This window comes from Euzebyella marina, from assembly GCF_014855515.1.
GTDB lineage: Bacteria > Bacteroidota > Bacteroidia > Flavobacteriales > Flavobacteriaceae > Euzebyella > Euzebyella marina.
The window spans coordinates 1-57,671 of the sequence record NZ_JACYFK010000006.1 but is presented as its reverse complement, the minus strand read 5'-3'; the positions used below and the strand labels follow the sequence as shown (position 1 = coordinate 57,671).

Here is a 57,671-nt window from a genome sequence, read left to right as displayed (position 1 = left end):
AGTAGGGGTACGAGATTTACCTACCGATGTTGAGAATAGAAACGTAAACCTGGTCAACAATACCGCTGTGGTAAGCACTGGTGAAGAGTACAGAAATGAAAACTATTATAATTTGGTTTTAGGTACCGATTACCATATCAATGATATGAACGTTCTTACCTTATCGGGAAATTTTGCGCTAGAAATCGAAGACCAGCCATCTACCACCGATTTTGCCGAGTATGATGCTGCAAACGCCATTGTTTCTCAATGGCAGCGAACCGAGGTTACAGAGGCAAGAAACCCAAAATTTCAATATGAATTACAGTACAAGAAAAATTTTGATGAAGATGACGATGAACATACCTTACTTTTCAGTGGTTTAGGAAACTTTTTCGGTAAGGATCAGTCCTCAGAATTTATCAATAGTACCGTATCGGGAGAGTTGAATGATGCCAACCAACAGACACGTACCGATTTTAAAGAGGCCGTCTTTACCTTTAAATTGGACTACACCAATCCGCTAACCGATGAAATAACTTTGGAAACTGGGGCGCAATATGTCTTGAACGATGTTAGCAACGATTACGAAGTAAACAACCTTATTGATGGAAACTATGTGAACGACCCAGGTCTTACCAATATATTTGAGTATGATCAAAAGGTGTTAGGCCTTTATGGTACTGGCTCTTATGAGGGTAAAAAATGGGGGGTAAAAGGTGGACTGCGTTTAGAGCAGACCGATTTGAATACTTTTTTGGCCACGACTGATGAATCAAATGATCAGAGTTATGTAAACTTTTTTCCAAGTGCTCATACATCGTACAAGTTCACCGATAAAGTTTCACTTCAGGCCGGTTACTCAAAACGTATCTACAGACCTCGCATGTGGGATTTGAACCCGTTCTTCAACATTCGAAACAATTTTAGCATCCGACAAGGTAATCCTGAATTAGAACCTGAGTTTACAGATTCTTATGAGTTAACCAGTATTTATATTTTAGGGAAAGCCTCTTTAAACTTTGGCGTTTACCATCGATATACTACCGACGTAATCGAAAGGGTATCGACTTTTGAAGATAATGTGAGCACCTTTAAGCCTGAGAATATAGGTACCAATAAGTCTACTGGTATCGAGTTTAACGCCAAGTATAGCCCGGCCAATTGGTTGACATTGAACGGAGACTTTAACTATAGCTCTTTTAAGAGAGATGGTGTTTTCAACACCCAGATATTTGACTTTACCGGAGATCAATGGTCTTCAAAATTAATGACCAAAATAAAGTTGCCAGCCGATTTTGATTTAGAAATGACCGGTAATTACCAATCGAGCTATAGAACGGTTCAGAGCAGAATGGAGGATATTCTCTTTATGGATATGGGTCTTCGCAAAAACCTTTTTAAGGGTAAAGCGGTAATCAACTTAAGCATACGTGATTTGTTTGCCTCTCGAGTCAATGAAAGTCAAATTGCACAAGCCGATTTTGAGGTTTATAATCGGGCACAAAGAGGACGTTTTGTAGCCTTAGGTTTTAGTTATGGTTTCGGTAAGGGGGAAGCCATGCAATATTCAGGTCAACGAAGAAGATTTTAAGTCAAGCTAAGCGAATAGGTTGATAGCCAAATGTAGTGTGGATTTGACTTGAGGCACTGCATTTGGCATTTTATTGCCACCATCAATCATTTGTTAAAAGCCCCAATTTTAGGGCCTGCTTAGTTAGGCCGGCCAAATTTTTTACCTGAAGTTTGGCTATCAAGTTTTTGCGATAACTCTCAATGGTGTGTTTACTTAAAAAGAGTTGGTCGGCAATCTCTTGGGTGGTATATTCTTCGGCAATAAGTTTCAAGACTTCTTTTTCTCTTTCCGTTAAATGAATTTCTTCTTGGCGGCGGTTTTCGAACATGGCATCGGTATACGCCTTTTTTATTTCCGATGAAAAGTATTTTTCACCTTTAACAATAGTCTCTATGGCCAAAAGCAGTTCATCCTTTTCGGCATTTTTGGGCACATAACCATCGACATTGCCTTTAATCAGTTTCTCGATTTTTGTTCCATCGATATGCATGCTTACCACCAACGTTTTTAAAGTTGGGTAATTCTCTTTCACCTGTTGGTTTAATTCAATACCATCTATTTCTGGCATGGTTAGATCGGTAATCAATAGATGTAGGTCTTGAGCACCATTAATATCTAAGTACTTCAGCACTTGGGCGCCGTTTTTAAAAGTAGCGGAGATTTCAAAACGAGAATCTTCCTTTAGAATGCTCAAGAGCCCATCAATGAACATTTGGTGATCGTCGGCAATTAGTATTCGATGCTTCATTTTACTTAGGCTTTTTGTTAATTCTTCTTTTATATGCGAAATCTGTGAGTATAGTTAGAGGAATGCCAATTATTGTAAAAAAGAGATAGGTGCCAATCATTGGGTTACCACAATCAAGCGTATGGGAAAAGGACAATCGACCATACCATAACGGAAATACGAAAACATGGCCAATGATCAAGGCAATTAACAGTAAATAGCGCCATTGCGATTTACCAATAGAAATAACCACTGAGTACCCAAACCACTGCAAGGTCGAAATTAGTAAGAGGGCTATTATTTTCATAGGGTAGGAAAGGTTATGGAGACAACTGTACCTCGGTTAACCGACGAATCAATAAATAACTCACCGTTAATATCATTGACCCTTGTTTTGATATTCTGAAAGCCTATACCGTCTGATGTTGTAGCCGTATCAAACCCAACTCCGTTATCTTCAAATAACAAAGAAGCTTCAGCTTCCGCAATTGCAAGATTTATAGATATTTCGCTGGCATTAGCGTGTTTCAAAGTGTTTGTGATGAGTTCTTGTATAATCTTATATACTTGTAATTGAACGGATTCTACAAGACCGTTCACAGCCTTTTTTGGATGTGCCTGAAAATTTATTTTGATTCCCCCATTTACGGTCATAGAAGATATATATTCATCGATTAGGTCAGTAAGCGTATTTTGCTTGAACTTTTTTGGTACCAAGTTATGCGAAATGTTTCTGACCAGTTGGTAGGTTTCATCAAGCTGCCCGCCAATAGGCCTTAATTGTTGAAACTTTTCAGTAAGCCCAGAGACTTGTAGTTTGATGCCTGCTAAATTTCCGCCGACACTATCATGAAGTTCTTGGGCAATACGTTTACGCTCTTCGTCTTGTGCTTCTATCGAAGCTTTTATCAAACTAAGTTCCTGCTCATTCTTTAGTGCTTCGACCTTTCTTTGGTTAATTTCTTCTTGTTTACGGGCTAGTTCACTTTGGGTTTGAAGTTTCTGATAGTAGAGGAATAAAAGGCCCAAAATAGGTATTAGAACAACCAAAAAACCAATTAAAACGGCATTCTTGATGGTGCGTTGACGTTTCAGTTCGGCCTCCTGTAGAATTTGGTTTTCCTTCAAATCGGAAATGGACTTTTCTTTCTGTAAGGTTTCGTACTGTACCTCTAATTCTCGAATGACCTTTTGCTGTTGACGATTGGCTATTTGGCTATTTACTCCCGCTAGTTGGGTCATCACGGCATAGGCATTTGAAAAATCTTCCTTTGCCGCAAATACCCTCCTTTGAATATTCAAAATATCCCTTTGGTAATATAAATTGTCTCGCTCAATAGCATTGATATAGGCAACGGATAAAGCCGCAACCGCTGCATCATAATTTTTCTCTTGTAGAAATAATTCGCCCATTCTAATGGTTCCCTCAAAATAGATGTTGTGAAACCCTTGTTCCATACCACTTTCACGAGCTTGGTTATATAGAGTGAAGGCCTCTTGGTAGTTTTTGTTCAGCTCTGCTACCGTACCCAATTTGAGCTTGACCGTCAATTCTTGTTTCTTTTGCTGTGAGTTTTGGGAGGCTGAAAGTGCTTTGTCAAAATATGTTTTGGCACTTTCGTATTCTTTGTTTATGAAATGGGAATCGCCAAGATAAGTGAAAAGATCAGGCATCAATTCCGGCCAATCTTTCTCAATATTGCTTGGTAATTGCTCAAGGGTTGCAATGGCCTTATCAGGTATTTGTTTGAGATTGTAGCTATTAGCCAGAGCTATTTTATTTCGGAACAAATACTCTTTATTGTTAGAAGATTCAGCGGCTTTAATGCCCTCGATATGCCATTTAATGGCATTGTCTATCAATCCGTTAAAACGGCTTCCTAATCCGAGTATGTAATAAGCCTTTGAGAAACGGATCGATTTTTGAATAGAGTCTTGATCCCAGTTTCTAATTTCCCTTAAATAAAGATTGCCATACTGAATGATACTATCTGAATTCGCCTTATCGATATGATATGCGGCCAATTGTTCTATGACCGAGAATCTTTCGGGGCCGAATTTTGCCGTTTTAAGGGCTTTGTAATACGGGTCTAGTGATTTCTGGTGTGTATTGGGTACCGTTGAGAACCAGAGGTCTTTTGTAGCTGTTCCTTCACTTTTTTGCGCATTTGAAAAATAGATGCAACCCATCAATAGTATCATTAACCATTGATATCTTTTTGGGAATCTTGACTGTAATGGAGGCCTCAAAATTTTATGTTGCATTTATTTTTTATCCAGGTACAAAAACACGGTCAAGTCGATTGCCTTCCAGCTCAACCACCTTCTTGTCGATATATTTTATAAGCTCAGGACAGTTGTTTTCATAATCTTCGCAAATTACGGTTTTTGACCTTTTATTGATAGTGAGGGTTACTTTCAATTCACTTTTGCACGAGGAGGTCGAGCTGTATTTTTCCGAGAGGTTCCAGAAACCTTCAGCCTCTACTTTTTTGAAGAATCCTAAAGTAGATAAAGTGTCTAGAAAGGTTTCTTTGTAGTTGTGATGCTCGATTTGAGATGAGGTTGTAGGGCTGTAGCGTATCTTGTTCTTGGTGACTTCGAAACTGTCAAAGTGAAAAGCACCCCTTTTCACCGTAAGTACGCAGTTGTCTTTGACTTTATGTTTCTGTTGGTAATTTGAAACTGATCTATTATTGCAATAGACCGCAATAGCGAGACAAAGAGCCAGTAGTTTAGGGTAAATATATTTCATTTCGACAGGTTAAAAGTTCTGTACAAAAATGAATTATACTAAATCTGAACACTAGACCTATACCAGTGAAATGCAACCCCCTGAAAACAGGGTAGCACTAGCTTTATACTGTTGTAGTATTCTTCTCAGTTATGGAATCAAGTATCATATGTGCGTGAACCCTTGAGTTTTCAATAAACCATTTATGGGTTTCCATTCCACCACAAATGACTCCGGCCAAATAAAGCCCGGGTATATTGGTCTCCATAGTTTCTGGATTGTAGTTAGGCAGTCGCTTTTCATCGTCGGAAAGTTCGATACCCAAATGTTGTAAGAATTCAAAGTTGGGCATATAACCGGTCAAAGCTAAAACGAAATCATTTTCTATCGCCAAATCACCTTCAGGGGTGTTTATGATAATCTCGTTTTCTTTAATCTCCCTTACTTCTGAATTGTAGAATGCTATGATACTACCTTCTTCGATACGATTAACAATATCGGGCCTGACCCAATATTTGACTCTTTGGCCAACTTCCGGACCTCGGATGATAAGAGATACATCAGAGCCTTTACGCCAACACTCCAATGCAGCATCGATAGCAGAATTGCTGGCGCCGATGACAGCGAGTTTTTGATTGGCATAAAAATGAGGGTCTTTATAATAGTGCGATACTTTGGGCAGGTTTTCTCCTGGAACATCGATGGTATTCGGCAAATCATAAAAACCGGTTGCCACTATCACCTTATCGGCAGAATAGGTTTGTTTGCTAGAAGTAATCTCGAAAATATCGTTTGCTTTTTCTACATTCACTACCTTTTCAAAGAGCCGAATATGAAGTTCATTTGAAGTGACAATACGTCTGTAATACTCTAAAGCTTCATTGCGTTTTGGTTTTGCCTCCTTACTAATAAATGGTATGCCATCAATCTCCAGTTTTTCTGAAGAGGAGAAAAACTGCATGTTAATGGGGTAGTTGAACAAAGAATTGACAATAGGACCCTTCTCTAAAATCACATAGCTGAGTCCCCTTTTTTTGGCCTCCAAGCCACAGGCAATTCCTATCGGTCCGCCACCAATTATTACAATTCGAAAATGCTCCATTTATCCGTAGCTGTTTTTAGGTCTTTAATAGTGTTCAAAGGGGCTTCACTTTTAAAAATAAAACTGCCTGCCACCAGTACGTCTGCGCCAGCCTTTATCAGAGCTTTGGCATTTTTTGCAGTAACACCACCATCTACTTCTACCAACGCCTTTGAATCGTTCATTTTGATGAGTTCTTTGGCATCAGTGATTTTTTCGTAACTATTTTCAATAAAACTTTGACCACCGAAACCAGGGTTTACACTCATGATCAATACCAAGTCAATATCTTTAATCACGTTTTTCAGCAAGTTGACATTGGTATGAGGGTTCAGGGCAACGCCGGCTTTCATACCTGCATCTTTAATTGCCTGAATCGTACGATGCAAATGGGTACAGGCTTCGTAATGAACCGTTAGAATGGTAGCGCCCAAATCGGCAAAAGTTTTAATATACCTATCAGGGTCTACAATCATCAAATGAACATCAAGCGGTTTGGTAGCATGTTTGGCAATAGATTTTATTACGGGCATGCCATATGATATGTTGGGTACAAAAAGTCCGTCCATAACATCTATGTGATGCCAATCGGCCTCACTTTGGTTCACCATTTCAACGTCTCTTTGTAAATTACCGAAATCGGCAGCAAGTAACGATGGGGCTATTTTGGCTTTATTCATTTTTAAACGATTGATTTCTTCTACAAAAGTAATGAAACGATACTTTTTTAAGGATTTGAATCTGTTGGTAAATCAAGTCCTTCATCAGATTTGGAGTTTTGTCATTTTAAGCAGACTTTTTTGGTTTACTCAAAATATGCACTGGTTTTATTTATGTAGAATACTATTTGTGTAAAGTCGTGTAATTGGTCGTTGAACAATTTAATTCTTACACAGTAACCATGTTCATTAGTTTGTTTGGTCAAGTGGTTGAATTCTAATGGTTAAGGATGAATTCTTGTGGCTGTCCACTCATCAGGAACGGGCTGTCAAAAAAATGGACAGTTGTATGGAAAGGCTTAAAATGAAAAAACTCCGGTAATCAGCCGGAGTTTATTCATCAATCAAAAAACGAACAGTCATGATAAACTGTTGTTGCTGTTAAAATTACAACTAATATGCCAAATTTCCAATTTAAGGATAATTTAACGTGTAATTTAAACCTTTACTATCCTAAGTAAGTTTTTAAGATTTTACTTCTGGATGTATGCTTTAATCTGCGTATTGCTTTTTCTTTAATCTGACGTACTCTTTCTCTCGTCAAATCGAATGTTTCTCCGATTTCTTCCAAAGTCATGGAGTGCTGTCCTGCCAATCCGAAGTAAAGACGAATTACATCGGCTTCACGCGGTGTCAAAGTTTCCAAAGCCCTTTCAATTTCAGTACGAAGAGATTCGTGCAATAACTCTTTATCAGGGTTTGGTGACTCACCACTACGTAAAACGTCATAAAGGTTAGAGTCTTCACCATCAATTAGGGGTGCATCCATAGATACATGACGACCTGAGTTTTTAAGCGATTGCTTAACGTCTTCAACAGTCATATCAAGCTCTTTTGCAATTTCTTCGGCCGAAGGCACACGTTCGTGAGCTTGTTCTAAAAAGGCAAAGGTCTTGTTGATTTTATTGATAGAGCCAATTTTGTTCAATGGTAAACGAACAATTCTTGACTGCTCTGCCAATGCCTGTAAGATAGATTGTCTAATCCACCATACGGCATACGAAATAAATTTAAAACCTCGAGTTTCATCAAATCGCTGTGCGGCCTTAATCAAACCTAAGTTACCTTCATTAATTAAATCAGGTAAGGTCAAACCTTGATTTTGGTACTGCTTGGCAACTGACACCACAAATCGAAGATTGGCCTTTGTTAGTTTTTCAAGAGCGACCTGGTCGCCTGCCTTGATGCGTTGTGCCAATTCTACTTCTTCGTCTGCAGTAATCAAATCAACCTTGCCGATTTCTTGCAAATACTTGTCTAAAGATGCCGTTTCACGGTTGGTGACCTGTTTTGTAATCTTAAGCTGTCTCATCTAAATATCCCTTTCTATTACGTGCGTTATGCATAGTTGCATATACTTATACGTAAAAAACATTGAAATGTTACATGAGGGTGAAAAAAACTTCAATTTTTTACGCAACCGTACAAAAAAAGCCCCTATTTGATTCAATAGGAGCTTTTGAAATGTTGATTTTAAGAGACTTAGTCGTTTTTAGGTTTTCTGTCTCTGTTATCCCTACCGCGTTTATTATCCCTACCGCGATTACGGTCGTTATTGTTACGTGGTGGTCTCTCTTTATAACCTTCCGGTTTTGGTAAAAGTACCTTTCTCGAAACTCTGTCTTTTTTGGTTCTAGAATCGATACCCATGTATTTAACATCGAAAACATCACCCATGTTGACCACGTCGCTTACGTTTTCAGTACGTTCCCAAGCTAGTTCCGATACGTGAAGAAGTACTTCGTTACCCGGAGCCTCTTGGTATTCTACTACGGCACCAAAGTCTAGCATTTTAATGACCTTTACTTCATAAACACTGCCTACTTCAGGCTCGAACATCAACGAATCTATTTTGGCCAATACGGCATTGATGCCATCTTGATCTGTGCCTAGAATCTCTACGATACCTTCTTCGGTTACCGGATCTTCATTGATCACGATAGTTGTATTGGTCTCTTTCTGAAGTTCTTGAATTACTTTTCCGCCAGGTCCGATCAATGCTCCGATAAATTCATTCGGAATAATTCTCGTTACCATTTTTGGTGCATGAGGTTTCACATCTTCATTTGGCGTTGAAATGGTTTCAGTAAGTTTACCTAAGATATGCAAACGACCATCTCTCGCTTGTTTAAGGGCTTTTACCAAAATTTCATATGACAATCCCTTGACCTTAATGTCCATTTGGCAAGCGGTGATACCATCGGCAGTACCGGTTACCTTAAAGTCCATATCACCTAAGTGGTCTTCATCACCAAGAATATCAGATAGTACGGCGTACTTTCCTGTTTCGGCATCTGAAATTAAGCCCATGGCAATACCTGAAACGGGCTTTTTAAGTTGAACCCCGGCATCCATCAACGCCATAGTGCCTGAACAAACCGTAGCCATTGATGAAGAACCATTCGATTCTAATATTTCGGAAACGACCCTAACAGTGTAAGGGCAATCTTCAGGAACCATACCTTTCAATGCTCTTTGAGCCAAGTTTCCGTGACCGACTTCCCTTCTTGACGTACCTCTGATAGGTCTTGCTTCTCCTGTAGAAAAAGGAGGGAAGTTATAGTGAAGATAAAAACGCTCTTCTCCTTCATAAGAAGGCATGTCTATTTGGTTGGCATCTCTAGATGTACCTAGAGTTACCGTAGCTAATGCCTGTGTCTCACCTCTGGTAAAGATAGCAGAGCCATGGGTAGAGGGTAAATAATCTACCTCGCACCAAATCGGACGAATCTCATCGGTTTTACGACCGTCAAGACGCAAACCTTCATTAAGTGTAAGGTCTCTAACAGCAGCTTTTTCAGCTTTGTAAAAATATTTTGAGATAAGGCCGTTATACTCTTCTTGCTCCTCTTCGCTAAAAGATTCGATAACCTCGTCTTTTATAGCTTCAAAAGCAGCGCTTCTTTCGTGTTTGGCAGAACCTGCCTTTGCAATTTCATACACCTTATTGTAGGTAAGGTCATGAATTTTCTTGGCAAGATCTTCATCTTCTCTTTCAGGTTCGTATTCTCTTGTTTCTTTCTTTCCGAAGGCTTCGGCTAATTTTACTTGGGCCTCGCACTGAACTTTGATAGCCTCGTGCGCAAATTTGATGGCTTCGGTCATTTCTTCTTCTGAAATCTCTTTCATTTCACCTTCTACCATCATTACAGAATCTGCAGAAGCACCGATCACCATATCAATGTCTGAATTCTCTAATTGGGCCAAAGTAGGGTTGATGATCAACTCTCCGTCGACTCTACCTACCCTTACTTCAGAAATAGGGCATTCAAAAGGAAAATCAGATAGTTGAATGGCCGCAGAAGCCGCCAAACCAGCCATTGCATCTGGCATAACATTCTCATCGTGAGACATCAATTGAATCATCACCTGAGTTTCAGAATGATAATCTTTCGGGAACAATGGGCGCAAAACCCTGTCAACTAAACGCATGGTCAATACTTCACCATCGCTTGGCCTGGCCTCTCTTTTAAAGAAGCCACCAGGATAACGGCCGGCAGCCGCGAATTTTTCTCTATAATCTACCGTTAAAGGAAGAAAATCTACATCCGAAGCCTTGTAATTGGAAACTACGGTACATAGCAACATACATTTGCCGGAACTAACTACAACAGAACCGTGGGCCTGTTTAGCCAATTTACCGGTCTCGATAGAGATTTCCCTACCGTCACCAAGGTCAATGACCTCTTTAAATACTTTTGGAATCATAAATTTGATTTAAATCCACCATAGAGGCGAACTGTTAAACAATGGTCTTTCCGACATTTTCGATGGTCGGAGTTGTTGTGTTGTGTTGACCAATGAAAAACCGTGTGAAGCTTTTTGAATTTGCCCCTTTAAAAAAGAGGACTTTATAATAAAAAAAGGGGGTCTAAATATAAGACCCCCAATCGAATTATTTTCTAATATTCAATTCTTTGATTAATTCACGATACTTTACAATATCTTTCTTAATCATATAGTCAAGAAGACTTCTTCTCTTACCTACCAAACGAACCAAAGAACGCTCGGTGTTGTAGTCTTTCTTGTTTCTTTTTAAATGTTCAGTCAAATGGTTGATGCGGTGCGTAAACAACGCGATTTGACCTTCGGTGGAACCTGTGTTCCCTTCACTACCGCCGTATTTTTTAAAAATGTCGGCTTTTACTTCTTTGCTTAAATACATGCCAATATTGCTTTAAATGATTTTTATGTATCCGATTGATTTTCAATCAGGGCGCAAATATACTACTAATTTTCTGAACTCCTAACAGGATTGTTCTGAATTAAATCTAAATACAGATTTACTTTTTTCTTCAAATCTCTTCTGTGCGAGATAAAATCTAAAAAGCCATGTTCTTGCAAGAACTCAGCGGTCTGAAAGCCTTCTGGCAAATCTTGACCCGTAAGGTCTTTAACGACCCTTGGGCCGGCAAAGCCGATCAAAGCACCAGGTTCCGATATATTGATGTCTCCCAACATGGCATATGAAGCTGTAGTACCCCCTGTAGTAGGGTCGGTACATAATGAAATATACGGTATTTTGGCTTCGGCCAACTGGGCCAACTTAGCAGATGTTTTGGCCAATTGCATCAGTGAAAGAGCGGCTTCCATCATTCTAGCCCCGCCTGATTTGGAAATCATTAAAAAAGGAAGCTTTTTCTTGATGGAGTAGTCTATCGCCCTTGCAATTTTTTCACCGACCACACTACCCATAGAACCTCCGATAAATCCGAAATCCATACAGGCAACGACCAAATCTTTACCCATCGATTTGCCAACCGCGGTTCTGACCGCATCTTTCAGGTTGGTTTTTTTCTGGGCATCTTTAAGTCGATCAGAATATTTCTTGGTATCCTCGAACTTCAATGGGTCTTTTGACGTGAGTTTTACATCAAGTTCTTTGAACTTGTTACCGTCGAAGATAATTTCAAAATACTCTTTACTTCCTATTCTGACATGGTAATCATCCTCTGGGCTAACATAAAAGTTTTTGGCAAGCTCCTCAGACTCTACAATCTTACCTGTGGGTGATTTGTACCACAGGCCCTTCGGAGTATCTTTTTTCTCTTCGGTAGCCGTTTGTATTCCCTTCTCCTTTCTTCTGAACCAAGCCGTCATATTTTCCATATTATCGTTAGCGGATATTTTAGATTTTTAAAGCGTGTTCACATTGTTCAAATCGGCAAAAGCCTTTTTCAAACGCTCTATGAACGCCTTTTCACCTTCTCTTAGCCACACGCGTGGGTCATATGCTTTTTTGTTAGGTTCATCAGGACCTTCTGGGTTTCCGATTTGAGATTGTAAGTAGTCTTTCTTGCCTTGTACGTAGTCACGAACACCGGAAAGAAAAGCATATTGTAAATCGGTATCAATGTTCATTTTAATAACCCCATAGCTGATACCTTCTCTAATTTCTTCTACTGAAGAACCGGATCCACCATGAAAAACAAAATCGATATGATTGTGCTCAACCCCGTATTTTTCAGAAATGTATTCTTGCGAATTCTTAAGAATTTTTGGGGTTAGCTTAACATTACCGGGCTTGTAAACCCCGTGAACGTTACCAAAGGCGGCAGCAATCGTAAATCTGTGGCTTACTTTTGAAAGTTCTTCGTAAGCGTAAGCTACCTCTTCAGGTTGCGTGTATAATTTAGAGTCATCTACATCTGAATTGTCAACCCCATCTTCTTCACCACCTGTGATACCCAATTCAATCTCTAAGGTCATATTCATTTTGCTCATACGCTCTAAATAGCCCTTGCAGATTTCGATATTCTCTTCAAGAGGCTCTTCTGAAAGGTCGATCATATGAGAGCTAAACAACGATTTTCCAGTTTCGGCAAAGTGCTTTTCACTCGCTTCTAACATACCATCGATCCAAGGTAAAAGTTTTTTAGCGCAGTGGTCGGTGTGTAGAATAACCGTAGCCCCATATGCTTCTGCCAATTGGTGAACGTGTTTTGCGCCTGCAACAGCACCCAAAACAGCTGCTTTTTGGTCTTCGTTCGATAAGCCTTTTCCAGCGTTGAACTGAGCTCCGCCATTTGAAAATTGAATGATTACCGGTGCATTCAGGCTCGCTGCCGTTTCAAGAACACCGTTAATTGTATTGGATCCGATTACGTTAACGGCAGGCAATGCAAAGCCTTTCTCTTTTGCGTAATTGAAAATATCCTGTACTTCATCTCCGGTGGCAACTCCGGGTTTTATATTGTGGGCCATAATTCTCTAGGTTTGTAATTTGAATGGGACAAAAGTAATAAAATATTATCTCTAAAGCTGAAGCCCAGCTCAAGATTATAAGCTGTTTGTATAACAGTATTTTAGATATCTGTTACTTAGCCAACCCATAAGCCAATAATTGTTTAAAATGGATAGTTAATACCTATTTGAAGTACTGAATTGGGCAGGTTGAAATCGGTGAGCCATCTATCGGAAACCTCTCTGGCGGGGTTATAGGTTTTGAAACCTAGGTCTGCCCTTAGTACAAAGTATGTGAAATCGTACCGAAGACCGAAGCCTGTGCCTAGGGCAATATCTTCGAGAGAACGTAATCCGGTAAAGGTGGCTGCAGGGTCTTCAACGTTATCGAATACGTTCCATATATTACCAAGATCGGCAAAAAGGGCACCTTTAAAATTACCAATGACGGGAAACCTGTATTCCAGATTCAATCCTATTTTCAAGTTAGCCTCATTGAAGTCGTTGATAGCATCCGTACGTCCTGGCCCAAGAGAATACGGAGACCATGCCCTAATATCGTTAGCACCTCCAGCAAAATAACTTCTAACAAAAGGTATATTGTCGGAGTTGCCATAGGGGATGGCAATACCGAAGAAAGTACGCAAGGCCAGAACATTGGCTCGTGATACGTTCCAGTATTTGATATAGTCGAACTCCGTTTTTACATATTGACTATAGGGCACCCCAAAAACCAAACGATCTTCATTCTCATTCTCTTCAAAAGGAATGACGGCGGATATAGTCGACAATAGGTTGCCGGCACTTTCTAGCTTAAAACGAAACTGATAAAAGGTATTATCGGTAATTCCTTCTCTATTATTAAGGTTGAGGGTATAATTACTGGCGAAGATGAGGTTGTTTTCAGTTAAGCGGTCTCTTCTTTCTTCAATTCTACTAACTGCTTGATAAATGGCCGCGGTTGAACTTACCTCTCTTTCTAGAATAGCCTGTGTAAAACCGGCCGTACCCTCGGGAATAATAAGCCTAGGGTTGTTGGACCCGTTGGGCAATTCGAAATACTCCTCCAATTCGGGATATTGAACTTCATCTAGATAACTATCAAAATTATCGGCAAGGTCATCTAATTGTTCATAAGAGTTTTGGTATACATTGAAAAAACGGTCAATGTTGACATTACGAACGAACTGTACATTTAACAATTCTACGTTGTGTTTGATAAAATCGGAGGGAATCCAGTTGTAACCCAATACGGTATTGAATGCCTGTTTATCCAAACCGATATTCTTTTGGAAGCTGGTTCCTAAAGAAATACGGGTTCTGGGTAGGGTGTAGCTGGGAATGATTGAATTGGTGTTGAAAAATGGAAACCAGATTCGTGGAATATCCAAATTTATATCGGCACCATACTCTTGTATATTAAAAAAACGGTTGTCAATAATACTAGGGTCGTTTGATGAACCAATGCTCAATCTACCAGCTAAACTCAGGTTTTCTGCGCCTCCAAATAAATTTCTGGCCTGCAATGATGGGCTAAGGGCCAAACCGACTTGTTGAATGTTAGATCGGGTCACCTCGAAAGAAGTTCCCAATGAATATTTAGGCCGGGCCGCCAAATAGATGTTAGCGTCGAGGGTGTTTCCTTCGCCAGTGGGTTCAGAGGTTATGGTAGGGTATTTAAACACTCCTAAATTGGTTATTTGCCGATAAGTACGCGTTCTGTCGATATCACGGTAAATACTATCCTTTTCAAAGAACACGGCATTGGCTAGGGTCTTTGGTTTAAAGCGTAGCTTGTCCCTGAAAAAAATGGTATAATCTTCGTAGTTTATCGATTGTAGTTCGCCGTCACCTTCGTCATATAAATAGTCGGTATAAATATTGATTTTGTTGAAACGATATACTTTGTACTCTGCTGAGGTAACGGCCGAATCCCCTCTTTTTTTGAAATTGTCGATATTAAGCTCTATGTTCATTTGCTGGTCATCGGCTACCTTAGTGGTATCTGTAGCAATATCATATGAAATCGAGCTTTCTTGAAAATTATAGACCCCTGAATTTCTAAAGATGGTACTGAGCCGCTCCCTTTCTCTTGCAAATTGTGAAAGATCGAACTGGTCTCCTCTTTTTACAAAAGATAGTTCTTCACTTTCTTGATATATTGAATCTATGGCTTTGGAAGCAATTTGATGCGAAATTGAATCTATGTAGAACGGTTTGCCCAAATCAATTCTATAATCAAGACTGGCCCTTTTCTTCTTGGTCAAAGTATCGACAATATAGGTCGTATTGTTGTTGAAATAACCTTTGCTGCCGTAGTAGGCGCTTAACCTTTCTAAAGTTCTCCTGGCCTTGGTGGTATCAACTACAACAGGTGCCTCGCCAATTTTTTTTAGCCATTCGCTTAGACCGCTAACTAGAAAAGATTCTCCCAATCGGTTTACTTGCTTTTTTGAGAGCAGGCGCACCAAACGTTCTTCTCTATGTTCTTTGCGATGCAGCCAAGCGTTGTACGACGAATCTGGGTTTTGTTTTGCCAGGTTGTAAAGATTCAGTCTAAGGGGGTATCCTAATATTCGAGTGTTGGGTTCTTGAACTATTAGGCTTTGTATGGCTTCGTCGTTGATTTCTTCGCCATCTGCGTATATGGTGTTTTCCCGAAGTAGGAGTTCGTTTTCGCCCACCCTTTTTAAGGTGTTGCACGCATTGATCGCAATCGCAAGAAATAATAGGCTTAATTTAGCACAGATATTGGTAAGGTGCGACGATTTACACATAGCCACCAAAATTACATCTTTTTATGATTGTTAAAAGCCAAATAAAGCTTATAAGAAGTCTACATCAAAAAAAGTACCGCAATCAACTGGGGTTGTTTTTTGTGGAAGGAAGAAAAACTATCAATGAGCTTCTGACCTCTAGATTTGAGCTAAATTCTTTGTATGAAACAGAAGAAGGTTTGATTGGTTCGAAAGATATTCGGCCAGAAATAATTTCTCAAGATGAACTGAAGAAAATAAGTGCTTTGACAACGCCTAGCGGTTGTTTGGCCGTCTTTAAGATTCCTGAGGTGCAATCTATAAATTCTGATAATTGGATTGTTGCCTTAGATGAAATTCGTGACCCTGGAAATTTGGGCACCATCATACGATTGTGCGATTGGTTTGGTGTTACTGATTTGGTCTGTTCAGCCAATACGGTCGATTGCTATAATCCTAAAACAGTACAGGCAAGTATGGGGTCATTGGCTAGGGTCAATGTGGGTTATACCGATTTAAGCCAGTTTTTGGCAAATTCGGATTTGCCTGTCTATGGCGCTTTTATGGAAGGCCATTCGGTCTACAAGAGCGACTTACCCGAAAAAGCTGTATTGGTAATGGGAAACGAAGCAAATGGAATCTCACCTGAAATTGAAAGTCTGATTTCGGATAAAATAGCCATTCCCCAATTTGGAAAACAATCTACAGAAAGTCTGAACGTAGCCACGGCCAGCGCGATTCTATTGAGCGAAATTCGTAGGAGGTAATCGATTTACTCGAAAGTGAAGTTAACGAAAATACCCCTGGTGCTCATTTTTTCAATATTGCTGGTCCATGGGCTATTAGGGTCATTGTCTCTGATCAATTCATCGGTCAGGCCAAAAACACCACGTATAGATGGGGTAAACTTAAAGTATTCCAGATAGAAATCGATTCCGAAACCGAGTTCGTAATTGTAAGTCCATTTTTTCATTCTGAAAGTACCGCTGCTATTGTCATCAGGGCTAGATTCGTTGCTACCTAAGTTCAATGAGGCCGAAGGGCCGGCCACTAGAAACGGTTTCCAGTTTCCGAAGCGGCGGGTGCTAATTTTTGCCAATACCGGAAAGTTGATGTAGGTGGATTTTACTTCGCGAATAGCATTTCTTTCACCTTCTTCGGTTGCTTGAAACCCGGGAAAGCCTAATGTTCGAGCATTGTAATAAAGACCGGGCTCAAGTCGTATATCTAAAAATTCATGAAGGTTCATTTCTCCGATCAACCCCACATTAAAGCCTGTAGATTCAAGAACCAAAACGTCGGTGTTGCCGTTTCCTCGATTGTTTTTGTAGTCAAATTTGAATCCATATCGGTTAAAGCCTAAAAAATATCCGTAATTAAGAAATTTTTTATCCTTGTTTTCGAGGTTGATGATGGGGTCCGCATTAAACTGTGCGTTTGCCGATAGGTTAATAAACAGCATACTTCCCAAAAGCAGAAAAAATCTTTTCATTCAAAAAAAATTATCCCATTAATGCCGAGACCTTATGTAGTAAGGGGGAGCGGGTTTTCAGTTGGTTTCAAAAGAAACCGGGTTTTTATTTTTTTCCTATATATATAGATGCCACCCCAAGCGTTTGGGGTTTGTTCTCTACCTCTATAAACCCGATTTTGCGCAAAATATTGTTGAACGCTTCACCATGTGGAAAAACAGAGGCCGATTCACTTAAATACCTGTAAGCAGAACGGTCTTTAGAGAACATTTTTCCGATGACCGGTAATATATTTTTGGTGTAAAGGTGGTACCCTTGTTTGAAAGGCGACTTTGTAGGTACTGAGGTCTCCAGAACCACAAATGTTCCACCCTTGGCAAGTACCCGATAAATTTCTGCCAGGCCTTTTTCTAGGTTTTCAAAATTACGAACACCAAAGGCAACTGTTATGGCATCAAAGCTATTATCTTCAAAAGGTAGGTTTTCACTATCGCCAACGATCATTTCAATGGTATTCTCCAGATTTTTGGCCTGAACCTTTTTTTTGCCCACTTCAAGCATTCCCGGAGAAATGTCCAATCCTACGATTTTGTCGGCCCCGGTCTCAATTAGATTAATAGCCAGGTCACCAGTTCCGGTCGCTATATCTAAAATAGAATTGGGGGTTGTTTTTTTTACGATAGAAACAACTCTTTTTCTCCATTGAACGTCTATACCGAAAGATATGACCCGATTGAGGCCATCATACTTATCTGATATGGTATCGAACATTTGGGTGACCTGTGCTTTTTTTCCCAGTTCAGAGTCTTTATAGGGGGTTACCTTTTTGGCCATTGGGCAAATTTTGGGCAAAGATACAATATAGGCCTAACTAAACGTTTACCTAGAAGGTAAATGAATTTGGTATGAAGGGGCAAATAAATACCAATTTAAAAGGGGCTACCGATTAAATGTGTAATTTTGCCACGCAAATCGGGGCAGATATTATTTAACTTTTTGAATCTAAGGTCCTAACATTGCAGACCACACAAAGTTGCTAGTAGATGAAAATTATTATTGCAGGTGCCGGTGAAGTAGGGTTTCATCTGGCCAAACTGCTATCTTACGAGTCTCAAGACATTACGCTAATCGATTCGAATAAAGAAAGTCTTGCGTATGCAGATACGCATTTAGATATTCGGGTGCTTCGTGGAGACGCGACCTCTATCTCTGTTCTAAAAGATGCCAACGTTCAAGATTCTAACTTGATGATCGGAGTGACGGCTTCTGAAACAACTAACCTTACCTTGTGTATGTTGGCCAAACAATTGGGTTGCGAGCGTACTATTGCCAGAATCTCCAATACAGAGTTTATAGATGATAAAGAGAGTATTAGGTTTAGCGAGTTAGGTATAGATGAGCTCATTTCGCCGGAGGAGTTAGCCGCTACCGAAATCAAGTTGCTATTGAACAAATCGGCATTCAACGATACCTATGAGTTTGAAAATGGTAAGCTGATAATGGTCGGTGTATCGCTGCCACCTACGGCACCTTTTGTGGGCAAGATGGTTAAAGAAGCTGCTAAAATATTCCCTGAGTTACATTTTATGCCCATAGCTTTACAGCGTACGGGAACGCAATATACCGTGGTTCCTCGGGGTGATACCATTTTTAAAGATGGGGATCAAGTGTATTTTATTACCACCAAAGAGGGGGTTGAAGAACTTTACAAGTTGACCGGTAAGAAAAAGGAGGAAATCAAGAATGTAATGATTTTGGGCGGTAGCAAAGTGGGCTTCAAATCGGCCCGTGACCTTTGCATGAACCGTTTTAATGTCAAGTTGATTGAAAAAGACAAAGAAAAGGCTTTTGATTTGGCCGATGAGCTTCCGAATGCACTGGTGATTAATGGTGACGGCCGTAATGTTGAATTGCTTGAGGAAGAGAGTCTTGAGTCGATGGATGCTTTTATCGCAGTGACAGGAAACTCTGAAACTAATATCATGTCCTGCTTGGTAGCCAAATCTAAGAGAATAAAGAAGACGATAGCCTTGGTTGAAAATATGGACTATTTTCAACTTTCCCATTCTATTGGTATCGATACTTTAATCAATAAAAAGCTACTTGCCGCCAACAATATTTTCCGTCATATCAGAAAGGGTGAAGTGGTGGCCCTGATGAGGCTGAACAATTTAAATGCCGAAATACTGGAATTCGTAGTAAAACCTAGTTCAAGGGTTACTGGCAGTATTATTCGTGAGCTTGATTTTCCAAGGTCGGCAACTATCGGTGGGGTCATTCGCGACGATGAGGGAATCATTGCCTTGGGGGGCTTTGAAATTAGGGCCGGTGATAGGGTAGTGGTCTGCTGCTTACCTGAAGCCATTCCGAAAATAGAACGATTGTTTCTCTAATGCGTCTTAACTCTAAAATAATATTCCATATAATGGGGCTCTTGCTGCTATGCAATGGCGCCTTTATGCTTTTGGCGGCGCTTGTAAGCGGAATTTATAAGGATGGAGCTACCCTTGGTATCGCTTTGGCGGCCATTACGACGATGTTCGTTGGTACTTTTGCCATGTTCTATACAAGAGGGCATAAGAAGGAGGTTAAGCGCAAAGAGGGCTATATCATAGTTACCTTTGGGTGGATTGTGATGTCTGCTTCCGGTATGCTGCCCTATCTTTTTGCCGATGCCATTCCGTCGGTTACCAATGCATTTTTTGAAACTATTTCGGGGTACACGACCACAGGGGCATCTATTCTAGATGATATTGAAGCATTGCCTGAGGGGCTTCTTTTTTGGAGGAGCCTAACCCACTGGATTGGAGGTATGGGTATTATAGTTTTGGCCATAGCTATTTTACCGCTATTAGGTATTGGGGGCATGCAGTTGTTTGCGGCCGAGGCACCTGGGCCTAGCGCGGACAAATTGCACCCGAGAATTACCGATACGGCAAAGCGTTTGTGGCTTATATATGTCGGGTACACTATCGCCGAAACCGTACTTTTAAAACTGGCTGGCATGTCTTTTTTCGACGCCATAAACCACTCCTTGGCTACGCTTTCGACCGGAGGGTTTTCTACCAAAAACTTAAGTCTTGCTTATTGGAACGACCAACCATTGATTCAATACATCGTTATTTTGTTCATGTTTTTGGCCGGTACCAACTTTGTATTAAGCTATTTCGCCTTTAAGGGAAAGGTGCAGCGTATCATAAAAGACGAAGAATTAAAATTTTATACAGGCTTTATCCTATCCTTTACCATTATCGCTGCCCTCGTGGTTTATTTTAAAGCAGATGTAGCAATTAGTGATTACCACCCGAAGGTGTTGGGTAGTGCCGAAAGTGCATTTAGGCACTCTCTTTTTCAAGTGATCGCCGTTGTGACCACTACAGGATTTGTTACGGCCGATTTTACGAGCTGGACTCCCTTTTTAACCGTTTTCTTTTTTGGGTTGATGTTTCTTGGTGGTTCGGCCGGTTCCACCGCTGGGGGTATAAAGGTTATGCGGCATATTCTAATTATCAAGAATGGTCTTTTAGAGTTTAAAAGGACTTTGCATACCAGTGCCGTAATTCCTGTGAGATATAATGGAAGAACCGTTAAAGAGCAGATTGTCTATAACATTATTGCCTTTTTTGTGCTTTACATGTTGCTGTTTATAATAGGAGCGTTAGGCCTAGGTGCCATGGGTATCGATTTTGTGACAGCCATAGGTGGTGCTGCCTCTTCTTTGGGTAATGTAGGTCCGGCATTTGGTACTTTGAACCCAGTAAGTAATTTTAATGGTCTGCCAGATATAGGTAAATGGTGGTGCGGGTTTTTGATGTTGGCAGGTAGGTTGGAACTCTTTACCGTATTGATACTGCTCTCGCCCTATTTCTGGAAGAGAACTTAATTGAATTGTATTTCTTAATTCAAGCTAATAAAAAAGCCCCTGGGATACGTTGGGGCTTTTTCGTGAGTAAAGAAATTATTTTTTTTAGCTGAGCGCCTTTTTAATTCTCGCTATTGCTTCTTTTATTTCATCTTCTGATGCGGCGTATGATATTCTAATGCAATCTCCATTACCAAAGGCATCCCCGGTAACCGTTGCAACATTGGCATGCTCAAGAATGAACATGGCGAAGTCGGAGGCGTTATTGATAGTTACGCCATTGACTGTTTTTCCAAAGTAAGAACTGATATCCGGATAAACATAGAAAGCTCCTTCAGGTTCATTACATCTAAATCCTTCTATATCGTTTAAAAGCCCTAGAATAAGTTGTCTGCGCTCTTGAAACTTGTCTACCATATATTGAACCCGACTAGGTGATTCAACCAAAGCGGTAATAACGGCACGTTGTGCTATACAGTTGGCGCCACTGGTCACCTGACCCTGTAATTTATTACAAGCTCTTGCTATGAATTTTGGTGCACCGATATATCCAATTCTCCAACCGGTCATCGCGAAGGCCTTCGCCACCCCGTTAACGGTAACGGTTCTGTCGTACATGTCTTCAAAAGCTGCCATCGAGGCATGTTTGGTCACCCCGTAATTGATATGCTCGTAGATTTCATCACTTACTACGATTATTTGAGGATGTTTTTGCAAGACATCTGCCAATGCTCTTAGTTCTTCTTCGCTATAGATGGAACCACTTGGGTTACATGGCGAGCTGTACCAAAGCATTCTGGTTTTTGGCGTAATGGCCGCTTCCAATTGCTCTGGGGTCATTTTGAAGTCGTTTTCTATAGAGGTCGCAACTTCTACCGGCACGCCATCGGCCAATTTTACAATGTCACTGTAGCTAACCCAGTAGGGGCATGGTAGAATCACTTCTTCCCCTTCGTTCAAAACAACTTGGGCAACATTATAAAGAGCCTGCTTGGCGCCTGTTGATACAACAATTTGAGAAGGATCGTAAGCAATATTGTTATCCCTTTTGAATTTGGTGATAATGGCATCCTTCAATTCGCCATACCCATCAACAGGGGTGTAAGCATTATAATCATCGTTGATGGCCTGAATGGCTGCATCTTTAATGTAATCAGGTGTGTTGAAGTCAGGTTCACCTAGGCTCAGACCTATGATGTCTTTGCCGGCAGCCCTAAGTTCACGTGCTTTTGCTGCCATTTCTAAGGTGGCAGAAGGTGTTAAGCTGTTTATTCGTTCCGATAATCCGTTAGAAGTAGCTAGTGTTGTTGTCATCTTTGCTTTTTAGATGTTTTTAAGTTTGTGGCAATTTTCCTGTGCTTCAAACAGCGATTTCGATTGCGGCTTATTGTAATTGAAGTGCAGGCCTTTTGCCGAGCTCCTTTAAGTGTTTAAAGTGCGAAATTATAGCTTTTCTGGTAGTTTTATATTCGTTGTATGGCAAATTAAACTCCCTGGCAGTTTCTTTCACAATTTTTGAAATTTTTGTGTAATGTATATGGCTGATGTTAGGGAAGATATGATGCTCTACCTGATGGTTAAGCCCGCCAGTGAACCAATTGACTATGCGATTTTTAGTGCTGAAGTTTACAGTAGTGAACAATTGGTGAATGGCCCAGGTATTTTTCATGTTTCCGCTATCGTCGGGTAATGGGGTTTCGGCCTCATCAACAATGTGGGCCAATTGAAACACGACACTTAAGATGACTCCGGCCACATAGTGCATAATAAAGAAGCCCAATAAAATTTTCCACCAAGCAATATCTACAAAGACCAAAGGCAGTACGATCCAAATGGTGATATAAAGTGTTTTTGTAATGACCAATGTGCTCCAATTTTGAACAGGGCTAGGCAACTTGCCGTATGAAAGCTTTCTTTTCATATAACGGTACATCTGTAAAAAATCGGTGGTAATGGCCCAATTGAAGGTTAATAGACCATACAGAAAAACGGAATAATAATGTTGGAATTTATGGTGGCGATGCCATTTGGCATGCTTTGAGAACCTTAAAATTCTACCGGCATCCATATCTTCATCGTGCTCATGAATATTGGTATAAGTGTGGTGAAGCACATTGTGCTGTACTTGCCAATTATAGACGTTGCCCGCTAGTATATAAATACTGCTGCCCATAAGTTTATTGACCCATTTTTTATTCGAATAGGCCCCATGGTTGCCATCGTGCATAACGTTCATACCTACGCCGGCCATGCCAACGCCCATTACTATGGTAAGCAACAGATTGGCCCAATTAGGTAGGCCAAGAGTTAGAATAGAGAAATAGGGGGTAAGAAATATGGCGAACATGATAAATGTCTTCAAATGCAATCGCCAATTACCTGTTTTTTTAATTTGATTTTCTTTAAAATACTCATTTACCCGCTTGTTGAGCGTCTTAAAGAATTGTGAGGGGTCCTTTCGGGGAAATCTAACTGTGGTACGGTTCATTTAATTCGGTTTTTTGGGGATAACGGAAAATCTATCCTTAATAAATGTATTGCGGTTATTTTCTGACCGGTAGATATACTAACTTTGCAATCATACAAATATACGCATGACAGCCGAAATAGTTTTTAAATATTTTCCCAATTTATCCGAGCAACAGAAAGTTCATTACCAGCAGCTAGAAGAATTATACAAAGACTGGAACCAGAAGATTAACGTAGTCTCGAGAAAGGATATTGATGAATTATACCTTCGGCATGTACTGCATTCATTAGGTATTGCCAAAGTTCAAAAATTCAATTCTGGAAGCGCTGTTTTGGATGTAGGTACGGGAGGCGGATTTCCTGGGATACCTTTGGCTATCATGTTTCCTGAGGTGAACTTTACCTTGGTCGATTCCATAGGAAAGAAAATCAAGGTAGTCGAAGAGGTTGTGCAAGGTCTTGATTTAAAAAATGTAACCGCAATCAACTCAAGGGTAGAAGAAGTCAAGGCAGATTTCGATTTCATTGTAAGTAGGGCGGTAGCGGTAATGCCCACTTTTACTCACTGGGTCAAAGGAAAGATTAAAAAAGAATCAAACCATGAACGCCGAAACGGAATTTTATATCTAAAGGGCGGGGATCTTACCGAAGAGCTTAAAGACTATAAAACGGTGCAAATCTTTGACCTGCCCAATTTTTTTGAAGAGGACTTTTTCGAGACCAAAAAAGTTGTGTATCTGCCCTTGAAGTTTAAAGGGTAATACTACAAACTTAACATCTGATAGTAGGTCTTTCTGTATTTTCTGGCATAAATCTTTAAATGGCCCCAAATGTGTATTTGGAGGCAGGTTACCAGCATTTTTGTTCTGTGTATCAATGTTTTCCTTCCCATAACTCAATCTCAATTATGAACCAAATTTCGGTATATTACGTTTAGTTTACAATTAATTAACGTTAAATTTACATTGAAGTTGTTCTGATTGAGGATAAAACTTCCTAAGAAATAAGGAATTACGCTATATATCAACAAATAAAAAATCCCTTTAGTATCTGCCAAAGGGATTTTTTAACTGCATTTTTGCTTTCATTATTTGCTCCACGGTGGAACCACATCGTTTGAGCGGGCGTATGCGATTAACTGACCTTTATGCTCCCCATTGTGCTCCATAATGATTAAAAGTCCTGAAAGCTTGTTCATCTTTGTAAATCCGAAGTCTACTTCATCATTAAAACTATCGCTTTCTACCATGGTCACCTTATCCAGAACGAACTCATTCGATTTTTTCAAGGCATCAATGATGTTTTGTTTGCCGGTTATTTTGTTCAGGTTCATCATATCTACATCTTCCGGTGGTGCGAAGCCTAATTTGGTAGCTAAAAAATAATTGGCACCTGCAATGTGCAGAAGGGCTTCGCCAACTGAACTGACGCCTTCCATAGGGCGCCAATCGTATTGTTCTTCAGAGAAAGCCTCGGCCAGGCTTACTACTTGTGCCTGATTGCCTTGCAGAACGCCTTGTATGGTATTCTGGGTCAATTTTTCTTGGGCTATGCCAGACAGCCCGATCAAGAGAAGTAGAGCGAATGTGATTTTTTTCATTTCGTAGTAATTTAGTTGCTGTTAATGTTCTGGTTCATACATACTTGGTAATCTACTACAAGGTATTAAAAACCCACCAAACTATCTTTGTTTCTCTTTAAATCTTAAGCAACAGTTAAAAACCCTCAATAAAAAAGGATGCCATTGGCATCCTTCTTTAAAGTCTTGACTTCAAGTTATCCAAGAAAGGGATAACGGTAGTCTTCTGGTGTTACAAAAGTTTCTTTAATTAATCTTGGAGACACCCACCTTAAAAGGTTTTGAGCCGAACCGGCTTTGTCGTTGGTACCTGAAGCCCGTGCTCCTCCGAAAGGTTGTTGGCCGACAACGGCACCTGTGGGTTTATCGTTGATATAAAAGTTACCTGCACAATTTTGAAGTGCCTTGGTCGCTTCATCGATGGCATATCGGTCCCCTGACAACACGGCACCGGTGAGAGCGTATTCAGAAGTTTGGTCGACTAACTTTAAAGTTTCTGACCATTGGTCGTCTTCATAAACATATATCGTAACCACCGGACCGAAAAGTTCAGTCTCCATCGTAGTGTAATTAGGATCTGTAGTCAGAATAACCGTTGGTTCTACGAAATAACCTTCTGATTTATCGTAACCTCCACCAATGATAACTTCGGCATTTTCATCGTTTTTGGCTTGGTCGATATATTTGGCCAGCTTGTCAAAAGAACCTTCGTGAATTACCGCTGTAATGAAGTTTGACATGTCTTCAGGGCTTCCGGGTTTATTGAAAGAAGCTACTTCTTTTTTCACCCTGTCCAAAATATCTTGTGAGGTCGACTTAGGTAAATAAACCCTCGAAGCTGCGCTACACTTTTGTCCTTGGAATTCAAAAGCACCTCGAACTATAGCGATAGCTACTTGTTGAGGTTTTGCGGTCGGGTGTGCCAAAATGAAATCTTTACCCCCGGTTTCGCCAACGATTCTCGGATATGTTTTATAATTGTGAATATTGTTGCCGATCTGTTTCCATAATTCCTTGAAAACATAGGTAGAACCAGTAAAATGTAGGCCTGAAAAATCAGGGCTAGAAAGTACGGTTTCCGTTATCATAACTGGGTCGCCATAAACCACATTAATGACCCCATCAGGTAGACCCGCTTCTTTAAAAACGTCAACTATAACTTTCGCGGAGAAAATTTGACTATCACTAGGTTTCCACACTACCACGTTGCCCATCATCGCGGCACTAGCAGGTAAGTTACCTGCAATCGCCGTAAAGTTAAAAGGGGTGATGGCGTAAACGAAACCTTCCAGCGGTCGATACTCCACACGGTTCCAAGTTCCTGCGGCAGATTCTGGTTGCTCTTCATAAATTTGAGACATGTACTCAACGTTGAACCTAAGAAAATCGATAAGTTCACAGGCCGAATCTATTTCTGCTTGATGAATGTTTTTTGATTGGGCCATCATCGTGGCCGCGTTTATTTTAGCTCTATAGGGCCCTGCAATTAGGTCGGCAGCTTTCAAAAATATAGCGGCCCTTTGTTCCCAAGTGAGATTGGCCCATGCATTTCTTGAAGCCAAACAGTTTTCGATTGCCTCTTCTACATGCTTTTTTTCAGCCAAATGATAATGCCCGACCACATGTTTATGATCATGCGGTGGAGACATAGGCTTTGTATTACCGGTTTTTATTTGCTCGCTACCTATATATAAAGGTACGTCTACAGTGCCTTCGTAAAAGTTGCGATACGCCTCTAAAACTTCTTCACGTTCCGGGGTGCCTGGAGCATAACTTTTAATTGGTTCGTTAACCGCCGTTGGTACCTGGAAAAATCCTTTGCCCATATTTTTGAGTGTTTTTTAGTTTACTGAAATACAAAGGTAGGAGTAGTAATTTGAAATAAAAAAGGTTGACCAATAGATAATTATATATGCACTAGCACCTTGTTTTAAACTATTTTCAAAATATAGGTCGACCCCTTGAAAATATCATTAGAAACAATGGCGAATAGTGAATTGAATAGAGCGTAATGCTTTGATTTGTTTAATTCAATGCAAAAGGCGCATGAAATTTGAAAGTGGGCACATAAACCCTAAATTTTTCCGTAGAACTAAAGTTTACCATGTTGTAATGCCCGTGCATAGCGCCTATGGGCGAAGCCAATAGACAACCCGAAGTGTAGGTGTGCGATTCTCCTGGTTTGATAACAGGTTTCTTGCCAATAACACCTTCACCATCTAGAATTTCCAATTCGTTAAGCGCATCGTGAATTCTCCAATGTCTTGATGTTAACTGAACGGAATCTTTACTTTGATTTTCTATGGTAATCGTGTAGGCAAAAGCAAAATGCATCTTGTAGTTTTTGAAGAAGGTGCCTTCGAAACTAGTGTTGACAGAAATTTTAATGCCTTTGGTAACCTGTGTAATCATTTATATTCTATGTCTAATATGTGATAATATTGCCAGCTATCATCAATATGGTAGAAACCAAAGCCAATATAAAAAAAATCGTGTTTAAAAAGAGATATTTAACAATAGTTTTGAATACGTTTTGGCCATAGAATTTTCGAAGTGCCTGAAAGAGGTAAACCGAAAAAATGGTCAAAAACAACCAGTTGCTGCTCACTTTAAAAATGGTGTCTACCAAATAGCTAATAATGAGCAAGATAAATAACAATGACGTGATGTGAAAGCTAAAGATCAAATGATCGGTGTAATTATATCTTTTTCTGATATATGCGAGCCAAATGAATAGGGCGAACACGGGCAAAAAGAAAAAAACGGCGAATGGCAATCGAGAAACCATGGTCTTAATAAAGTCGCCAGGTCGCTCTTTGATCCGTGCAAAACTTTTACCTGAGGTAAAAGCAAATTTATTCTCAGATGTGTTCTCAATGCCATATTTACTGATAGCATCATCAAAGGTTCTTATAGATCCATTTTGAAATAGTGTTTGAAAAAAATCTTGCTTTTTGAAAAACCGGCTTAGGCCCGATTCATCTTTCAATGTTTCGTAATAGGAGCGGGGATTGGCGTTCAACGCCGAATCTCTGTGTTTGCCATACCTGAGAACAAAATTCGCGAAGTTCAGAGAGTCGGCTACGGCCATCATTTGTTCTTTTTCCTTTTGATTGGAATAATCTAGTGTATCAATAGTTGCCCTTAAGTCAAAGGTGGAGGCTTTTTCCTGTGTTGGAAAAAAATCGATTTGTTCAAAATCTCCCGTTATGCCTAAAATCAAGAAATAAACAATGGCCAGACTTAAAAGAAAGCGAAAAGGGTTGGTGTAAGAAACGCGCTTACCGTTGATATAATCTCTAGTAATTTTTCCGGGCTTTAAGACTAAAGAGGATAGGGTTTTTAAAAGCTTGGAATCATAGGAAATGAAGCTGGCAAAGAACTCATCTAAAAAATCTTTGATGGATAGCTTTTTGGTGGAGTTGGCCTGCGAACAATTTGAACAAAATTTGTCGCTTAAATCAAGCGGATGGCCGCAATTAAGGCATTCGGTTCCTCTATATCCGAGTCCGTACCTTCCTTGGTCAGCTTTGGCCGGTGTGTTGTTCATCTTTGCCCAGTTAATGGGCTAAATATAGGCTAATTACTGATATCTCGTGAGTTAGCGTTGCCTATTCCTATAATGCTATCGTATAATTCGCCGAAATTGCGATAGTATACCAAAATTAAATAATTGTTCTCGGTGAAGTGAAAGTTGCCTCCAACAGAGTTGAGGTCGACCGTGCCATCTTCTTTTTTAATCACATATTTATAATTGTAAAAGCCTTGTTTCATTTTGATGGTTCCCTCCATCATTCCATTATCTTCATTATAGATCAGTTTGTTTTCTTCGGTAAGTGCGTAATTGTTGAATTTTCCGAAAATATAAACTTCGTCAAGGTTGAGAATAGGGTCGTAAGGAAGGGCAAAATGAACCAAGCTGTATTCGGCCTCTCTCGAATGGTCATCTCCTTGAAGAGTCCTTACCACAAAATCACCGTTGATATCAGGAAAATAGGTGTAAGGGTCTGATGACCGAAAATGGTCTGCAAATAAAAAGTGATGGTAAAGATCGGCTATTTCAATTCTTGAAATTTGTGAGCTAGGGGCCCTAAGGTCACTTGTATCGAAATTGAGGTATTCGTTACCGCCGTAAAAACTGGTTTCTTGATCATATTTGTAAACAAGTTCGTTACCCATGGTATACTGTGGGGCAATGTCGTAGAGAGCGGTGTTCCATTGATAGTTTTGTATGATGGCCACTTTTATCTCTTTCTTGGGGTTAACCCATCGAAAACTTCCGGCATTGATGGAAAATTGAACCACCTGTTTCTCGTTCAAAAAGTTGAAGTCTCGCGAACGTTTGACCTCTGCACCTACCTTAACAATGTCTTTATAAACAACGAACCTCCGAGAGAACTGTAATTCATAATTGTCGTTATAGATTTCGAGAACAAAGTTGCCACTTACCTTAAGGCTGACATTTTCATTAGGTATGCTAAGTCGATAGTTAGAATAGGGTTGAAGGGTAGAATAACTGTTTTCGTAATCAATGATTCTCTGGTTGTCGACCCCATTCAAATATTGTGATTTAAGCAGTTGAGAGGGCGTCCAATCATAATCACAATGAACTATCTTATAGTAATAGTCGTTTTCTCCGGCAGTGATGTCGTCGAACTCTAATTTTATGGTTTCACCAATTTCTACAACAGGAAATTGGTCTTCGGTGGGGCCACCAAAAATAACCGTTTTAATGTGTTCCGGAGGGTTGATTTCTTCTTGAACTTGAGAAGAAAGGGTGGTATGAAGTACTATGAATGTTGCGTAAAAAAGCTTTTTTAGCATGGATCTGCTATTTTTTGGGTAAAGGTAAACAAAAAGCGTACCCAATAAATTTAGATCGATATACGAGCCAAATTTCTAGGCATTTATTATGAAAACAATCCTTTTAATACTATTTTTGCGCAATATTTCAGTTAACCTAAGGTCTACAATAATATGTCTAAAGACATTCGGATTAAAAAGGGCTTGAACATTAAACTTCTTGGTGCTGCAGAGCAAACTACTTCCAAAGCTGTTTTAAGCAATGTTTATGCCATAAATCTTGACGATTTTCACGGAATAACCCCTAAAATGTTGGTAAAGCAAGGTGCCGAGGTAAAAGCCGGTGAACCGCTTTTTTACAATAAGAACAGGGAGGATATGCTTTTTGTTTCGCCGGTAAGCGGCGAACTGGTAGAAATCAACAGAGGGGCGAGAAGAAGAATTCTCTCCTTGAAGATTTTGGCCGACAAAGAGCAGTCTCAATTGACTCACACCCCTTTAAAGCTGGAAACGGCCTCGAAAGAGGAGTTGAAAGCCTTTTTGTTGAAGGGTGGTGTTTGGCCATTTGTTAAACAAAGACCCTATGATATTGTGGCCAACCCCAATGCAACCCCCAAGTCAATTTTTGTTTCGGGGTATGCAACGGCTCCTTTGGCTGCTGATATGGATTATGTGCTGCAAGGTAAAGAAGCGCAGCTTCAGGCGGCCATTACCGCTTTGGGTAAGCTTACACCGGGAAAAGTACATGTTTCCGTTGGTGCTTCTTCAAAATCACCGCTGGCCGGATTGTCGGGCATAGAGCTGCATAAAGTTTCTGGGCCTCACCCATCAGGCTTGGTCGGTACACAGATCAACAGAATAGACCCTATCAATAAGGGTGAAACCGTATGGACGGTTGCTCCGCAAGATTTGGTGATTATCGGTGAGCTTATACTGACCGGTGTCTATAATCCTGAGCGAGTGATCGCTTTGGCCGGTTCATGTGTGAAAACCCCAAAGTATTATACAACCAAAATCGGAGCGGAAATTTCTACCTTCTTATACGGTAGCGGTGTGACCAATGATAACTTTAGGGTGATCAATGGCGATGTTCTTACCGGTAAGAAAAGCCGGCCCGATGGCCACTTGGGCTTCTACAATAGTATGGTTTCGGTGATTCCTGAAGGTGATGATTATGATCTTTTTGGATGGAACAAACCGGTTTTTAATAAAGTTTCTGCCACTAGGGCGCTTACCTTCTCATGGATGCAGCCTAATAAGAAATACGACTTGAATACCAATACCAATGGTGAACACAGGGCATTTGTGGTTACCGGTATGTATGAAAAAGTCTTTCCGATGGATATTTACCCGCTTCAATTGTTGAAGGCCTGTATGGTTCAGGATTTGGACGAGATGGAGCAATTGGGGCTTTATGAAGTGGCTCCTGAAGATTTCTCTTTAACTGAATTTGTATGCGTTTCAAAGCAACCGCATCAGCAGATTATTAGAGAGGGATTGGATTTGTTATATAAAGAAATAGGATAAAAGATGAGTGATAAAAGATTAACCTTAAAGAAAAGGTTGCACATTATAAAGCACCATTTTCGCGGTAAGAAAATGGCTCCTGCTTTTAATGCGTTTCACACCTTTCTGTTTACCCCCGATGAAACGACCCATAACGGTAGTCATATTCGTGCGGCAGACGATTTAAAGAGAACGATGAATACGGTAATCATGGCATTGGTTCCCGTTTTACTTTTCTCGATGTTCAATGCGGGATATCAGCATTATTCGGCTATCAACGGTTTTCCTGAGAATTTCTCGGTAATGGAGCATTTTCTTACTTGGGATAACTTTTGGATCGGTATCATCAAAGTATTGCCTTTGGTCGTAGTCTCTTATATAGTGGGACTTACGGTAGAATTTATCTTTGCGGTCATCAAAGGTCACGAGGTGGAAGAGGGCTATTTGGTAACAGGTATGTTAGTTCCTTTGATTGTGCCTATTGATACTCCTTTATGGATGTTGTCAGTTGCCGTTGTTTTCGGTGTTGTTATCGGTAAAGAAGTTTTCGGTGGTACGGGTATGAACATTTTGAATCCGGCCTTGACAATAAGAGCATTTCTTTTCTTTGCTTATCCTACTTGGATGAGTGGTGATAAGGTTTGGGTGTATGAAGCTGTTGAGAGAGCTGGTGGACCTGATGCGATTTCTGGGGAGACTATACTCGGTTACTTGGCACAGAACAAAGCTGCTGAAATGACTTATACCACCTCTGATATGTTTTGGGGCTTCATTCCAGGTTCGGTAGGTGAAACGTCTACATTCCTTATTCTTCTAGGAGGGCTTTTCCTTATCTTTTCAAAGATTGCCAGTTGGAGGATTATGTTGAGTGCCGTTATCGGTTCTTTGGTAATGGGCTTGATATTCAATGGTGTTGTTGACCAAGGTTGGATTGCCGAAACCAGTAAGTTCTATGGCCTGATGAGTTTTGATTTTTGGAAACATTTAATAGTAGGTGGCCTTGCCTTTGGTATTGTTTACATGGCGACCGACCCGGTAACAGGAGCACAGACCAACAGAGGTAAATGGTTCTATGGGTTCTTTATAGGCTTCATATCGGTATTGATTCGTGTTTTCAACCCTGCTTATCCAGAAGGTGTTTTCTTGGCCATTCTTTTGATGAACGTATTTGCCCCAACAATTGATCACTATGTGGTAAGGGGTAACGTAAATAGAAGAATGAAACGATTGAAAAATGCTACTGTTTTACCTGAAGATTCAGAGGGTAAAGAAAAAGAACTACAAGTAGAAACCGCATAATTATGGCAATTAATACAGATAAGAACGTTTACACCGTCGTTTTTGCGGCAGTAATGGTGATTGTGGTAGGATCGTTGTTGGCTTTTATGGCTTCAGGTCTAAAGAGCAGGATCCAAGAGAACGAACGTTTTGAAAAACAACAGAATATACTTTACGCCATGGGCGTGAACGAAAATCAGGATGAGGGTAGTGTGTCCTTCGTACCTACTGATAAAGTAGAGGCCGAATTCTCAAAATATATCAAAGAACAAATAGTTATCGAAGGTGATGACATTGTTAAAGATAATGAGGCCTATCTAATTGATATGAAAAAACAGCTTGCCCTATACAAAAAAGGTGAGACACCTAAATTGCCATTATTTATTGGTGAGAAAGATGGTAAGAAGTCGTACATCATACCGATGTACGGTAAAGGTCTTTGGGATGCGATTTGGGGGTTCATTTCATTGGATGAGCAGATGAACGTACAAGGTGTATATTTTGACCACAAAGGAGAGACACCGGGTCTGGGCGCCAATATCAAGCAGCGGTATTTTATGGATGACTTTACGGGAGAATCTATTTTAGATGGTACCCGTTATGCTGGTATTAGTGTTGCCAAGGGTAATAATGATCCTTTGAACGAAACAAAAGATGACAATGAGGTGGATGCATTGGCTGGAGCAACTATTACAGGAAATGGGGTTTCTGCAATGATCAAAGAGAGCGTCAATCTTTATAAAGACTATTTACAAACCATTAGCGCAAAATAATATGGCACTATTGACAAAAAAAGATGCAAAACTGATTTCCGATCCGTTGGCGGATAACAACCCGATTACCATTCAGGTATTGGGTATCTGTTCTGCCTTGGCGATTACTGCAGAATTAAAGGCTTCTATTGTAATGGCTATTGCGGTAATGTTCGTACTTGGCGTTGGTAACGTGGTCATTTCATTGATGCGTAATATCATTCCTTCTAAAATCAGGATTATTGTTCAGTTGATCGTAGTGGCAACCTTGGTAATTGTAGTTGACCAAGTATTAAAGGCCTTTGCCTATGAACTGAGCAAAACACTATCGGTTTTCGTTGGTTTAATTATTACGAACTGTATTATCATGGGACGTTTTGAGGCGTTTGCTTTAGGTAACGGTCCTTGGAGGTCTTTTCTTGATGGTATCGGTAATGCTTTGGGTTATGGTGTCATTTTGGTGATTGTTGGGTTTTTTAGAGAGCTATTAGGTTCTGGAACCTTATTAGGTTTCAAGGTTTTGGGTGACCCCATTGCAAAGACAGGGTTGTATTCTATTGGCTATGAGAATAACGGTTTCATGATTATACCACCGGCAGCATTAATCGTAGTAGGTGTAATTATCTGGGTACAGCGTTCACGTAACAAAGCATTGATCGAAGATCATTAATAAAGAATTAAAAGTAGAATTATGTTAGAGCATATCGAGTTATTTTTTAAGTCCATCTTTATAGATAACATGGTTTTTGCCGTGTTCTTGGGGATGTGTTCTTACCTAGCCGTTTCTAAAAAAGTATCTACGGCCGTAGGTCTGGGGGCAGCTGTAATATTTGTATTGGCCGTAACGGTACCGCTAAACTGGTTGTTGGATCAATATCTTTTAAGAGATGGTGCATTGGTATGGCTGGGCCCTGAATACGCCGATTACAATTTAAGTTTTCTTTCTTTTATTCTATTTATCGCGACCATTGCAACTATGGTGCAGCTGGTTGAGATTGTGGTAGAAAAGTTTTCACCTTCTTTGTACAACTCTCTAGGTATTTTCTTGCCCTTAATCGCTGTTAACTGTGCTATCTTGGGTGGCTCATTATTTATGCAGTCAAGAGATATTCAAACTTTGGGCTTGGCATTCAATTATGGTGTAAGTTCGGGTATAGGCTGGTTTTTGGCGATTTTGGCCATAGCTGCCATTCGTGAGAAAATTAGATATTCAAATGTTCCGCCACCATTGAGAGGTTTGGGAATTACCTTTATCATTACTGGTTTAATGGGTATAGGTTTCCAGAGTTTCGGCGGTATGTTGACAGGTGGCGATGATGCAGCACCGGTTGAAGATGAGCAACGTATGGATTATGATAAGATATCGGAAATCGAGAAGAAAGAGCTTGATAAAAAAGATATCGACGAAAAGGAAATTTCTTATAACGACGCAATAAACGAATAGATATGCTATTAGCAGCAAGTACCGGCGGAACTATACTTATTACAGTAGTCGCATTTTTAATTCTCTTAATGGTTTTGGTGGCATTATTACTTTTCACCAAAGAGAAATTATCTCCCTCAGGTCCTGTAACCATTACCATTAATGGCGAGAAAAAAGTAGAGGTAGCTTCAGGAAGTTCTCTGCTTTCAACGCTTGGTAACCAAAAAGTATTTTTACCATCGGCGTGTGGTGGTGGTGGAACATGTATTCAGTGTGAATGTCACGTACTATCTGGTGGTGGTGAGGCATTGCCAACTGAAACACCTCACTTCTCTAAGAAAGAATTGAATGCCGGTGCACGTTTGGCTTGTCAGGTCAAAGTAAAGCAAGACATGGAAATCGAAATACCAGAAGAGGTATTCGGTATTAAAAAATGGAATGCCAAAGTGGTTCGTAACTACAATGTGGCATCCTTCATTAAGGAATTTGTAGTTGAGATTCCTGAGGATATGAATTACAAGGCCGGTGGTTACATTCAAATCGAGGTGCCACAGTGTGAGATTAAATATGCTGACATTGATATTACTGCTCACCCAGAGGAGCACGAAACCCCGGACAAGTTCAAGGCTGAATGGGATAAGTTCAACCTTTGGCCTTTGGTGATGAAGAACCCTGAATTGGTCGAGCGTGCCTATTCAATGGCTTCTTATCCTGCTGAGGGTAGAGAGATTATGTTGAACGTTCGTATTGCGACCCCACCATGGGATCGTTCTAAAAACGGATGGATGGACGTTAACCCTGGTGTAGCCTCATCCTATATATTCTCGTTGAAGAAAGGCGATGATGTTGTAATTTCAGGACCTTATGGTGAATTCTTCATTAATGAGTCTGAATCTGAAATGTTGTATGTAGGCGGTGGTGCCGGTATGGCGCCGATGCGTTCGCATTTATATCACTTGTTCAAGACCTTACAGACCAATAGAAAGGTTACTTATTGGTATGGTGGTCGCTCGAAAAGAGAGTTATTCTATTTAGAGCATTTTAGAGAGTTAGAGAGAAGCTTCCCGAACTTTAAATTCTACTTGGCACTTTCTGAGCCTTTAGAAGAAGATAATTGGAAGGTGAAAGAAGATATAGACGCTCCAGGAGACGGGTTCGTAGGTTTCATTCACAACTGTGTAATTGATAACTATTTGAGCAAGCATGACTCTCCTGAAGATATTGAGCTTTACTTCTGCGGACCACCGTTGATGAACAAAGCAGTTCAAAAAATGGGTGAAGATTTCGGTATTCCTGACGAACATATACGTTTTGATGATTTCGGTGGATAATTCATTTATCCTAAGAAAAACAGAGTACATAAAGAACAAGGGAACCGATGTGATGAACATCGGTTTTTTTGGCTAAATAGATATGGCAAGAGAACTTTCAGAACAAGAACTACATAACCTGGCAATGAATATTGTTGGGCGGCAGTTAGAGTCCGAAGGGTTTGAATTTATGGGCGTGAACAGTAAACCAAAGAAAAATCCACAATTCGTTTGCCTAAAAGACAAAGAGTTGCATTTTATCGTGGTGAGGTATGTGCCTTTTCCTGAGGATCCTAATCAATATGATGAGAGCCTTATGGATAAGATGAAAGACCATGCCGATAAGCATGAGGCACGTACTTATTACGCGGGCGTGGGTCTTTCCAATGCACAAGATAGAAACTTGCCTGTTTATCTAAATGAAGAATATATTGTTGATTATCGGGGGATGATTGAAATTTAAAATGAAGAGATTTTTTTATTTAGCTATTATATTGATGGTTGCTGGGTGTAAAGAATCGGCACCTGAAATTACAAGAAATGAAAGCCACGGCGCCGCTTTAGGAACTACCTACAACTTGATTTATCTGACCACCAACGGCTCACTTGACCTTCAGCAAGAAATTGACTCTACTTTTGGGGCTATAAACAGGTCACTATCCACTTATATACCTGAGTCTGATATTTCCCGTATTAATAAAGGGGAAGAAGGTGTTAAAGTAGATAGTATGTTCAAGGAAGTATTCAACCTATCAAAATCAATCTATGACAAGACGGGTGGTTATTTTGATCCTACGGTAGGCCTCTTGGTCAATGCATGGGGCTTTGGTGCCGGAGAGCAAATGGAAATGGACAGTAGTACCGTTTCATTGCTTTTAAATAGAGTTGGTTTCGATAAAGTCAGTCTTTTGGATAATGGCACTGTTAAGAAATCGGTTCCTGATATGTATTTGGAGTTCAATGCCATCGCCAAAGGTTATTCAATCGATAGACTGGCCAAATTGATGGATCGTCACGGGGTAAATGACTACCTTTTGGAGGTTGGGGGAGAATTGGTTGCCAAGGGCATCAATCAATTGAAACAGAAAGAATGGGTGGTAGGTATCGATGACCCTCAAGTAGAAGAGGGGCGCGAATTAAAGGCCACTATACGATTAGAGGATAGGGCCTTGGCTTCTTCCGGTAATTACAGACATTTTCGCATTGATGAGGAAACCGGTAAGAAATACGTTCACACCATTGATCCCATTACAGGTTTTACCAAAAATGCAAATACATTGGCAGTCACCATTTTGGCCGATAACTGTGCAACCGCCGATGCGTATGCGACCGCATTTATGGCCATGGATTTAGACGAAGCCCTTAAGTTGCTTACTTCACAAAAAGATTTGGAGGCTTATATTATCTATCTAGATGAAAATGGCGAGACTCAGGAGTTTATGAGCCCTGGTTTTGAAAAGCTGATTGTTAAGAACTAAACTGGTTTTCTGACAACGGGAATTATTTCCCCCTTGGCCAATCGATATTTATCCAGTTCATTTTCTGATAGAATATGGGTGTAATCCACCTCTTCTACCTCAAAACCAATACCTCTTAACTTGTCAAAATAATCCCTACCATACACGCGAACATGGTCGTATTGGCCAAAGATTCTTTGTCTTTCTTTTTTGTCGGTAATAGAATTATCTTCGAAAGTAATTTCACGTTTCAAATCTTGCGGTATTTGAAAAACTCCCCATCCACCAGGTTTTAAAACCCTTAACATCTCACTCATAGCCTTCGAGTCATCCGGTATGTGTTCCAATACATGATTGCAAAGAATAACGTCAAAACTGTTATTATCAAAAGGAAGGTGGCAAATATCAGCCTTTACATCGGCTAAAGGCGAATTGAGGTCTGTAGTGGTGTAATCTAGATTCTTCAATCTTCTAAAGCGCCTATAAAATGGTTGCTCTGGTGCAAAATGAAGCACTTTTAACGGGGCGCTGAAAAAGTTGGTCTCGCTTTGAAGATAAAGCCAAAGCAGTCGGTGTCGCTCTAAAGATAGGGTAGAGGGTGATAGTACGTTCTCTCTGGGGTTTTCATAACCGTACGGCAGAAAGCTTCTAAAACCTTTTCCGTCGATTGGATCGGTGTACTTTTTGCCTTTCATCCAAAACGCAAATAGGGGGCGTACCCAATAACTAAGGCTTATAAGCCAAGGCCTTGGAATGAGATTGAGAAAGAATTTAAAAAGTTTTGACACGTATGTGAAATATGTTCTTTAAGAAGGGTTGAAATTAAAGAACAAGTTTCTTTTGGCGGAATTCATCTTCTTCATCGCTCGAAATGCCTAACGCTTCATATATGTATTGATAGGTAGAGAGAAGTTCTGGTTTTCCGTCTACAATCGCCACGTTATGCTCAAAATGGGCGCTGGGCTTTCCATCAGCAGTAAGAATGGTCCATCCGTCACGTAATTGCTTGATGCGTCGGGTACCCATGTTAATCATGGGTTCAATGGCCACCACCATACCTTCGGCAAATTTTTTGCCTCTACCTCTTTTTCCGTAATTGGGCATTTCCGGGCCTTCGTGTAGTTTCTTTCCGAGTCCGTGCCCCACAAGCTCACGAACAACGCCATAGCCATGGTTCTCACAATAGTTCTGAATGGCAAAAGCCACATCTCCAACCCTATTGCCAACACGAAATTCCCTAATTCCGATATAAAGAGACTCTTTGGTTACTTTCAATAACTTCTTGGTTTCTGCTTCCACCTCTCCCACTTCAAAAGTATAGGCATGGTCGCCATAATAACCGTTTTTAAGGGCCCCACAATCTACAGAGATTATATCGCCTTCCTTTAGAGGTTCTTTATTGGGAATACCATGAACTACCTGCGCGTTGGGGCTCATGTTCAGGGTGTTCGGAAAACCGTACATGCCCAAAAAGCCTGGTTCTGCACCTTCTGACCGAATGAAATCTTCGGCCATTTTATCCAAAGAAAGGGCAGTGACCCCTGGTTTAATCTCAGCGGCCAACATACCCAAGGTTTTGGATACTACCAAAGCGCTTTCGCGCATTAATTCTATCTCTTCAGGAGTCTTTAATTTTACCATAGCGGCAAAGGTACGCAATTAGAGGTATTTTATCATACCAAGGCGTGTCTTGTCATAAGTTCTGGTTGCGGTACTCCCATCAATTTCAGAATGGTAGGTGCTATATCGCCCAAAACCCCATCGTTGATGGATTTTAAATCCTTATCCACCAAAATAAGAGGAACAGGATTGGTGGTGTGGGCAGTATTGGGGCTACCATCAGGATTGATCATCGTATCACAGTTGCCATGATCGGCAATTACAATCGAAGTATACCCATTCTCTAGGCCTGTAGTTACTACAGCCTGAGCACATTCATCAACCACTTCGCATGCCTTGATGGCGGCATTCATGTTACCTGTATGGCCTACCATATCCGGATTGGCAAAATTGAGACAAACAAAATCTACTTCCCCTTTTCTTAGTTCCGGAATGATGGAATCTCTGATTTCGTAGGCACTCATTTCAGGTTTAAGGTCATAGGTCGCCACTTTTGGTGATGGGCATAGCAAACGCTCTTCACCTTCAAAAGGTACCTCCCTACCTCCGTTAAAGAAAAAGGTAACGTGTGGGTATTTTTCAGTTTCCGCAATTCTAATTTGCTTTTTACCGGCTTTCTCCAAAACTTCGCCCAGCGTTTCCCTTATATTCGCTTTATCGTAGACTACATGAACCCCCTTGAACGATTCGTCATAATTGGTAAGGGTCACATAGTGTAGTTTGATTTTATGCATTTCATAGTCATGCATGCATTCTTGACTAAGAACTTGTGTCAGTTCTCGCCCGCGATCTGTTCTAAAATTGAAGAAAATGACAACATCACCTTCCTTTATTTTTGCTACTGGGTCACCATTATTATCGACCATAACGATTGGCTCTATAAACTCATCGGTGATTCCTTCTTCATAGCTTTTTTGAATGGTGCTTTCAACGTCGTCTGAGGCAGTACCTACGTTATTGACCATAACGTCATATGCCTTTTTAACACGTTCCCAACGTTTGTCGCGATCCATGGCAAAGTAACGCCCCACTACGGTCGCCAGCTTTGCATTTTTATCTTTTGAATAGTCGACCACTTCTTTTAAAAAGCCTTTTCCACTTTTTGGGTCAACGTCGCGGCCATCGGTAAAGGCATGAACGAACATGTTTTGAAGCCCATAATCGTAACCGGCATCTATAAGGCCCTTAAGATGATTGATGTGACTGTGTACCCCACCGTTACTTACCAGACCTAAAAAATGAACCGCTTTGTTATTCTGTTTGGCATATGAAAAGGCCTCTTGCAAAACTTTTTCATCTTTCAACGTGTTCTCTTTAACGGCCAAGTTAATTTTCGCCAAATCTTGATATACAATTCTACCGGCCCCTAGATTCATATGTCCGACCTCACTATTACCCATTTGACCTTCAGGTAACCCTACGTTCATTCCGTCGGTCAATAGGTTGGCATTGGCATAATTTTTATAAAGGGAGTCTACAAACGGCGTATTTGCATTATCAATGGCGGATACTTTTGGGTCAGGTGATTTTCCCCATCCGTCAAGTATCATCAAAATAACTTTTTTATTCATTCTTTTAACTTTTACTGAATTTCAAAAGTACTGTGAAATGGGGCATTCTACAATAAATCGCCCATTTTTTAATCATTATATAAAGTATGTGTTTGAAAGAAATAGTGAATACACATTTTATAGAAGGCCTATATGTTTCTTAAAACGAAGTTAAGGAGAAGCTAAAGCTTGTTAAATACGGTGTATTTCTGCCCGAATGTTGAAACATTATCGAAAAGAGGTCGTCTATTACGATATAACAATCAACTCATTCATCAATCAAAAAATCATTTATCATGAAAAAAACTGTTTTTTCCACAGCATTATTTTGTTTAGCCATCTCTTTTGGTATTCAGGCAGCTGAACCCACATCTGAAATTTCAACTGCAAAGATTGAGAACCTAAAATCTTTAGATGTAAGTTCTTTTTGTAAAGCGATTATGCAAGGCGATATCGATACGGTAAAAAAGCTTATCGATTTAGGTGAAGATGTTAATCAAAAATCATTGGGTATGACCCCGGCCATCTACGCAGCCCGTTATAACAAACCGGAGATTTTACAACTCTTAATCGATAATGGGGCCAACCTAAAAATAAAAAGTGATAAAGGTTACTCGGTGAAGAAATATGCAGAGCTGTCAAACGCTGTGGAGGCACTTCAGGTTTTGGAAACTGCAATGGGTAGTTAGTACATCGACTTATTAAAAAAATAAACCCGGATTTCTCGAGATCCGGGTTTTTTCATTTTCATTTCAACTTAGTGTTTCTGCATAAAAGAGCGACAGAATAACTGTCTTAGAACTCGAAACCATTTACGGCCCTATGCATAAAAGCATACATTGCCAGTAAAATCATGACCGCACTAAAAACTGAGTAGGCTTTTAATAATAAAACCAAGATTTCAGGTTTGCAGTCATCAAATGCCTCAACATAAAGATTTTTAAATCGAACTAAAGTTCCCATATAGTTTCATTTTCAATACCGGGTTCTCAAGCCGGATGATTAATAAATCAAAGCTATAAGGGCAAATTCAAGGAAAGGCTATTCAGCAAATTTGGGATGTGGTAAAGATAGATATTTCAGTGCTCGCTTCGGAGAGCTAAAGCTGCGGTTCATCGAAATTAACAGTATTTCAAAGGAATTTTACAATCTCGCAGAAAAGACCTACGAGGCTTGATAAGCATCCTTAAAAGAAATGGAAACTATTGATTGCGGTATTTATCGATAGATTCCCTGATTTTTTCTATTCGATTCTCAGGGTCAGGGTGCGTACTTTGAAATTCTGGCACTCTATTAGGGCCTGCAGCATCTTTCAGCACTTGCATAACTTCAATCATCTCTTCAGGTCGATACCCAGACTGTATCATAAACAACACACCTAAATCGTCACTTTCGAGTTCATCGTCTCTGCCATTGCTAAGTAATGTGTTTTGGCCGATACCGCCTACTAACCCTCCAAGGTCGCCACCTACCGACGCCCCGGTTGATAAGGTCTGCCAAAACTCTCCTTCAGCTATGCGCTCTGCCGAATGACGGCCAATGACATGACCGATTTCATGGCCAAGAACCCCAGCTAACTGCGCTTCATTAAGTTGTTTGAAAAGGGCATAGGTTATGAATATGGGCCCACCTGGCAAAGCAAAGGCATTAATGGTCTGGTCATCGGCAAGTAAATGAAAATCGTACTGGTAGGGTGTTTCTCTGGCAATACTGTTTTGAACCAGTCGGTTGCCCACTTTATCTACAAAGGCCTGCATTCGTTCATCAGGGTATAACCCACCATATTGTTGTGCAATTTCAGGCGCACTCTGTATGCCGATAGCAATCTCTTGGTCAGCAGTCATGTTAATGGTCTGAACCCTTCCGGTATAGGGGTTTTCTTCTTTACTACTGCATCTCTTTACAAAGGCAAAGGCCACAATGGCCAAGCCGATGAAAATGCGGATTTTCCAACTACTTCTTCCCATAATATTAGTGTTCTATACTAAAACAATATACGAAAGACTTACAATAGTTCGGTATTGATATCCAATATGTTGTCTTCAATATAATTGGTAAGAAAGCCTTCGGTAAAGTGCTCGCAACCCTCGAACTCTTCTTGTGTAAGTAGCTGCATGATATTCTTTCTTCTAAACTCGGTCAACATGGGTTTGGAAATGGGAGCATAACTGTAGTGCCATGGCTCATATTTAAAACCTCTGCGACCTGGTTCGTCGGTATAAACCAAGTAGAAATCAAAAGTTTTAGAGTGCTCGTCCATCCATTTTTTGAAATCATAATAAGGCTGACCTTCACCAAATTTATTGGGGTCTAGTACATCTCCCGAAACCTTCTGATAACCATCGACAATATCAATATCGGTTCCCCAATGATGGCGACTTGTGCCGGGTATGGTGGAGTATTCGATAATCTTGTCAATGGCATCTATGGGCTGCATTTGTTGCTCCTCGGTATAGGTGATAAACTTACGCTCCCAAATGGAGCGCTGGCGTTCAAAACTACGGTAGCTTGAGATGTTCTTTAAGTCGATACCATCTTCATAGGCAGCCTTTTTCATTTCTACAAATGCGTCGTGGGCCTCTTTTCTCAGATTGATGTCTTTACCATAGAGTTTGATATCTGTTTTACCCATCAACTCAAGTATGGAATATTCAAAATCTTTACCGTTGGCCCAAGTGGGTAGCGTAGTTAGTGCTAAAGAACTTAATAGGCCTGATTTAATAAATGATCTCCGCTGCATTGCAATAGTGGTTTAGAAGCTTTTAAAGGTACAATTTTTAATGAAAACTGATGAAAACCTAGTCTTTTAGGGAAACGTTTTTTGTGTTCGAATCTTGTTGAATATGTGCTAGTCGATTAAATGCCAAAGATGGGTAAGTATTTCACTTAAAAGAATGTGTAAAAGACCTTTTGATCACGCTTCACAGATAATACCTAAAATCAAGTTTGTAGGAAAAATAAACTTTGGGATTAGGTTTTAAGTATTCCTACAAAATAGCTCCTTGAAATCTAGTTTAAAGGTCCATTTTTTAGGTATAAAACCCATTTTTCCACGAAAACGTTATAGTAAATAAATCGTAAATAACTGTTATTAAGGAGTTAAGGGGATACCACAAATTTTTATATGTTCACTTCAAAATTGTAGGATAATACAACAAAATATTACGTCTGTCGCTTATGATTTTTATGTTTGTTTTAAGTATTTGTTGTAATATCCTACAAATTATGTTTTAAATATATTTTTTGAATTAAATCTGGTAAACCAATAATTATGAAAAATTTTAAGATGCTCCCCACACTTAACCGACGCAAGCTTAATCTCTCTTTATTAGGCTTTTGTTTATTATTTTCAGTGTCGATGGCCACCGCCCAGTCGGTAGGAATCAACACATTAACACCCAATGCCGCCGCTGCTTTGGATATTGAATCCACCACTGGTGGGTTATTGATTCCTCGAATGACTACTGCACAGGTAAGCGCTTTGAGCAGCCCTCCTGATGGTTTAATGGTATATAATACAGATGTAAGCAATACGGTAATGTTCGTAGGGGGTAGCCCCTATGAATTGTATAATTCGGTAACCTCAAATACAATGGCCATACTTTCGGGTATCGAGCCCGTATTGTGGTTGAATGTAGGTTTCTTGAACCCGACGGAGTTATTGGGGTTAACGGTTCATCGGTTCAGAATGGATCTTTCTAACGCTCAACAAGTGAGGGTTACCGCCAATGTAACTGGCCTTACTTTAGGCCTTGGTTCTGGATTGACCCTTTCGTTACAATACTCAACAGACGGTTCTACTTGGTTGCCTTTGAATTCTTCAAATTTCGGTCCAGGACTTTCAATTACCGTAAATGGTCTGCTGACCACTTCATGGGTTGATATTGATGCTGCAGCACAAGATGATGTGCAATTAAGACTTGTAGGTCAAGCCAATGGGGGCATTGTTACCCAGGTTGGTCTTGGTCTAGTACAGGTAGAGGTAAGATAGCCCTCTGTCTGCCTTCCCTTTGATTTTTTCAACTTTTAAGCTTCCCAAATGAAAACTGTATCTTTTCTATCAATACTTTTATTTCTCAACGTCTTCCTTGTATTTCCGCAAGAAGGCTTTAGCATTGTTGGTGCAACCGTGTCGGTGACCAACGGGGCATCTGTGAGAATCGATAACGGTCATGTGACCGTTTCGGGTGAGGCCTCTATTAAGAACAACTCGCTAATCAGTGTCGGCGGTAATTGGTTCAATAATAATGCTTCAGGTCAAATTTTTACAACGGACTCTGACGGAACCGTAAGTTTTAGTGCGGCTACACCGGTAACGATAGGGGGTACCACGTCTACACTTTTTTACAATTTGATATTAGATGTAGATGAGACAACCTTAGAGGTAAATACTATTGTGGGGGGGCATATTTCAGGGCCGAATCTAGGAGTTCTAGATTTAAACAATTCAAAGTTAGACTTAAATTCAAACACTTTACAGATTACCAACTCGGTAGTTGGGGCACTAATTGAGAGTGGCGGTTATATAGTCAGTGAAGATGTCTTGAATGGCAGTAAGGTTCAGTGGCAAACTTCTGCGACGGGAGGCACCTATAATGTACCATTCGGAAGCAATTCAGGTGTGCCCATTCCACTAAGTATAGAAAGGACATCTGGTGATTTAGGGATGATTACCGTATCCACTTATCCGGTAGGCCTAGACATGCTTCCTTTACCAACGCAGCCTGAAACGGTAAACAATATGCTTGATAGTGACGGCAACGATTTAACCAACAATTCGGTCAATAGGTTTTGGCAATTAGATAAATCGGGTTCGGGTACCGCCAATCTTACTTTTTCCTATACAGACTCCGAAACTCCAATTGCAGGAGAAAGCGGACTTTCTGCATTTAGATATGATACGAATACAGATAGATGGCAGGCTCAAGGGGCTGCATCATTTGATCAAAACAATAATCTTCTTAGTGTAAATGGAGTAAGTTCTTTTTCTCCTTGGACTGTTTCAAGTAATTCTACTGCTGCTGGGGTGGTAATTGACTTGAACGAGTTTACCGCAGGTGTCAATCATGAAGTTCAATTCAGACCGACCACGGGTAATATTTCTCCAATTTCGCTAGTACCGTCGTTAACTTCGGACACAAACACGATAAACAGCGTTACACTATCGTTTGCTGGTCATCTTGATAGTACAGAATTTTTATACGTTACAAACGGCCCTGTACAATTTAATTTTACAACAGCATCTGCAACACATGACTTTACTGTCAATGGTACTGTCATTAGAATGGTACAAAATTTTAACAGTTTTACTTTTACGGAACTTTCTGGCGGTACGATTCCAAATGATGATTTTATAGATTTATTAAATAGTTTGTATTACCGCAATAATACCAATTCGCCCACCGACGGAGTAAGAACTGCTGATTTTACGGTTACGGATACCAATTCTCAGACTGCTTCGGCTACCACTACAATTAGGGTTTATTCCAATGGTCCTGTGGCTGTCGATGATTCGAACTCGATAATAGCTAATAACCCTGGTGCGATAACGGGTAATGTATTGACCGATGGTGCTGATTCCGGTACCGGGTTAACGGTATCTGAGGTAGACGTTTATGAGGATCAAGTTGGTGTGGCCTACGAAACGCTGTATGGTACCCTCACCATTAATATGGATGGTACGTATTCTTATGATGTTGACGAAACAAACTCAGCGGTTACAGGTTTAAGAAATGGAGAGAGCCTTCAAGATATTGTTTCCTATACCGTAAAGGATCAAAACGATATTACTGATTATGGCATACTTACAATTACCATTAATGGTGTAGACGAAAACCCAGTAGCAGTAGATAATACTGACGAAATAGATGTTTTTGTAGAAAATAATACCACGGGTAATCTTATTACTGATGTAGATTCTGGTGGAGCGGATTTTGTTGATAGAGGCGTATCACAATTGACTTGGGAGAACGAATTCAGTGCTGCGGGAGGTGTGTATGCTGGACTGTCTGCTCCTGTAAATGGTCAGACAAGAACTATTTCCGGTGTTACCTTGAACTTTACTTCCACGGACCCTTCTGGTATTGGAATTCCTGACCAGAATCAAACAGTTTATCAAACTGGAACCAACGGAGGACACTTTGGATATTTACTATACGCTATTAATGCGAACTCAAGTCCCTCAAGTAATACTGAGCTTATTATTGATTTTAGTGAACCCGTTTACAACCTAGGTTTTCTATTGACCGATATCGACTTTTCTCAAGGCACTTCTTGGCAAGACCAAGTAACTGTTTCGGGTTCGTTGGCTGGAACCCAATCATCGTTCAAGGTAACAACAACTGGGGGGATTCTAGATGCAGGTGGTAATACATATTATGGTATTGGCACAGCCATTGAAAGTGACGCTACCGGAAATGTCAATGTGTTTTTTGACCAACCTATCGATCAACTTGTGATAGGTTATAATTATGGGCCGAATGCCACTGATGCAGATCAAGGAACTCAGATTGCGGGTGTTTCAGATATATATTGGCAGGGTGCCGATCCCAACATTGTAATATCGGAGATTGATGGTAGTGCGGCAAATATTGGTAGCAGCTATGTAGGAACTTATGGTTCTATAACAGTTTTTTCTGATGGTAGCTATACCTATATCCCTGATACCGGTAACCCGGCTGTTGCTAACCTTTTAAATGGTCAGTCCCTAACAGAAACCTTTGAATATAGATTGTCTGATGGGGTAAATTCTGATACGGCTAATCTATATATAACACTTAATGGTACCCAAACCGATTCGGATGGGGATTCAGTGGGTGATATAGTAGATTTAGATGATGATAATGATGGTATTTTAGATTGCGATGAAAACTTTCTAAGTACCAATAATGAGTTTGGTGACATATTTTCAATTAATGGTACAGGAGTTCAAACTTCGCCAACTGAAGTACGTTTGACGGAAGCAATAAACGATCAATCTGGGCAAGCGTTCTCTTTTAATACCATTGATTTCAATAAAAGTTTCAATTTCACTTTCGAAGCCTATTTGGGAAATAACGATGGTGGTGCTGATGGGGTTGCGATGGTTTTCCACAATGATCCCGCGGGTTCTACAGCCATCGGTGCCAATGGCATAGGTATGGGTGCAGCTGGTATCCAAAACGGTATTGTTTTAGAGTTGGATACCTACTTTAATAGCGCGAACGAAGGGGATATCGTTAACGATCACACCATGATTTGGGATACCGACCAACAAAGTGGTGCGGGCCTGTTGACGACCGCAGTTGATTTTGGTAACCTTGAAGATGGTGCTTGGCATTCTGTCAATGTAATTTGGAATGCATCATCGCAAACCATAAGATATTATGTTGATGATATTTTGGCAGGGGTTTTCACTGGCGATTTGGTAACCGACTATTTTGCGGGAGAAAACAATGTCTATTTTGGTTACACGGCGTCTACAGGTGGGGCTGTCAATGAACAAAGAGTACGTTTTGCGGGGGGGTTCTGCGGTCTTCCGTTAGAAGTTGATTTTGATAATGACGGTATCCCAAATCATTTGGATTCTGATTCGGACAACGATGGCTGCCCTGATGCTTTAGAAGGTAGTGATAATCATGACTATCCTGATTTAGATACCAATTATAGATTAACTGCTAGCGTAGACGCCCAGGGTGTTCCAGGAGGGGTCTCTCAAGATGTAGGTACATCAAATGATAACGGTCAACAAGCTTCAGAGTGTTCGGAATGTTCTCCTAATCATCCTGATTACGCTGACACCGATGGTGATTCAATTGCTGATTATTGCGATGATGACGACGATAATGATGGTATAATCGATATTGATGAATGTACTAATTTATTGGTGCAGGGTGGTTTTGAGAATATTTCTGGCCTTAATAATGGAAACAATTTTCCTGTTGATATCTCACCGTGGATTTTGGGTTCAGGAAACCAGGCCAACGTGGTTCAAGTAGATGGTGCTGGTGGGTTTGACTATGGTGCTGGTGGGCCATTTGAAGACGCAAATTCAGCAACTGGTGCCGGTACTTTGCAACATTATCTAGATATCGTAAATGGATCCAATGATTTTTATCAATCATTTACGATTACAACCACTTCATCAGTAACCTATAGTGGTTATTTCTCGGCTCGTGACAATCTGTCCGGGGTAGGTAGCATATCCATTTATTCGGGTGTAGGCACCGGAGGCTCCTTAGTTTCGGGTACAGGTGATTTTACAATCGACTCTTTTGGCGACTCGCAAAACACACCTTGGCTCTTTATAGAGCGTACAATTACTCTTACTCCTGGTACTTACTCTTATGTAGTTGCCATGGATGAAAACTTGAATTTTGATGAAGCCAGAGTGACCAACTGTCAAGATACCGATGGCGATACCATTCCTGATTATCAAGATACCGATTCAGATGGAGATGGGTGTCCTGATGCTCTAGAGGGTACTACAAGCTATGATTATTCAGATATAGATGGTAATGACAGACTGATTGCTGCGATAGATGGAAACGGATTGCCTGGAGGAACATCTCAAGGTGTAGGTACTTCTCAAGATAATACACAAGAAAGTATTATATGTGATGAATGTAATCCGTTAAATCCGGCATTTGTTGATGCAGATGGTGATAATATAGGGGATTCTTGCGATACTAGAACCAGTACCGCTTTTCCTTGTGATGATTCATTCTACATTGTGGCTAATGGTCAGTTGAACTCATATGATCCGATTTCTCAGGGTTTTGTGCCAATAGGTAGTAATACAGATAATATAAATGGTATAGGCTATAGTACATTGAACAACTATGCCTATGGTGTGTTCCAAGGTGATATATATGTGATGGATGCTACCGGCACCATTGAAATCTATGGTACACCTACCGCATTCAACGGTTCTCAACCTACAGCTTTTCCAACTGAAATGCGCTCTGGTTATATCGATTCCAGCGGTATTTATTGGGGGCTTGCTGCTGGCGCTGCATTCCGCGGGCATATGTACAAGTTAGATTTGAATACTCTGGAATATGAGTCCATTCCATTAAACCCGGTTTTTCCAGGTGGTAATGCCGTCCCAGGTGACATAGTCATCGTCGGCACGACGGCCTATGCCTTTAATAGAGGTAATTTATATACTATCGATTTAACAGCTAACCCTATTACTGTCGCTACAGAGGCTGTTGCTGGTTCAACAAATCTAACGGGAACTTTTGCAGGAGCTCAATTCGTTGATGCCTTGGGCAACATGTATTTCACTTATAATGATGGTGGTTTCTACATTGTAAACGACTATAATACGGCAACTGCACCTTCGGTAACCTATATAGGAAACTCTCCTATAGGTAGTCAAAATGATGGATTCTCATGTGATTTGGCTACAACCTCACCTTTTGATTTTGATGGAGATGGCTATGTTTTTGGAGGCGATTTAGACAATGATAATGACGGCATTCTAGATAGTGAAGAAAACCCAGGGTCTATTTCACCTTGGCAAGATTCTGATGGCGATGGAGTTCCTTATTATTTAGATGATGATGACGGTAACCCAAGTGTCGGTGACGATGATGGTCTCATAGAAGCGGGCTACGACTCTGATGGCGATGGGTTTGCCAATTTCTATGATCTTGATGCCGATAACGATGGTTGTTTTGATACTGTTGAGGCTGGTCATTCAGATGGTGACAATGATGGGTACTTGGGCAATTCACCGGTATCTGTCGATGCGAACGGTCAAGTAACGGGTCAAGGCGGCTATACTGGCTCAACAGGTGCTGAGAGAACAGCGGTGCAAACATCGATTGACACAGCTCCGACCGATCAAGAGACTTCTTTTGGTAATGATGCTACATTTACTGTTGGTGCATCGGCCTTGTCAGCATCAAGTTTTACGAGTGGTACACCAAATTATGATACCAATGCAGATGCAGGTCTAGGTTATCAATGGCAAGTAAGCACTGACGGAGGAATTAGTTTTAATAATATAGGAGGAGAGACGAATGCTACATTAGTGGTGAATGATGTCACTTTTGGTGATAATGGAAATATTTATAAAGTCTTGGTATTTCATACCAATAATCCTTGTCCTGAAGAAGCGCAAGCTACTTTAACGGTAATTAATAATGTAGATGCTCTTAACGATTTTGCAAGTATTACTGCGGTACAAGGCTTTTTCGGTGCAACGGATGTTATCAATGTTTTAGACAATGATGAATTCAATGGAGCTGCTCTTAACCCTACAGATGTTACGGTTACCCCAGTGACAAACGGTCCTTTGACCATCAATTCAGATGGCTCATTAGATGTTGCAAACAATACGAATACGGGAACCTATACAATAGACTACCAAATCTGTGAGGTGGCCAATCCTTCAAATTGCGATATTGCAACCGCTACCGTAAATGTAGGAGCGAACAACACCCCTTCTGCACAAGATGATAATGTATCCGTTGATCAAAATACTACGAATAACGATATTGCTGTCTTAGCTGATAACGGTAACGGTCCTGATGACTTCGGGGGCGATGGGGCCAATAACGGCGCCATTACTTTGCCATCTGGTAGTTCAACAAACGGCGGTGTAGTTTCAGTGAACAACAATGGAACCCCGAACGATCCGACCGATGATTCCGTTATTTATTCTCCTGCTAATGGCTTCGTGGGTACCGACACTTTTGATTATACCATTACAGATGCCAATATTGACACATCCACAGCAACCGTAACTGTAACGGTTGATGATGTGGTGCCTCCTGCATTGGTTTTGGTAATAGACGATATCACGGCCGATAATTTAATCAGTTCAACTGAGGCAGGTACAACTATCCCGATAACTGGTACTGTAACTGGCGAATTCTTGTCGGGCGACATTGTAACCCTTACAATTAATGGCAGCAATTTTACAGGCTCAATTGATGGTTCAGGCGTATTTAGTATTAATGTACCTGGCGATAGATTGGTTTCTGATTCTGATTTGACCATTAATGGCTCTGTATCAAGCACAGATGGTGCTGGCAATACAGGTACGGCCACTGCCAATAAGACCTATGGATTGGACAATGACGGTGATGGAATTGCCGATAACGTAGATGAAGATGATGATAACGATGGTATTTTAGATACCTATGAAGGTTTAGATGATTTCGATAATGATGGTATACCTAACTATTTAGATTTAGATAGTGATAATGATGGAATACCAGATGTGGTCGAGTCAGGAAACGGTAGTTTTGATATAGATAAAAATGGTCGAATTGATCCAGCAGAAAGTGCTCCTGGTGCCAACGGAATTCCTGACATCGTTGAGGATGGTGGCGTTGATGGAGCGGGGGTAAGTAATCCGCCAGTGAATAGCGATGGTACAGGTAATCAAGACTTTTTGGATATCGACTCTGATGGAGATGGAATTAAAGATATTTTAGAGGCCCAACCAAGTTCTGGAGCCATTTTCTTGGCGAATAATGATACCGATGGAGATGGAATTGATGACAATTTTGATTTTGATAATGGAGGTACGCCAATATACAATGTGCAAGACACAGATAGTGATGGTCAAGCCGATTATCTTGATTTTGATAGCGATGATGATGGTATTGTCGATAATATCGAATGGCAATCAACTTCAGGTTATTTAAGTCCTTCAGCAGATAGTGATGGTAATGGTCTTGCCGATAATTATGAAACCTCTGCAGGTTCAGGTGTCTCGATAGCTCAACCTCAAAATACTGACGGAACTGATAATCCTGACTACAGAGATACTGATTCTGATAACGATGGCTTGAGCGATTTGATCGAGGCATACGATACTGATGGTGATAATATTGAAGACACAACGGCTTCAGGTACTGATTCGGATAATGACGGTTTGGATGATGCTTTTGATTTAAGTATTTCGGCTCCAGATGGCTTGGAAGATGTCAATGGGGCGACAAACAACGGTCAAGATGTGACCAACTTACCTAACGACCAAGATCCGGCAACTGGTGAAGTTGATTTTAGAGATGCCAATGTGCCGTACACTCCAATTGATACAGATGGTGATACTATCGATAATCAAATTGATAAGGATGATGACAATGATGGTATACTCGATTCTGTTGAATCTTTAGGGTTCGAACCTACTTCAAACTTGGGAGACCCTTGTAACGGACCTTCATTCGTGTTTACAGGAACACCAACAGATGTTGGTGGTACAAATGATGGTTCTATTGGGGATCAGTACCGTTTTTCTAATGTTGGAACGGTCGATGGTAATGTTTTAGATGCCATAATAACTATTACAGGTAGATCGGCAAATATTACTTCTTTCAATATTGAGAAAACTCCTGGTGATGATATATGGAATATGGAGTATGGCGGCAACCCAATTGCTTTGAACGAAGAATTTCAAATGGAATTCAATATTCAATTTGTACTTACAGGTACTTTGACCAAGTATAATGTGAATAGAATAGGAGGAACTATTGCCGATATTGATGGTGCAAACTTTGAAGAAAGTGTGGTACTTAACCAACCAGGTCTTTATGCGGTTGACAGTAATACTTTGATTACCACAACTAATAATTTGGCGACTGGTAAGACAACATTCTTAGGTCCTGATGAAACGTGGTCAGGTGTTGACCCTGGCGCGAGGCTGGCAGTTTATTTCAATTATTACAATACAGATGATTTAACATTGTCATTTGTCTCCAATGCATTGAACCTTATTTCAAATACCCATTTAGGCTCATTGAAGCTAGATGTATGTAGTATCAATGGTTTGTTCGACCCAAATAACACGGCAAGTAATACAGGTTCGAATGGAAATCAATCCGGACCTGGTACGGCGCCAGTATTTACTGTCAATGATGGTATTGATAGTGATAATGATGGTATATCAGATGAATTGGATATTGATTCTGACAACGATGGTATTCCTGATAACGTAGAAGCTCAAGCAACAACATCTTACATAGCCCCAGGAACATCTGATGGTGATAGTGATGGTCTTTTAGATGCCTATGAAGGCAGTGGTGATGAGGGTCTCATGGTGGTCGATACAGATTCTGATGGTATAAATGATTATTTAGATCTTGATTCTGACAATGATTCTAAATCGGATACATTGGAAGCTGGTTTTGCAGCTGCCGCCACCAATAACGATGCTGACGGTGATGGTCTTTTAGATGATTATGATGATGTTGATACCACTGGTGGAACTTTTGATGTGAATGACGATCAGAATAATGGTGCTTCAGATTTGCCGAATAATGACATAGTTTCAACTGCCGAAGTTGATTATCGAGAAATTGGTTTTGATGATTATGATGGCGATGGTATTTCAGATGTTGCCGATTTAGACGATGATAATGATGGTATTTTAGATTCTGCAGAAAATTCGGGAGGTATAGACCCGAGTGCTGATAACGATGGAGATGGCACTGTAAACTATAGAGATCTCGATTTTGGTGCTGACGCCAATGGAGACGGAATTGTCGATATTTTTGATACCGATGGCGATGGTGTGCCTAACCATTTTGATTTAGATGGTGATAATGATGGTATTTATGACGTTGTAGAAGCGGGGCATGATCAAGCACATACAAATGGCGCTTTAACCGCTGCGGTCGGCCAAGATGGTATTCCAAACTCTGTTCAAGCAGCAGGTCAAGGTAACAGCGGTACGGTCAATTACACGGTGTCCGACTCTGAAACCGTAGCTGATGGAATTCCTGATTACCTTGATTTGGATAGTGATGGAGATGGCTTACCAGATAATGTAGAGGCGCAGACAACCTTGGGATATGTGACTCCAAATGCAGATGACGCGGCTACATATACTACCAATAAAGGGGTGAATTCAGCCTATCTTGGAGGTATTGATCCTGAGAATACTGACGGTACCGACAATCCTGACTACCTTGACTTGAACAGTGATAATGAAGGCGCCGATGATACGGTTGAGGCTGGCTTGACTTTGGCAAATAATGATGCCGATGGTGATGGTTTAGATGACAATACCGATGCAACGGTTGATTATTCGGATCCAAATGGAACCATTGATGACCCAAGTACCTTGCCGAATGTGCAAAATGACGCAACAGCTGAGGTTGATTATAGAGATGCTTCGGCCGCGGTAATCGATGCAGTGGCGGACAGTTTTACGGGTGTTAACGGATTTGCAGGAGGTAACGCAGGTGACGCAACTGGCAACGACACCCTGAATGGAGTGGCGGTAGACGATAACGATTTGAATATTACCATTACGAATGATGGAGGTATTACAGGGGTATCGATTGATGCTAATGGAATTATTTCAGTTCCCGCAGGTACCGCAGCCGGAACCTACAATGTAGTGTATCAAATATGCGAAAAAGCCTATCCTACCAATTGCGATACGGCCGCAGCGACCATTACGGTAAATGCCTCGGTCATAGCTGCCAATGATGATGCAACGCCCGCAGACCTAAGCAGTGTTAATGGTTATGTGGGTGGTAACGCAGGCGATGTTACGGCAAATGATACCCTGAATGGAACTGCTGTAAATGACGCGGATATAAATATTACCATATTTGATGATGATGGCTTAACAGGTGTAAGCATTGCTACCGATGGTACGTTAAGCGTTCCTGCTGGTACTGCTGCCGGAACCTACAACGTAGTCTATCAGATATGCGAAAAGTTGAATACTTCCAACTGCGATACGGCAACTGCTGTTGTAATTGTAGATGCTCCAGCTATTGTAGCGAATGATGATGCCACTCCGGCAGATTTATCGGCAGTGAATGGATTCACTGGAGGAAGCGCAGGCGATGTCACAAGTAATGACACCCTAAATGGTGCAGCGGTAAACGATACTGAGATAGATATTACGGTTACTGATAATGATGGATTGGCGGGAGTAACTATTGCTGCAGATGGTACGTTAAGCGTTCCGGCAGGTACTGCCGCAGGAACCTACAACGTGGTCTATCAGATATGTGAAAAGTTGAATACTTCCAACTGCGATACGGCAACTGCAGTTGTAGTTGTCAATGCTCCGGCTATCGTGGCCAACGACGACGATTTTTCTGGAGTTACTATTAATGAAATTTTAGGTGGAGATGCAGGAGATGCCACCGCTAATGACACCTTGAACGGAGTAGCCGTGAACGATGCAGACCTCACGCATTCTATTAATTCAGATGGAGGTTTGACAGGTGTAACCATTGATAGTGATGGTATAATTAACGTTCCGGCTAATTCTACACCTGGCACCTATACGGTCATTTATCAAATATGCGAAACTTTAAATGCTTCCAATTGCGATACGGGTAATGTAACTATTGTAGTTGACGATTGTTTGAGTGAGCCAACAAATGACTGTGACGGCGACGGACTTACAAATGCTGAGGAGACCACCAACGGTACCGACCCTAACAATGCGGACACCGATGGTGACGGCATCAACGACGGGCAGGAAGTGAACACCGACGGTACGGACCCACTCGATAGCTGTGATAGCAACGGCGGAACGCCACTGGCTACCGACGACTGTGACGGCGACGGGCTGACCACTGCGGAGGAGACGACCAACGGCACCGACCCGAACAATGCGGACACCGATGGTGACGGCATCAACGACGGACAGGAAGTGAACACCGATGGAACGGACCCACTGGACAGCTGTGATAGCAACGGCGGAACCCCATTATCGACCGACGACTGCGACGGCGACGGGCTGACCACTGCGGATGAGACGACCAACGGCACCGACCCGAACAATGCGGACACCGATGGCGACGGCATCAACGACGGACAGGAAGTGAACACCGATGGTACGGACCCACTCGATAGCTGCGATAGCAACGGCGGAACCCCATTATCGACCGACGACTGTGACGGCGACGGGCTGACCACGGCGGAGGAGACGACCAACGGAACGGACCCGAACAATGCGGACACCGATGGTGACGGCATCAACGACGGTCAGGAAGTGAATACCGATGGAACGGACCCACTCGATAGCTGTGATTCCGTAGGCGGCACGCCACTGGCTACCGACGACTGTGACGGCGACGGGCTGACCACGGCGGAGGAGACCACCAATGGTACGGACCCGAACAATGCGGACACCGATGGTGACGGCATCAACGACGGACAGGAAGTGAACACCGATGGAACGGACCCACTGGACAGCTGTGATAGCAACGGCGGAACCCCATTATCGACCGACGACTGCGACGGCGACGGGCTGACCACGGCGGAGGAGACCACGAACGGTACCGACCCGAACAATACGGACACTGATGGCGACGGCATCAACGACGGGCAGGAAGTGAACACCGATGGTACGGACCCACTCGATAGCTGTGATTCCGTAGGCGGCACGCCACTGGCTACCGACGACTGCGACGGCGACGGGCTGACCACGGCGGAGGAGACCACCAACGGTACGGACCCGAACAATGCGGACACCGATGGCGACGGCATCAACGACGGGCAGGAAGTGAACACCGATGGTACGGACCCACTCGATAGCTGTGATTCCGTAGGCGGCACGCCACTGGCTACCGACGACTGTGACGGCGACGGACTTACAAATGCTGAGGAGACCACCAACGGTACCGACCCTAACAATGCGGACACCGATGGTGACGGCATCAACGACGGGCAGGAAGTGAACACCGACGGTACGGACCCACTCGATAGCTGTGATTCCGTAGGCGGAACTCCATTATCGACCGACGACTGCGACGGCGACGGGCTGACCACGGCCGAGGAGACCACCAACGGAACGGACCCGAACAATGCGGACACCGATGGTGACGGCATCAACGACGGTCAGGAAGTAAATACCGATGGTACGG

At 41.1% G+C, this 57,671-nt stretch carries 42 protein-coding genes (1 of these 42 running past the window's edge); 16 read left to right on the top strand and 26 right to left on the bottom strand.

Features of this window, described 5'->3' with window-relative positions; translation table 11 throughout:
• A protein-coding gene (locus IL356_RS18695; RefSeq protein ID WP_121850624.1) for an outer membrane beta-barrel family protein crosses the window boundary here: on the top strand, window positions 1-1,573 show its 3' portion. 797 nt of this gene lie to the left of the window's left edge; the window shows 1,573 of its 2,370 coding nt (coding positions 798-2,370); its start codon lies beyond the left edge, outside the window; its stop codon occupies window positions 1,571-1,573.
• A gap of 82 nt (window positions 1,574-1,655) precedes the next feature.
• Here IL356_RS18695 and IL356_RS18690 read toward each other — a convergent pair whose 3' ends face one another.
• The 11 genes from IL356_RS18690 to tamL form a co-directional block, all read right to left on the bottom strand.
• A complete protein-coding gene (locus IL356_RS18690) occupies window positions 1,656-2,303 on the bottom strand; it encodes a response regulator (RefSeq protein WP_121847973.1) in 648 nt (215 codons plus the stop codon).
• A gap of 282 nt (window positions 2,304-2,585) precedes the next feature.
• The gene (locus tag IL356_RS18685) at window positions 2,586-4,472 is read right to left on the bottom strand and encodes a tetratricopeptide repeat-containing sensor histidine kinase (protein WP_225621564.1); all 1,887 of its coding nucleotides are present in this window, start codon (window positions 4,470-4,472) and stop codon (window positions 2,586-2,588) included.
• Window positions 4,473-4,554: 82 nt separating this feature from the next.
• The gene (locus IL356_RS18680) at window positions 4,555-5,037 is read right to left on the bottom strand and encodes a hypothetical protein (protein WP_121847976.1); all 483 of its coding nucleotides are present in this window, start codon (window positions 5,035-5,037) and stop codon (window positions 4,555-4,557) included.
• A 103-nt stretch (window positions 5,038-5,140) separates the two neighbouring features.
• Complete coding sequence (locus tag IL356_RS18675; protein ID WP_121847977.1) at window positions 5,141-6,118, bottom strand: YpdA family putative bacillithiol disulfide reductase; 978 nt, start codon at window positions 6,116-6,118, stop codon at window positions 5,141-5,143.
• Window positions 6,097-6,777, bottom strand: a complete 681-nt coding sequence (gene rpe, locus IL356_RS18670) for a ribulose-phosphate 3-epimerase (protein ID WP_121847978.1) — start codon at window positions 6,775-6,777, stop codon at window positions 6,097-6,099. Before rpe ends, IL356_RS18675 begins: the two co-directional genes overlap by 22 nt.
• A gap of 487 nt (window positions 6,778-7,264) precedes the next feature.
• Complete coding sequence (locus IL356_RS18665; RefSeq protein ID WP_036382919.1) at window positions 7,265-8,128, bottom strand: sigma-70 family RNA polymerase sigma factor; 864 nt, start codon at window positions 8,126-8,128, stop codon at window positions 7,265-7,267.
• Between the two features lie 170 nt (window positions 8,129-8,298).
• Window positions 8,299-10,524 (bottom strand): polyribonucleotide nucleotidyltransferase, encoded by a 2,226-nt coding sequence (locus tag IL356_RS18660; RefSeq protein WP_121847979.1) that lies wholly within the window; start codon window positions 10,522-10,524, stop codon window positions 8,299-8,301.
• A 187-nt stretch (window positions 10,525-10,711) separates the two neighbouring features.
• The gene (gene rpsO / locus IL356_RS18655; protein WP_121847980.1) at window positions 10,712-10,981 is read right to left on the bottom strand and encodes a 30S ribosomal protein S15; all 270 of its coding nucleotides are present in this window, start codon (window positions 10,979-10,981) and stop codon (window positions 10,712-10,714) included.
• 65 nt (window positions 10,982-11,046) lie between these two features.
• A complete protein-coding gene (gene accD, locus IL356_RS18650; protein ID WP_121850625.1) occupies window positions 11,047-11,916 on the bottom strand; it encodes an acetyl-CoA carboxylase, carboxyltransferase subunit beta in 870 nt (289 codons plus the stop codon).
• Window positions 11,917-11,952: 36 nt separating this feature from the next.
• Window positions 11,953-13,020 carry a class II fructose-bisphosphate aldolase gene (gene fbaA / locus IL356_RS18645; protein WP_121847981.1) on the bottom strand — a complete coding sequence of 356 codons (1,068 nt, stop codon included), beginning with the start codon at window positions 13,018-13,020 and terminating at the stop codon, window positions 11,953-11,955.
• A gap of 143 nt (window positions 13,021-13,163) precedes the next feature.
• On the bottom strand, window positions 13,164-15,776 hold the full coding sequence (tamL, locus tag IL356_RS18640; protein WP_121847982.1) for a translocation and assembly module lipoprotein TamL: 2,613 nt from the start codon (window positions 15,774-15,776) through the stop codon (window positions 13,164-13,166).
• A gap of 23 nt (window positions 15,777-15,799) precedes the next feature.
• On the opposite strand from tamL, the gene IL356_RS18635 reads away from it, so the two are divergent.
• Window positions 15,800-16,522: a TrmH family RNA methyltransferase gene (locus IL356_RS18635; protein ID WP_121847983.1), complete on the top strand. Its 723-nt coding sequence runs from the start codon at window positions 15,800-15,802 to the stop codon at window positions 16,520-16,522.
• A gap of 5 nt (window positions 16,523-16,527) precedes the next feature.
• On the opposite strand, the gene porT is transcribed toward IL356_RS18635, so the two are convergent.
• Both porT and ubiE read right to left on the bottom strand, forming a co-directional pair.
• A complete protein-coding gene (gene porT / locus IL356_RS18630; protein ID WP_121847984.1) occupies window positions 16,528-17,247 on the bottom strand; it encodes a type IX secretion/gliding motility protein PorT/SprT in 720 nt (239 codons plus the stop codon).
• Between the two features lie 85 nt (window positions 17,248-17,332).
• Window positions 17,333-18,061, bottom strand: a complete 729-nt coding sequence (gene ubiE, locus IL356_RS18625; protein ID WP_121847985.1) for a bifunctional demethylmenaquinone methyltransferase/2-methoxy-6-polyprenyl-1,4-benzoquinol methylase UbiE — start codon at window positions 18,059-18,061, stop codon at window positions 17,333-17,335.
• A gap of 209 nt (window positions 18,062-18,270) precedes the next feature.
• Between ubiE and trkA the strand changes: the two genes are divergently transcribed.
• Complete coding sequence (gene trkA, locus IL356_RS18620) at window positions 18,271-19,620, top strand: Trk system potassium transporter TrkA (protein WP_121847986.1); 1,350 nt, start codon at window positions 18,271-18,273, stop codon at window positions 19,618-19,620.
• The gene (locus tag IL356_RS18615; protein WP_121847987.1) at window positions 19,620-21,110 is read left to right on the top strand and encodes a TrkH family potassium uptake protein; all 1,491 of its coding nucleotides are present in this window, start codon (window positions 19,620-19,622) and stop codon (window positions 21,108-21,110) included. Before trkA ends, IL356_RS18615 begins: the two co-directional genes overlap by 1 nt.
• 84 nt (window positions 21,111-21,194) lie before the next feature.
• Here the strand turns inward: IL356_RS18615 and IL356_RS18610 are convergent, their stop codons facing one another.
• Window positions 21,195-22,403 carry a pyridoxal phosphate-dependent aminotransferase gene (locus IL356_RS18610; protein ID WP_121847988.1) on the bottom strand — a complete coding sequence of 403 codons (1,209 nt, stop codon included), beginning with the start codon at window positions 22,401-22,403 and terminating at the stop codon, window positions 21,195-21,197.
• A 70-nt stretch (window positions 22,404-22,473) separates the two neighbouring features.
• A complete protein-coding gene (locus IL356_RS18605) occupies window positions 22,474-23,577 on the bottom strand; it encodes a fatty acid desaturase family protein (protein ID WP_121847989.1) in 1,104 nt (367 codons plus the stop codon).
• Between the two features lie 106 nt (window positions 23,578-23,683).
• Here IL356_RS18605 and rsmG point away from each other — a divergent pair, with 106 nt between their 5' ends.
• The gene (rsmG, locus tag IL356_RS18600; RefSeq protein WP_121847990.1) at window positions 23,684-24,319 is read left to right on the top strand and encodes a 16S rRNA (guanine(527)-N(7))-methyltransferase RsmG; all 636 of its coding nucleotides are present in this window, start codon (window positions 23,684-23,686) and stop codon (window positions 24,317-24,319) included.
• Between the two features lie 326 nt (window positions 24,320-24,645).
• On the opposite strand, the gene IL356_RS18595 is transcribed toward rsmG, so the two are convergent.
• The 5 genes from IL356_RS18595 to IL356_RS18575 form a co-directional block, all read right to left on the bottom strand.
• On the bottom strand, window positions 24,646-25,158 hold the full coding sequence (locus tag IL356_RS18595; protein ID WP_121847991.1) for a DinB family protein: 513 nt from the start codon (window positions 25,156-25,158) through the stop codon (window positions 24,646-24,648).
• Between the two features lie 176 nt (window positions 25,159-25,334).
• A complete protein-coding gene (gene pruA, locus IL356_RS18590) occupies window positions 25,335-26,963 on the bottom strand; it encodes an L-glutamate gamma-semialdehyde dehydrogenase (protein ID WP_121847992.1) in 1,629 nt (542 codons plus the stop codon).
• Window positions 26,964-27,162: 199 nt separating this feature from the next.
• Complete coding sequence (gene apaG / locus IL356_RS18585) at window positions 27,163-27,549, bottom strand: Co2+/Mg2+ efflux protein ApaG (protein ID WP_121847993.1); 387 nt, start codon at window positions 27,547-27,549, stop codon at window positions 27,163-27,165.
• A 13-nt stretch (window positions 27,550-27,562) separates the two neighbouring features.
• On the bottom strand, window positions 27,563-28,687 hold the full coding sequence (locus IL356_RS18580) for a DUF3667 domain-containing protein (RefSeq protein ID WP_121847994.1): 1,125 nt from the start codon (window positions 28,685-28,687) through the stop codon (window positions 27,563-27,565).
• A gap of 29 nt (window positions 28,688-28,716) precedes the next feature.
• Window positions 28,717-29,961, bottom strand: a complete 1,245-nt coding sequence (locus tag IL356_RS18575; protein ID WP_121847995.1) for a type IX secretion system plug protein — start codon at window positions 29,959-29,961, stop codon at window positions 28,717-28,719.
• 153 nt (window positions 29,962-30,114) lie between these two features.
• On the opposite strand from IL356_RS18575, the gene IL356_RS18570 reads away from it, so the two are divergent.
• The 8 genes from IL356_RS18570 to IL356_RS18535 all read left to right on the top strand — a co-directional run bounded on the left by IL356_RS18570 (window position 30,115) and on the right by IL356_RS18535 (window position 37,687).
• Window positions 30,115-31,467, top strand: coding sequence for a Na(+)-translocating NADH-quinone reductase subunit A (locus IL356_RS18570; RefSeq protein WP_121847996.1), 1,353 nt, complete (start codon window positions 30,115-30,117; stop codon window positions 31,465-31,467).
• Between the two features lie 3 nt (window positions 31,468-31,470).
• Window positions 31,471-32,745 (top strand): NADH:ubiquinone reductase (Na(+)-transporting) subunit B, encoded by a 1,275-nt coding sequence (locus IL356_RS18565; protein ID WP_121847997.1) that lies wholly within the window; start codon window positions 31,471-31,473, stop codon window positions 32,743-32,745.
• Window positions 32,746-32,747: 2 nt separating this feature from the next.
• Window positions 32,748-33,497 carry a Na(+)-translocating NADH-quinone reductase subunit C gene (locus IL356_RS18560; protein WP_121847998.1) on the top strand — a complete coding sequence of 250 codons (750 nt, stop codon included), beginning with the start codon at window positions 32,748-32,750 and terminating at the stop codon, window positions 33,495-33,497.
• Between the two features lies 1 nt (window position 33,498).
• Window positions 33,499-34,146 (top strand): NADH:ubiquinone reductase (Na(+)-transporting) subunit D, encoded by a 648-nt coding sequence (locus IL356_RS18555; RefSeq protein WP_121847999.1) that lies wholly within the window; start codon window positions 33,499-33,501, stop codon window positions 34,144-34,146.
• A gap of 21 nt (window positions 34,147-34,167) precedes the next feature.
• Window positions 34,168-34,920: an NADH:ubiquinone reductase (Na(+)-transporting) subunit E gene (gene nqrE, locus IL356_RS18550; RefSeq protein WP_121848000.1), complete on the top strand. Its 753-nt coding sequence runs from the start codon at window positions 34,168-34,170 to the stop codon at window positions 34,918-34,920.
• A gap of 2 nt (window positions 34,921-34,922) precedes the next feature.
• The gene (gene nqrF, locus IL356_RS18545; RefSeq protein ID WP_121848001.1) at window positions 34,923-36,230 is read left to right on the top strand and encodes an NADH:ubiquinone reductase (Na(+)-transporting) subunit F; all 1,308 of its coding nucleotides are present in this window, start codon (window positions 34,923-34,925) and stop codon (window positions 36,228-36,230) included.
• An 82-nt stretch (window positions 36,231-36,312) separates the two neighbouring features.
• Window positions 36,313-36,672 carry a Na(+)-translocating NADH-quinone reductase subunit F gene (locus IL356_RS18540; RefSeq protein WP_121848002.1) on the top strand — a complete coding sequence of 120 codons (360 nt, stop codon included), beginning with the start codon at window positions 36,313-36,315 and terminating at the stop codon, window positions 36,670-36,672.
• 1 nt (window position 36,673) lies between these two features.
• Entirely contained in the window at window positions 36,674-37,687 is a 1,014-nt protein-coding gene (locus tag IL356_RS18535; protein WP_121848003.1) for an FAD:protein FMN transferase, read from the top strand.
• Here IL356_RS18535 and IL356_RS18530 read toward each other — a convergent pair.
• The 3 genes from IL356_RS18530 to gpmI are packed head-to-tail and all read right to left on the bottom strand — an operon-like array spanning window position 37,684 to window position 40,857.
• Entirely contained in the window at window positions 37,684-38,454 is a 771-nt protein-coding gene (locus IL356_RS18530; RefSeq protein WP_121848004.1) for a class I SAM-dependent methyltransferase, read from the bottom strand. The two genes, IL356_RS18535 and IL356_RS18530, sit on opposite strands and share 4 nt — an antisense overlap.
• Before the next feature lie 34 nt (window positions 38,455-38,488).
• Complete coding sequence (map, locus tag IL356_RS18525; protein WP_121848005.1) at window positions 38,489-39,307, bottom strand: type I methionyl aminopeptidase; 819 nt, start codon at window positions 39,305-39,307, stop codon at window positions 38,489-38,491.
• 32 nt (window positions 39,308-39,339) lie between these two features.
• Entirely contained in the window at window positions 39,340-40,857 is a 1,518-nt protein-coding gene (gene gpmI, locus IL356_RS18520; protein ID WP_121848006.1) for a 2,3-bisphosphoglycerate-independent phosphoglycerate mutase, read from the bottom strand.
• A gap of 275 nt (window positions 40,858-41,132) precedes the next feature.
• Between gpmI and IL356_RS18515 the strand changes: the two genes are divergently transcribed.
• Entirely contained in the window at window positions 41,133-41,525 is a 393-nt protein-coding gene (locus IL356_RS18515; RefSeq protein ID WP_121848007.1) for an ankyrin repeat domain-containing protein, read from the top strand.
• Between the two features lie 106 nt (window positions 41,526-41,631).
• Here the strand turns inward: IL356_RS18515 and IL356_RS18510 are convergent, their stop codons facing one another.
• The 3 genes from IL356_RS18510 to IL356_RS18500 form a co-directional block, all read right to left on the bottom strand.
• Window positions 41,632-41,799 carry a DUF6747 family protein gene (locus IL356_RS18510; RefSeq protein WP_162987817.1) on the bottom strand — a complete coding sequence of 56 codons (168 nt, stop codon included), beginning with the start codon at window positions 41,797-41,799 and terminating at the stop codon, window positions 41,632-41,634.
• Between the two features lie 239 nt (window positions 41,800-42,038).
• On the bottom strand, window positions 42,039-42,803 hold the full coding sequence (locus IL356_RS18505) for a M48 family metalloprotease (RefSeq protein ID WP_121848008.1): 765 nt from the start codon (window positions 42,801-42,803) through the stop codon (window positions 42,039-42,041).
• Window positions 42,804-42,841: 38 nt separating this feature from the next.
• A complete protein-coding gene (locus IL356_RS18500; protein WP_121848009.1) occupies window positions 42,842-43,576 on the bottom strand; it encodes a M15 family metallopeptidase in 735 nt (244 codons plus the stop codon).
• Between the two features lie 531 nt (window positions 43,577-44,107).
• On the opposite strand from IL356_RS18500, the gene IL356_RS18495 reads away from it, so the two are divergent.
• Together IL356_RS18495 and IL356_RS18490 are read left to right on the top strand one after the other, a co-directional pair.
• Window positions 44,108-44,827: a hypothetical protein gene (locus tag IL356_RS18495; protein ID WP_162987818.1), complete on the top strand. Its 720-nt coding sequence runs from the start codon at window positions 44,108-44,110 to the stop codon at window positions 44,825-44,827.
• Window positions 44,828-44,875: 48 nt separating this feature from the next.
• A partial coding sequence (locus IL356_RS18490; RefSeq protein ID WP_192466575.1) for a lectin-like domain-containing protein occupies window positions 44,876-57,671 on the top strand: 12,796 nt, incomplete at its 3' end.

Excerpts from the sequence above, each read along its gene's own strand:
- IL356_RS18680 (WP_121847976.1), bottom strand. The coding sequence starts at position 5,037 with ATGAAATATATTTACCCTAAACTACTGGCTCTTTGTCTCGCTATTGCG.
- IL356_RS18685 (WP_225621564.1), bottom strand. The coding sequence starts at position 4,472 with ATGGGTTGCATCTATTTTTCAAATGCGCAAAAAAGTGAAGGAACAGCT.
- IL356_RS18610 (WP_121847988.1), bottom strand. The coding sequence starts at position 22,403 with ATGACAACAACACTAGCTACTTCTAACGGATTATCGGAACGAATAAAC.
- IL356_RS18535 (WP_121848003.1), top strand. The coding sequence starts at position 36,674 with ATGAAGAGATTTTTTTATTTAGCTATTATATTGATGGTTGCTGGGTGT.
- rpe (WP_121847978.1), bottom strand. The coding sequence starts at position 6,777 with ATGAATAAAGCCAAAATAGCCCCATCGTTACTTGCTGCCGATTTCGGT.
- gpmI (WP_121848006.1), bottom strand. The coding sequence starts at position 40,857 with ATGAATAAAAAAGTTATTTTGATGATACTTGACGGATGGGGAAAATCA.
- porT (WP_121847984.1), bottom strand. The coding sequence starts at position 17,247 with ATGAAAAGATTTTTTCTGCTTTTGGGAAGTATGCTGTTTATTAACCTA.
- nqrE (WP_121848000.1), top strand. The coding sequence starts at position 34,168 with ATGTTAGAGCATATCGAGTTATTTTTTAAGTCCATCTTTATAGATAAC.
- apaG (WP_121847993.1), bottom strand. The coding sequence starts at position 27,549 with ATGATTACACAGGTTACCAAAGGCATTAAAATTTCTGTCAACACTAGT.
- IL356_RS18555 (WP_121847999.1), top strand. The coding sequence starts at position 33,499 with ATGGCACTATTGACAAAAAAAGATGCAAAACTGATTTCCGATCCGTTG.
- IL356_RS18500 (WP_121848009.1), bottom strand. The coding sequence starts at position 43,576 with ATGCAGCGGAGATCATTTATTAAATCAGGCCTATTAAGTTCTTTAGCA.
- IL356_RS18510 (WP_162987817.1), bottom strand. The coding sequence starts at position 41,799 with ATGGGAACTTTAGTTCGATTTAAAAATCTTTATGTTGAGGCATTTGAT.
- rsmG (WP_121847990.1), top strand. The coding sequence starts at position 23,684 with ATGACAGCCGAAATAGTTTTTAAATATTTTCCCAATTTATCCGAGCAA.
- IL356_RS18635 (WP_121847983.1), top strand. The coding sequence starts at position 15,800 with ATGATTGTTAAAAGCCAAATAAAGCTTATAAGAAGTCTACATCAAAAA.
- IL356_RS18495 (WP_162987818.1), top strand. The coding sequence starts at position 44,108 with ATGAAAAATTTTAAGATGCTCCCCACACTTAACCGACGCAAGCTTAAT.
- IL356_RS18570 (WP_121847996.1), top strand. The coding sequence starts at position 30,115 with ATGTCTAAAGACATTCGGATTAAAAAGGGCTTGAACATTAAACTTCTT.
- tamL (WP_121847982.1), bottom strand. The coding sequence starts at position 15,776 with ATGTGTAAATCGTCGCACCTTACCAATATCTGTGCTAAATTAAGCCTA.
- nqrF (WP_121848001.1), top strand. The coding sequence starts at position 34,923 with ATGCTATTAGCAGCAAGTACCGGCGGAACTATACTTATTACAGTAGTC.
- map (WP_121848005.1), bottom strand. The coding sequence starts at position 39,307 with ATGGTAAAATTAAAGACTCCTGAAGAGATAGAATTAATGCGCGAAAGC.
- pruA (WP_121847992.1), bottom strand. The coding sequence starts at position 26,963 with ATGGGCAAAGGATTTTTCCAGGTACCAACGGCGGTTAACGAACCAATT.
- IL356_RS18595 (WP_121847991.1), bottom strand. The coding sequence starts at position 25,158 with ATGAAAAAAATCACATTCGCTCTACTTCTCTTGATCGGGCTGTCTGGC.
- IL356_RS18565 (WP_121847997.1), top strand. The coding sequence starts at position 31,471 with ATGAGTGATAAAAGATTAACCTTAAAGAAAAGGTTGCACATTATAAAG.
- IL356_RS18615 (WP_121847987.1), top strand. The coding sequence starts at position 19,620 with ATGCGTCTTAACTCTAAAATAATATTCCATATAATGGGGCTCTTGCTG.
- IL356_RS18575 (WP_121847995.1), bottom strand. The coding sequence starts at position 29,961 with ATGCTAAAAAAGCTTTTTTACGCAACATTCATAGTACTTCATACCACC.
- trkA (WP_121847986.1), top strand. The coding sequence starts at position 18,271 with ATGAAAATTATTATTGCAGGTGCCGGTGAAGTAGGGTTTCATCTGGCC.
- IL356_RS18515 (WP_121848007.1), top strand. The coding sequence starts at position 41,133 with ATGAAAAAAACTGTTTTTTCCACAGCATTATTTTGTTTAGCCATCTCT.
- ubiE (WP_121847985.1), bottom strand. The coding sequence starts at position 18,061 with ATGGCCAAAAAGGTAACCCCCTATAAAGACTCTGAACTGGGAAAAAAA.
- IL356_RS18675 (WP_121847977.1), bottom strand. The coding sequence starts at position 6,118 with ATGGAGCATTTTCGAATTGTAATAATTGGTGGCGGACCGATAGGAATT.
- IL356_RS18660 (WP_121847979.1), bottom strand. The coding sequence starts at position 10,524 with ATGATTCCAAAAGTATTTAAAGAGGTCATTGACCTTGGTGACGGTAGG.
- IL356_RS18580 (WP_121847994.1), bottom strand. The coding sequence starts at position 28,687 with ATGAACAACACACCGGCCAAAGCTGACCAAGGAAGGTACGGACTCGGA.
- IL356_RS18665 (WP_036382919.1), bottom strand. The coding sequence starts at position 8,128 with ATGAGACAGCTTAAGATTACAAAACAGGTCACCAACCGTGAAACGGCA.
- IL356_RS18505 (WP_121848008.1), bottom strand. The coding sequence starts at position 42,803 with ATGGGAAGAAGTAGTTGGAAAATCCGCATTTTCATCGGCTTGGCCATT.
- IL356_RS18560 (WP_121847998.1), top strand. The coding sequence starts at position 32,748 with ATGGCAATTAATACAGATAAGAACGTTTACACCGTCGTTTTTGCGGCA.
- fbaA (WP_121847981.1), bottom strand. The coding sequence starts at position 13,020 with ATGGCCCACAATATAAAACCCGGAGTTGCCACCGGAGATGAAGTACAG.
- IL356_RS18605 (WP_121847989.1), bottom strand. The coding sequence starts at position 23,577 with ATGAACCGTACCACAGTTAGATTTCCCCGAAAGGACCCCTCACAATTC.
- IL356_RS18540 (WP_121848002.1), top strand. The coding sequence starts at position 36,313 with ATGGCAAGAGAACTTTCAGAACAAGAACTACATAACCTGGCAATGAAT.
- IL356_RS18690 (WP_121847973.1), bottom strand. The coding sequence starts at position 2,303 with ATGAAGCATCGAATACTAATTGCCGACGATCACCAAATGTTCATTGAT.
- rpsO (WP_121847980.1), bottom strand. The coding sequence starts at position 10,981 with ATGTATTTAAGCAAAGAAGTAAAAGCCGACATTTTTAAAAAATACGGC.
- accD (WP_121850625.1), bottom strand. The coding sequence starts at position 11,916 with ATGACGGCTTGGTTCAGAAGAAAGGAGAAGGGAATACAAACGGCTACC.